This is a genomic window from Streptomyces sp. NPDC020490 (assembly GCF_044335305.1).
Lineage (GTDB): Bacteria > Actinomycetota > Actinomycetes > Streptomycetales > Streptomycetaceae > Streptomyces.
Window position 1 is genome coordinate 277,953 of the sequence record NZ_JBIRUY010000002.1, and the last position, 57,671, is coordinate 335,623.

The following is a 57,671-nucleotide window of genomic DNA, read 5'->3' on the forward strand; positions in this document are numbered from 1 at the left end:
TTCAAGATCCGGGCGACGGTGTCCATCGAGACCGTCACCGCGCGCCGCAAGGGCCTGGTCGTCACCGAACTGCCCTTCACGGTCGGCCCGGAGAAGGTGATCGCCAAGATCAAGGACCTGGTCGGCTCGAAGAAGATCCAGGGCATCGCCGACGTCAAGGACCTCACCGACCGTGAGCACGGGCTACGCCTGGTCATCGAGATCAAGAACGGCTTCGTGCCGGAGGCCGTCCTGGAGCAGCTGTACAAGCTGACGCCGATGGAGGAGTCCTTCGGCATCAACAACGTGGCCCTGGTGGACGGGCAGCCGCTGACGCTGGGCCTCAAGGAGCTGCTGGAGGTCTACCTCGACCACCGCTTCGAGGTCGTGCGGCGCCGCAGCGAGTTCCGGCGCGGCAAGCGACGCGACCGCCTGCACCTGGTGGAGGGCCTGCTGACGGCGCTCGTCGACATCGACGAGGTCATTCGCCTGATCCGCTCCAGCGAGAACAGCGCGCAGGCGAAGGAGCGCCTGATGGAGCGCTTCTCCCTGTCGGACATCCAGACGCAGTACATCCTGGACACCCCGCTGCGCCGTCTGACCAAGTACGACCGCATCGAGCTGGAGGCGGAGAAGGACCGGCTGAACGCGGAGATCGCGGAGCTGACCCGGATCCTGGAGTCGGACGCGGAGCTGCGCAAGCTGGTCTCCACCGAACTGGCGCAGGTGGCCAAGAAGTTCGGCACCGAGCGGCGTACGGTCCTGCTGGAGTCCGCGGGCAGCACGGCGGCCACCGTGCCGCTGCAGGTCGCCGACGACCCGTGCCGGGTCCTGCTCTCCTCGACGGGGTTGCTGGCCCGCACGGCGAACGGCGAGCCCTTCGAGCAGGACGCCGACGCCCGGCGGGCCAAGCACGACGTGATCGTCTCGGCGGTCCCGGCGACGGCGCGCGGCGAGATCGGCGCGGTGACCTCCGCGGGCCGTCTGCTGCGCATCAACGTCGTCGACCTGCCGCAGCTGCCGGAGACGGCGTCGGCGCCGAATCTCTCCGGAGGGGCGCCGCTGGCGGAGTTCGTCTCCCTGGAGGACGACGAGACGGTGGTGTGCCTGACCACGCTCGACGAGTCCTCCCCCGGTCTGGCGCTCGGCACGGAACAGGGCGTCGTCAAGCGCGTGGTGCCGGACTACCCGGGCAACAAGGACGAGCTGGAGGTCATCACGCTCAAGGACGGCGACCGGATCGTCGGCGCGGTCGAACTGCGCACCGGCGAGGAGGACCTGGTCTTCATCACGGACGACGCGCAGCTGCTGCGCTTCCAGGCCTCGCAGGTGCGTCCGCAGGGCCGGCCGGCGGGCGGCGTGGCGGGCATCAAGCTCACGGAGGGCGCGAAGGTGATCTCCTTCACGGCGGTGGACCCGGCGGTGGACGCGGTCGTGTTCACGGTGGCGGGATCGCGCGGCACGCTCGACGACTCCGTCCAGACGACGGCCAAGCTGACCCCGTTCGACCAGTACCCGCGCAAGGGCCGCGCCACGGGCGGTGTGCGCTGCCAGCGGTTCCTGAAGGGCGAGGACTGCCTGTCCCTGGCGTGGGCGGGTCCCGCGCCGGCCAGGGCCGCGCAGAAGAACGGCACCCCGGCCGAGCTGCCGGACATCGACCCGCGCCGCGACGGCTCGGGCGTGTCGCTGCCGAAGACGGTGGCGGTGGCGGCGGGACCGGTCTAGGCAGCGGTCCGGACACGCGGGCGGCGCCGTCACTGTCACCGTCACCGTCGCCGTCGCTTCGGTGAGTCGCCCGCGATCCGGCGGGAAGCCCCTCCCGGGCCCCGGGAGGGGCCCTACGCCGGCTCCGCGAGGTCGTCGTCGGGGTCCTGGACGTCCTCACCGGGGTACCGGACGTCCTCACCGGGGTACCGGACGTCCTCACCGGGGTACTGAACAACCTCGCCGGGATCCAGGACGTCCTCGTCGGGATCCTGGACGTAGCGCAGGACGCCCCACATGCCGTGCTCGTCGGCGGTGTGCGGGGCATCGTTCCCGCACGCCTCGAGTTCCTTGCCGAGGGCGGAGGCGTCGATGCCGGAGCCGATGAGCACGAGCTGGGTCAGCCGCGGCTCGCCGGCGGCCCAGGGCTCCGGGTAGAAGCGCAGGAAACAGCCCACTGCGTGCACGGCGTACCGGTTCCTGACGTCGTACGCGCCGAAGTCGACGTAGCCCTTGATCCGGTACAGCCCGTCGGGCCGGCTGTCGAGGAACGCCATCAGCCGGCGGGGGTCCAGGGGGACGTCGGACGCGAAGGACAGGCTGTCGTAGGCGGTGTGCGGATGGCCGGCGTGCTCGGCGGCGAGGTCGCCGTGGTCGTGCAGGTCGTCGAAGGACAGCTGGCCGACGCGTTCCTCGCCGGGCCGGCAGTCGAAGAGGAACTCCGGGTCGACGCGGCCGTAGGTGGCGGGGACGACGGCGGCACGGTCGACGAGCGAGTGCACCAGGGCGAGGACGCGCTCGCCGTCGGGTGCCCGGTCGAGCTTGTTGACGACGACGAGGTCGGCGAGGGCGAGATGCCGGTCGATCTCCGGGTGTGCCGCGCGGGTGGAGTCGAACTCGGCGGCGTCGACGACCTCGACGAGACCGCCGTACACGATCTGCGGCAGTTCGCTGCCGAGCACCATGCGGACGAGTTCCTGCGGCTCGGCGAGACCGCTGGCCTCGATCACGATGACGTCGATGCCGGCGGAGGGCGCGGCGAGCCGTTCCAGGTACACGTCGAGCTCACCGGGGTCGACCGCGCAGCACAGGCACCCGTTGCCGAGGGAGACGGTGGAGTCGCCGAGCGCGCCGGCGACGGCCATGGCGTCGATCTCGATCGAGCCGAAGTCGTTGACGACGGCCCCGATACGGCTGCCGCCGCTGCGGTGCAGGAGGTGGTTGAGCAGAGTGGTCTTTCCAGAGCCGAGGAATCCGGCGAGCACGACGACCGGGATCTGCCGGGGACTGCGGCTCGGCTGACTCACTCTGCGACCTCTCTGACGCCGACGCGTGCACCGGGGCGCGGCTCCGGCGCACGCAGGGGGATGGAATGCCGCACCAGGATACGAGCAGGCGGAATCTGCACTGAGTGAACGATTCCTAACGGCACTTGCGGGGCAGACGTTGGGCAAGGCGCCGGAGTGTGCGACCCTCGCTTCCCTCCGTGCGCCTCCTCTCCGCCTCCCCGCCGGTCAGAGCCGCTCGGCACTCTGGGAGACGGCAAGCGCCGCCCACCGCTCGCCGGTCCCCGTCAGCCCACCCGCATCCCGACGACCGGCGGACGGCCGCCTGAATCGGGGGTATACGTGGCCAGAGGAAGCGTGGGATCGCGGCTGTGGGCCGCCGCCGCGGCAGGGATCGGCCTGGTCGCGGGAACTGCCGTCACCATGGCCGTCCAGCGCCCCGCGGTGAACGCACTGCGCACCCGGGTGGAACTCCTGGAACAGGCCGCGCAGATCCAGCGCCAGGCCAACCTCGCCCTGCAACAGCGCCAGCACTGGGAGCTGCTGAGCAAGGCCATGGACGACCCGGAGCTGGCCGAGGTGCTGGACGCCTACGGCGGACACGTCCCGCCCGGGAAACAGCGCCAGTTCCTCTTCGCGAACGCGCTCTACACCAATGCGCTCTGCTACTACCGCATGGGCAACATCACCCGCGAGGAGTTCTTCGGCTTTGCCCGCGGAATGCTGCAACACCCCATATTCCGGGAGTACTGGTACGCGACCCGCCCCCACCGGGCCACTCTCATCGGCACTTCCGACGAAGCCGAAATCGGACGCATGGTCGACGACCTTCTCACCCAGCTGGAGGAGACGGACATTGACGAGTGGTGGGTGGTCGGCGAACCGCCCGTGGAACAGGAGTGAGCCCGGCCGGGGCGCCCTCGCCCGGCAATTGCGGGCGCCCTACCCCGCTTCCGGGCGGATCACACAGTTGGGCGGTAACGAAGCAATAAACCGCCGCGTTTCCTCAGATACCAACAAGGTTGACTACTACGCGACCACGAACGGGTCGATCCCCGCCAAGTGCCGCTCCGTGTCGCCCGGTTGTCGAGGCCATCGCCCCACAGGGCCGCATCGCACCGCGCAACGACGGTGCGAATCATCCAGCCTCGACCAAATTAAGGAAGTCCCACCAGTGAGCCAGATCATCCGTCGGCTTGGCACCCCTCCCACCGCGCGGGGAAGCGTCACCGGGGCCAACTGCCCCGACATTTTCGAACTGTCCGACGGAAGGTTCGCCGTCATCGGCACGGACGTGACAGAAGAACTCGAATCCGAACTTCCCGCCGACGCCTCCCGGGCCGAATACGAGCGGATCGTCGTCGTCAGCCGTGAGACCCTCATCCACGCGAAGGCGGACATCCCCCACAGGTAGCCGCAACCGGCTCATACGCTTGCAAGCGCGACACCGTCAGGTTGTGTGGTCCTCAACGGCACCGTATGAAAGGCCGAGACATTGGTCGCAATCGTACGCCGGATCGGCGCCCCTCCCAGCGCGCGAGGCAGTCTGTCGGGACAGTCCTGTCCCGACATCTTCGAACTCAGCGACGGCAACTACGCCGTGATCGGCCGGGAGGCCACCGCGGAACTCGAGGGCCAGCTGCCCGAGGACGCCACTCGCGCGGACGATGAACGCATCGTGGTCATCAGCCGCGAGACACTCGTCCGCGCCCGAGAGGACATCCCCCACGACTGACACCCACAGCCCAGCGCTGTGACCACGGCGAGGGTCCGGCACCGGCAGCGGAGCCGGACCCTTCCGTCCCTCGACGCTTCAATCGACACAGTTGCTCGATGCAGTCGCCCAACGTTCTGGATCAAGGTGCGGATCAAGGTGCGGATCAAGGTGAGGAATCCGCCGCCGCCCTGCGGATACCGTGACTCCCATGCGCGATCGAGAGCCCCCCGCCGGTCACCCCGAGCGGCGCCTGACCACCAAGGAAGCCGCCGAGCTGCTGGGGGTGAAACCCGAGACCGTGTACGCGTACGTCAGCCGCGGGCAGCTCAGCAGCCGGCGTGTGCCCGGCGGGCGGGGCAGCAGCTTCGACGCAGGCGAGGTGGAGGCCCTCGCGCGGCGCAACCGGCGGGAGAGCGCGGTGAGTCCGGGCTCCGGCGGCGAGCTGTCGGTGCGGACCCGGATCACGCTCATCGAGTCGGACCGGTACTACTTCCGGGGCGTCGACGCGACCCGGCTGGCCACCCGCCACACCTACGAAGAGGTCGCGGAGTGGCTGTGGACGGGCCGGCTGCGTCCCGGCGTCACCTTCCGCGCGCCCGGCGCCTCCGTCGCCGTCGCCCGCCGCGCCGTCGACGCGTTGCCGGACCACGCCGGCCCCACCGACCGGTTGCGGGTGGCCGCCATCGCCGCCGCGGTCGCCGACCCCCTGCGGTTCGACCTTTCCGAGGAGACCGTGCTCGGCACGGCGCGCACGCTCATCCCGACGCTCGTCGCCGCTCTGCCGCCGGTGCACGGCGGACACCGCGACGACGACCCGCTCGCCCACCGCCTGTGGACGCGGCTGAGCGGCCGGGACGCCGACGAGCCGTCGCTGCGCGCCCTGGACACCGCGCTCGCCCTCCTCGTCGACCACGACCTCGCCGCCTCGACCCTGGCGGTACGCGTCGCCGCGTCGGCCCGCGCCCACGCCTACGCCGCCGTCTCCGCCGGGCTCGGCGTGCTGGAAGGCCCGCTGCACGGCGCGGCCAGCGGAAACGCCCACCGGCTGCTGCTCGAGGTGCTGGACCAGGGCGACGCGGGCCCCGTGATCGCCGACGAACTGCGGGCCGGCCGGCGCATCCCGGGACTCGGCCACCGGCTGTACCCGGGCGAGGACCCACGCGCGCGTGTCCTGTTCGACCTCCTGGAGGACCTCCCGCACGCCGCGCCCGCGCTCGCCGCCGCCCGCGACGTCGTGGCCACCACCGCCCGCCACACCCCGCTGCACGCCAACGTCGACCTGGCCCTCGCCGTCCTCACCGCGTCCTGCGGCATGCCCGCCACAGCGGGCGAGACGATCTTCGCCGTGGCCCGTACCGCGGGCTGGATCGCGCACGCCCTGGAGGAGTACGGCGAACGCCCCCTGCGCATGCGCCCGAGCGGCCACTACGTCGGTCCACGGCCGCCCCAGCCACTGCCGGAGCAGGACACGGACAGGGACACGGGCAGGGACACAGGCAGGGACACGGACACGGGCAGGGACACGGCCGGAAGCCGCCGGGGATGAAGTCAGGTTAGGCTCACCTGTGTGAGTATCTGTTCCTCCGCCTCCCGCGAGCTCGACGAGCCCGTCGCGGGCACCGCGGCCACCGCGAGGACCTGGCTCCTGCTCGAACAGCCCGGCCCGTGGGGCGCCGAGGCGCTCACTTCCAGCCATCTCGATCCCGCGGTGGGCCACGCCCTGAAAGCGGCCGCGCGGGGCACGGGCGTACGGGTGGCGCTCATCCGCCGCCCCGGACGGCACGCCGACTGCGGCACCCGCGTCGCCCGCCGGGTGTACGCGGCCCACACCGTCCCCGGCAGGACATGGCTGCACTCCGCCACCACCAGCGACCCGCGGGACCTGCTCGGCCTCGACCTGGCCGCGCTCGGCAGGGGTGAGCACCGCACCTTCGACTCGGTGCTCGGCGCCCGGCCCCACACCGGCGCCCCGCTCGCGCTCGTCTGCACCAACGGCAGGCGCGACCGCTGCTGCGCGCTGCTCGGCCGCCCCCTCGCCGCCGAGCTGGCCGCGTCAGGGACGGAGGGCGTCTGGGAGGTCACTCATCTCGGTGGCCACCGCTTCTCGCCCACGCTGCTCGTGCTGCCGTACGGATACGCCTACGGCCGCGCTCGGGCCGACGCCGTCGAGGAGGTCCTGCGCGGCGTTGAGGAGGGGCGGATCGTCGTCGAGGGATGCCGCGGGAGCTCCGCGTGGGAGCGGCCCGGCCAGGCGGCCGAACTGGCCGTGCGGGCGGCCGCGCGCGAATACGCGGCCGGCGCCCTGACGGTCGTGGACACGGAGAGCGTCGTGGGCACGGACCGCTCCGCGCCGCGCTGGGAGGTGACCGTCGCCCACACGGACGGGCGGCACTGGCGCGTCGTGGTGGCCCAGGGCGCGGCCCTGCCGCCCCGCCCGGAGAGCTGCGGGGCATCGGTTCTGGGCTCGCCGGGGCGCATGGACGTGCTGGCGGTGCGCGAGCTGACACCGGCGCTCGCGGGCTGACCTCGCGGATCAACCCGTTGACTGTCACGGTCCACATTGATCGAGAAATTGATCGAGATTGATCGGGCGGCGGATCGCGGAACTGATCGGGAGACGGATCGCGGAACTGATCGGGAGAGCGATCGGGAGAGCGCTCGGGAAATCCCCCCGCACCCCTACGACGGCCGGCGCGGGCCCACGTACCGTCGTCGCCATGAGCCCCAGCCCCACTCCTTCCGCACGCCGGCGTCTCGGCCTTCCCAAGCGGATGTTCTCCCAGGTGCTGCTGATGCAGGTGGCAATCGCCGCGGGGGTGGCGGTGCTCGCGACCGGGCTGTTCCTGGCTCCGCTGAGCCGGCAGCTGGACGACCAGGCGATGCGCCGTGCGCTGTCGATCGCGGAGACCACCGCGCAGGAACCGCGGATCGTCAGGGACCTGCAGACCACGCCGCCGACGCCGGAAGGGCCGGTGCAGCGGGAGGCGGAACGGATCCGGAAGGCCACCAGGGCGCGGTACGTCGTGGTGATGGACTGGCGGGGCGTGCGCTGGTCCCACACCGACCCCGGGCAGATCGGCGGCATCGTCTCGACCGACCCCAGCGAGGCCCTGGCGGGCGAGGAGGTCATGGCGATCGACGTCGGCACCCTCGGCCGCACGGCCCGCGGCAAGGTGCCGCTGTACGACGACGCGGGCCACGTCGTCGGCGCCGTCTCGGTCGGCATCAGGTACGACAGCGTCCGCGCCCGGCTCCTCGGCGCGATACCCGAGCTGCTCGCCTACGCCGGAGCGGCGCTGGCCGTCGGCGCGCTGGCCGCCTGGCTGGTCTCCCGCCGGGTCCATCGGCAGACCCGTGACCTGGCCTTCTCCGACATCTCCGGGCTGCTCGCGGAACGCGAGGCGATGCTGCACGGCATCCGGGAGGGCGTTGTCGCGCTGGACCGCGCGGGCCGGGTGCGCCTCCTCAACGACGAGGCGCACCGCCTGCTGGGCATCGGCGACGAGGCCGTGGGCAGGTCTCCCGACGAGGTTCTCGGCGAGGGGCGGACGGCCGACATCCTGGCGGGCCGGGTGACGGGCACCGACCTGCTCACCGTGCGCGGCCGACGCGTCCTGGTCGCCAACCGCATGCCCACCGACGACGGCGGCGCCGTCGCCACCCTGCGCGACCGGACCGAACTGGAACGGCTCGGCCGGGAGCTCGACTCCACGCGCGGCCTGATCGACGCACTGCGCGCCCAGGACCACGAGCACGCCAACCGCATGCACACCCTCCTGGGGCTGCTCGAACTGGAGATGTACGACGACGCCGTCGAGTTCATCGGAGAGGTGGTCGGCGACCACCGTGCCACCTCCGAGCAGGTCGCCGAGAAGATCCGGGACCCCCTGCTCGCGGCGCTGCTGGTCGGCAAGGCGACCGTCGCCGCCGAGCGGGGCGTGGCCCTGTGGATCTCGGACCGGACGTGGCTGCCGGACCGGCTGATCGACCCCAGGGGACTCGTCACCGTCGTCGGCAACCTGGTCGACAACGCGCTCGACGCCGTCGCGGGCACGCCCCACGCGCGGGTGGAGGTCGAGCTGCGCTGCGAGGGCCGTACGGCCGTGCTCAGGGTGCGCGACACCGGGCCCGGGATCCCCGCGGAACAACGCGAGCTGATCTTCACCGAGGGCTGGTCCACCAAGGAGCCGCCCGCGCACCGGGAGCGCGGCATCGGGCTCTCCCTGGTGCGCAGGCTCGCCGAGCGCCAGGGCGGCAGCGCGACGGTGGCCGAGGCCGAGGGCGGCGGCGCGGAGTTCACCGTGGTGCTGCCCGAGGCGCTGGCCGAACCGGAGCCCGCGCCGACCGCGACCGGGGTCCGCCCCGTCGAGGAACGGTACCCCGTCAGGACGGACCACCCCGTCGAGGAGGAGTCGCGATGATCGAGGTCCTGGTCGTGGACGACGACATCAGGGTCGCGCGGGTCAACGCCGCCTACGTGGAGAAGGTCCCGGGCTTCCACGTGGCCGGTCAGGCGCACAGCGCGGGCGAGGCGCTGCGTCGGCTGGAGGCGCTGCCCGGCCTCGATCTGGTCCTGCTGGACCACTGCCTGCCCGACGAGACGGGTCTGGCGGTCGTGCAGGAGATGCGCCGCCGCGGCCACCGGGCGGACGTGATCATGGTGACGGCGGCCCGGGACGTGTCGACCGTGCAGGCGGCGATGCGGCAGGGCGCGCTGCACTACCTGGTCAAGCCGTTCACCTTCGCGGGCCTGCGCGCCAAGCTGGAGGCGTACGCGCGGCTGCGCCGCACGCTCGACGGCGGCGGCGAGGCGGAGCAGGCCGATGTCGACCGCATCTTCGGCGCGCTGTCGGCGCCCCCGGAGCCCGGGCTGCCCAAGGGGCACTCCCCCGCCACCGCCGACCTGGTGCGCCGCTGCCTGATGAACGCCGAAGTCCCGCTGTCGGCGCAGGAGATCGCCGAGCGGACCGGGGTGAGCCGGCAGACCGCCCAGCGGTACCTGAAGCTGCTGGAGCGCACCGGACGGGCCCGGCTCACCCTCAGGTACGGCGACGCGGGCCGCCCGGAACACCGTTACGTGTGGGCGGCCCGCGTCTGAGAGCACGGCCGGGTGGGGGGCGGGGAAGGGACCGTGCCCCCCGTGCGTACGGATTCAGTCCGCGGCCTTCTCCACGAACTCGGTGGTGTACGTCTTGTCGAGGTCCACCTTGGCGTTCTTGATGTTGGGGTTGAACGCCTTGAGCACCTTCTCGACCGTTGCGGGACCGTCGGCGGGCATCACGCCGTCCCTGGTGAACATCGGCAGCGTGCTCTCGATGGCGGCGGCGTACAGGACCTTGTTGCCCTGGGAGTAGTCGGCGGGCATCTTGTCCGCGATCTCGGACGAGCTGTGGGCGGACATCCACTTGAGCGTCTTGACGAACGCGTTGGCCAGCTTCTGGACCGTGTCCTTGTGGCTGTTCACCCAGTCCGTCTGCATGTACAGGCTCGACGACGGGTATGGGCCGCCGAGCGCCTCCTGGGACCCCTCCGGCGTCCGCATGTCGAGGAGCACCTTGCCCGCCTTCTTGTCCAGGATCGTGGCGACGGTCGGATCGGTCGTCATGCCGCCGTCGATGGCACCCTTCTGGAGGGCCGAGATGAAGGTCGGCCCCGCGCCGACGGCGACCGGCGTGAACTGGTCGACCCGCACGCCGTTCTTGACCGCGAGGTACTTGGTGAGGAAGTCGGTGGAGGAGCCGAGGCCGGTGACGCCGAGCTTCCTGCCCTTGAAGTCCTTGGGCGAGGTGATGTCGCCCGCCGCCTTCTGGGAGACGATCTCCACCTCGCCGGGCGCGTGCGAGAACTGCACGACTGACTCCACGGACTTGCCCTTGGTCTGCAGGTCGAGCGTGTGGTCGTAGAAGCCGACGGCACCCTGGACCTGGCCGGAGACGAGCGCGGTCTCGGCCTGGACGCCGGCCGGCTCGCTCAGCAGTTCCACGTCGAGTCCCTCGGCGTCGAAGTAGCCGAGCCGCTGGGTCAGCATCGCGGGCAGGTAGATGACCTTGTCCAGGCCGCCGACCATGATCTTGACCTTGGTGCCCTTGCCGTCGCCCTTGCCGCCGGAGCCGGCGGAGGCGCTGCTCGCCGCGTCATTGGCGCAGGCGGTGAGGGAGGACAGGGCGAGCAGGCCGGCCGCGGCCAGGGAGGCGTATCTGGCGCTTCTGCGCATGGTGGTTCACGTCCTTGTGACTTGTGAGAGGGCGGTGCGGGGAGAAAGGGGGGTGGTTCGAGGGGCGCGTCCGAGGGCGTTCAGCTGTCGGAGCCCGACGGCTTCCAGCGGAAGATGCGGCGCTCGGCGAAGGTGAGCAGCCCTTCGGCGAGGAGCGCGACGACGGCGAGGATGACCATCGCGGCGTACACCCCGGCCGCGTTGAAGGTGCCCTGGGACTGCGCGACGAGCAGGCCGATGCCCTTGGTGGCGCCGATGTACTCGCCGACGATGGCGCCGATGAGGGCGAAGCCGAAGCTGACGTGCAGGCTGGTGAAGATCCAGGAGGTGGCGGACGGGATGACGACCTGAAGCGTCACCCTGCGGTCGCTCGCGCCGAGGATACGGGCGTTGGCGACCAGGTTGCGGTCGACCTCCCGGGCGCCCTGGAAGGCGTTGAAGAAGACCGGGAAGAACACCAGCACGACGGCGGAGGCGACCTTGGAGGCCGGTCCGAGCCCGAACCAGATCACGAAGATCGGCGCGAGGACGATCCTGGGGATCGAGTTGAGCACCTTGATGTAGGGACCGAGGATGTCGGCGAGGAAGGCGATCCGCCCCAGCGCGATGCCGAACACCACGCCGGCGACGACACCGATGACCCACCCCAGCAGCGCTTCGTGCAGGGTGAACCAGATCTGCTCGCCCAGGGAGCCGAGCGCCGTCCCGTGGGTGAGCCAGGTGTGGATCTGGTCCCAGATCTTCGAGGGCATCGAGAAGTTGAACGGATCGATGACCTTGGCGCGGGAGAGCGCCTCCCACACGCCGAGGAAGGCGATCAGGAGCAGCACGCGGGACGCCGTGACGACGATCTTGCGTTTGCGGGCGGCACGCGCGCGTGAGTGTGCGCGGCCCGGGGCGGCCTTGACCGTGTCGACGACCGGTGTGGCGAGGACCTCAGGCGACATTCGCGGCACCCCTCTCGCGGGTGATGCGGACCTCTTCGCCCAGCGACTCCCAGATCTCGCGGTAGATCTCGATGAACCGCGGCTCCAGGCGCACCGACTCGACCTTGCGGGGCCGCGGCAGGTCGATGTCGAAGACGTGCTTGACGGTCGCGGGCCCGGCCGTCATCACGACGACCTTGTCGGCCAGGGCGATCGACTCCTCCAGGTCGTGGGTGACGAAGACGACGGAGGCGCCGGTGCCCTCCCACAGCTCCAGCAACTCGTCCGACATCAGCGCCCTGGTCTGCACGTCGAGCGCCGAGAACGGCTCGTCCATCAGCAGGATCTCGGGGTCGTTGACGAAGGTCGCGGCGAGCGCGACACGCTTGCGCTGGCCGCCGGAGAGCTGGTGCGGATAACGGTCCTCGAAGGCCGCGAGACCGACCCGGGCCAGCCACTCGCGCGCCTTCCGCTTCGCCTCGGCCTTGGGCACGCCACGGAAACGCGGCCCCGCCATGACGTTGGACAGGACGGTGCGCCAGGGGAAGGTGGCGTCCTGCTGGAAGACGAAACCGACCTTGCCGCCGACGCCCTGGACCGGCTCCCCGGCGACCAGGACCTCGCCCTCGGTGGGCTCTTCCAGCCCGCTGACGAGGGTGAGCGTGGTCGACTTGCCGCAGCCGGTGGGTCCGACGACCGCCACGAACTCCCCCCGCCCGACGGTGAGGTCGAGGTCTCGGACAGCCGTGTGCAGACCCCCCGACGGGGTCTTGAAGATCTTGCTGGCGCCCCGCAGCTGAATGGCGGGGCTGTTGTCTGGGCTCATGGCCGGGGACGGTAGAGGCGGCCCGGGCCGCAGCAGGAGCCTTCTGTGCGCATGCCGTTCTTTTGCCTGCAACAGCCTGTTGTGCTCTTTTTGCTCGCGTTACAACAGCGGAGCCGAAACACGGGCTTGACACGATGCCCGCCAGGCCTTGAACGGAGAGAGGCCCGATGATTGACGTCCTGGTCGTGGACGACGACTTCCGCGTCGCCGAGATCAACGCGAGGTACGTGGGAAAGGTTCCCGGCTTCCGGGTGGCCGCCCGCGCGCACAGCGCCGCCCAGGCCCTGGCGACCGTGCAGCGAGGGGCCATCGACCTGGTCCTGCTCGACCACTACCTGCCCGACCAGACCGGCCTCGAACTCGCCCACCGCATGCGGGAGCAGGGCCACGGCACCGACGTCATCATGATCACCGCGGCCGGCGACGTGGCGACCGTGCAGGCCGCCATGCGCCTGGGCGCCCTGCACTATCTGGTCAAGCCGTTCACCTTCGCCGCCCTGCGCACCCGCCTCGACTCGTACGCCGCCCTGCGCCGGACGGTCGACCGGGTCGGCGGCCGCGGGATCGCCGGACAGGAACAGGTCGACCGGATCTTCGGCGCGCTGCGCACCGCGTCGGTGCCGTCGTCGTCGCCGGGGCTGCCCAGCGGCCACTCGGAGCCGACGGCCGACCTGATCTGCCGCGTCCTGCACGACGCCGGCCATCCGCTCTCGGCCCACGAGGTGGCCGCCGAGACGGGCCTGAGCCGCTCCACGGCCCAGCGCTACCTCCGCCACCTCGAACAGGCCGGCCGCCTCCGGCTGTCCCTCAGGTACGGCGACACGGGCCGCCCGGAGCACCTCTACGCCTGGGTGGCTCCGTAGCCGGTCACGCGCTGCCCCGCGCCGGCCGCGGGCACCACCGCCGGCCGACGGTGGCGAGGAACCGGCGCCCGCCGTGCGACGGACCGAGGCCCCGCGTCAGACGGCTCCCGCCCCGGTGAGCGACCGCACCTCGGTCTCCGCGTGCCTGGCCTCGTCCGGTGCCTCCGCGGAGGTGACCGTGCCCAGCCAGCCCGCGAGGAAGCCCAGCGGGATCGAGATCAGACCGGGGTTCTGCAGCGGGAAGTACTGGAAGTCGACGCCCGGGAAGAGCGACTCGGGGCTGCCCGACACCACCGGCGAGAGGGTGACGAAGACCAGCGCGGGCACCAGCCCGCCGTAGACGGACCACACGGCGCCCCGTGTGGTGAATCCGGCCCAGAACAGCGAGTAGAGCAGCACCGGGAGGTTGGCCGACGCGGCGACGGCGAAGGCGACGCCCACCAGGTAGGCGACGTTCAGATCGCGGGCGAGCAGTCCGAGGGCGATCGCGAGGACGCCGATGCCGACCGCGGCGAGCCGTGCCACGGCGACCTCGCTGCGCGGCTTGCCGCCGCGGCGGCGCAGGGACGCGTACAGGTCGTGGGCCACGGACGCCGAGGAGGCGAGGGTGATCCCGGCGACCACCGCCAGGATCGTGGCGAAGGCGACGGCGGCGACCACGGCGAACAGCACCGTTCCGCCCGTGGAGTCGGCGCCGCCTCCGAGGTCGAGGGCGAGCAGCGGCACCGCGGTGTTGCCCGCCGCGTTCGAGCCGCGTACCGCGTCCGGTCCCACGATCGCCGCCGCGCCGAAGCCGAGGACGATCGTCATCAGGTAGAAGCCGCCGATGAGCCCGATCGCCCAGAGCACGGAACGGCGGGCCGCGCGGGCGGTCGGCACGGTGCAGAAGCGGGAGAGGATGTGCGGCAGCCCGGCGGTGCCCAGGACCAGGGCGAGTCCCAGGCTGATGAAGTCGAGGCGGGCGGTCCAGTCCCCGCCGTACTTCAGCCCCGGCGCGAGGAACGCCTCGCCGTGTCCGCTGCGCGCGGCCGCCGTCAGCAGGAGCCGGTCGAAGTCGCCGTGGAAGCGCGCCAGGACGAGCACGGTCAGCACGAGCGTCCCGCCGAGCAGCAGTACCGCCTTGACGATCTGGATCCAGGTGGTGGCCCGCATCCCTCCCAGCGACACGTAGACGATCATGAGCGTGCCGACACCGATCACGGTCCAGGACCGCGCGGCCCCGCTCGTGCCGCCGAGCAGCAGCGCGACCAGGCTGCCGGCGCCCACCATCTGCGCCACCAGGTACAGGACGGACACGGTGACCGAGGAGGCGCCCGCCGCGATCCGCACCGGCCGCTCGCTCATCCGTGCCGCCACCACGTCGGCGAGCGTGAACCGCCCGCAGTTGCGCACCAGTTCGGCGACGAGGAACAGCACCACCAGCCAGGCCACCAGGAAGCCGACCGCGTACAGCAGCCCGTCGTAGCCGAACAGCGCGATGAGCCCGGAGATGCCCAGGAAGGACGCGGCGGACATGTAGTCGCCCGCGATGGCAAAACCATTCTCCATCGGCGAGAAGAGGCGCCCGCCCGCGTAGAACTCCTCCGCCGAGCCGTGGCGGTGGCGGCTCACCCATGTGGTGATGCCCAGCGTGACCGCGACGAACGCGCTGAACAGCGACAGCGCGAGTGTCTGGTGATGGCCCGTCACCACGCACCCCCTCGGGCGCCGCGCGTCAACTCCTGCGTTTCCCAGCGCAGTTCGAGTGCCGCCCGGTCCCTGCGCAGCCGGGCGTGCCGGGCGTAGGCCCAGGCGAGCAGGAAGGTGCTGAGGAACTGCCCGAGTCCCGCGGCCATCCCCACGTTCACGGATCCCACCACCGGCCTCGCCATCAGCGCCGGAGCGGTCGTCGCGGTCACGACGTAGCCCACGTACCAGGTGAGGAAGACGACGACCCTCGGCACCACGAACCTGCGGTACCGGCGGCGCACTTCCTGGAAGGCCGCGCTGTGCTGGACCTGGAGGTAGACGTCGGCCGGAGCGGCCGCCTCCGCCGCTCCCGTCACGCCCGTGCGGCCCGGCGTCCCGGCAGCCTGCGCGGGAAGGGATACGCCGCCTCCGGCCGACTCGCCCCAGCCGGAGGCGAGTGCGTCGTGCCACGGGTCGTCGTACCGCACCCCTGCGGGCGCCCCTGCCGCGGGCGGGGCGTGGTCGTCGTCATGTGCGGCCGGACTTCCGGCGATGTCCCCGCCTGCGCGGGTGGGACCGTTGCTTGACTGCATGCCCCAGCATGGACAGACCGGGAACCTCCCCGAACCTGCTTTACCAGGCCCTTCACCCCATCAGGTGACCAACCCGACGGCGGCCGGACAATTGCCTCGGCGCGGGCACGACGCACCGCTCCGGCGGCAGGTGACACGGCGCACCGCACCGCTTGCCGTCCCGGTGACGGCGTGCGCTGCCCGGCACCGGGTTCCGTGCGAGAGTCCGGCGCCCGGCTCGGCGGTCAGGCGTCGATGCGCGACCGGTCCAGTGTCGCCGCCGAGCTGGAGATGAACTCCTTGCGCGGGGCGACGTCGTTGCCCATCAGCAGATCGAAGACCTGCTCGGCCGCGTCCAGGTCCGAGAGGTTGATCCGGCGCAGGGTGCGGTGGCGCGGGTCCATGGTCGTCTCGGCCAGCTGGTCGGCGTCCATCTCGCCGAGCCCCTTGTAGCGCTGGATGGAGTCCTTGTACCGGACGCCCTTGCTCTGCAGTTCGAGGAGCTTGTCGCGCAGCTCGCGGTCCGAGTACGTGTACACGTACTTGTCCTGGCCCCTCTTGGGCTGGACGATCTCGATCCGGTGCAGCGGCGGCACCGCGGCGAACACGCGGCCTGCCTCCACCATGGGCCGCATGTAGCGGTGGAACAGCGTCAGCAGCAGGGTGCGGATGTGGGAGCCGTCGACGTCGGCGTCGGTCATCATGATGATCTTGCCGTAGCGGGCGGCGTCGATGTCGAAGGTACGGCCGGAGCCGGCCCCTATGACCTGGATGATCGCGCCGCACTCGGCGTTCTTGAGCATGTCCGTGACGGACGACTTCTGCACGTTGAGGATCTTGCCGCGGATCGGCAGCAGCGCCTGGAACTCGGAGTTCCGGGCGAGCTTGGCGGTGCCGAGCGCGGAGTCTCCCTCGACGATGAACAACTCGCTGCGGTCCACGTCATCGCTGCGGCAGTCGGCGAGCTTGGCGGGGAGCGACGAGGACTCCAGGGCCGTCTTGCGGCGCTGCGCGTCCTTGTGCTGGCGGGCCGCGATGCGCGTGCGGGCGGCGGCGACGACCTTCTCCATGACCACCCGGGCCTGCGCGGCGGCGTCGCGCTTGGCGGAGGTCAGAAAGGCCTTGAGCTCCTTGGTGATCACGGTGTTCACGATCCGGCGGGCCGCCGAGGTGCCGAGGACCTCCTTGGTCTGGCCCTCGAACTGGGGCTCGGCCAGACGGACCGTGACGACCGCGGTGAGCCCTTCCAGGGCGTCGTCCTTGACGATGTCGTCCTCGGCGACGCGCAGCAGCTTCTTGGCGCGCAGCACCTCGTTCATCGTCTTGGCGACGGCCTGCTCGAAGCCGGCGACGTGGGTGCCGCCCTTGGGGGTGGCGATGATGTTGACGAACGACCTGACGGTCGTGTCGTAGCCCGTCCCCCAGCGCAGGGCGACGTCGACGCCGAGCTCACGGGTGACCTCGGTGGGCGTCATCTGGCCGTGGTCGTCCAGAACCGGGACGGTCTCCTTGAAGGTGCCCTGGCCGGAGAAGCGGAGGACGTCGCAGATCGGCCTGTCGCTCGCCAGGTACTCGCAGAACTCGCTGATGCCGCCGTCGAAGCGGAAGGACTCCTCGCCCTTGCTGCCGCCCTCGCCGAGGCCGAACTCGTCACGGACGACGATGGTCAGGCCGGGCACCAGGAACGCGGTCTGCCGGGCCCGCTGGTGCAGGTTCTCCAGGGAGAGCTTGGCGTCCTTGAGGAAGATCTGGCGGTCGGCCCAGTAGCGCACGCGCGTGCCGCTGCGGGTCTTGGGGATCCGCTTGGCCTTGCGCAGGCCGCTCTCGGCCGTGAACTTGGCGTCCGCGCCGTTCGCCGCGAAGGCGCCGGGCACGCCGCGCCGGAAGCTGATGGCGTGGGTGTGGCCGCCGCGGTCCACCTCGACGTCGAGGCGGGCGGACAGGGCGTTCACGACGGAGGCGCCGACGCCGTGCAGGCCGCCGGAGGCGGCGTACGAGCCGCCGCCGAACTTTCCGCCCGCGTGCAGCTTGGTCATCACGACCTCGACGCCGGACAGGCCGGTCTTCGGCTCCACGTCGACCGGGATGCCGCGGCCGTTGTCGCGGACCTCCACCGAACCGTCGTCGTGGAGGATCACCTCGATGTGGTCGCAATAGCCCCCGAGGGCCTCGTCGACGGAGTTGTCGATGATCTCCCACAGGCAGTGCATGAGCCCGCGGCTGTCGGTGGATCCGATGTACATACCCGGGCGCTTGCGTACGGCCTCGAGCCCCTCGAGGACGAGCAGGTGCCGCGCAGTGTAATTGGAACCGTCCCGGTCAGCTCCTGCCAGCAGCGCTGTGGACGACGGCACGGACGTCTCGGCGGTCACGCGGTTCGCTCCTCGCTGAATTTCAGATGGGGCCCCAGTGGGTAAGGGCGCGGCTCGGTCTGCCGCCATGAGGGTACCGAGGCCTGGTAGAGCCGTTGTCACGCCACCCTCACCCGGAAGACAGACTAGTCCAGGGTCGCATGGGTGTTCGATCCCTCGATCGGGTGAAGTACACATCACGTTCCCTTCGAGGCATGAACCATTTAGGCTCCGGGCACGTCCTCATGAACAACCGGCAAGCCGGCCGGGAGGGCGAGAACGACGAGAACGACGAGAACACCGACCCGCAGCGCCAAACCGCAAACCCTACAGACACGCAAAACGGCACATTCGCCGCCAACCGGCAGCAGACAGCCGGACTCGGAAGAGATTTTTCGAGGGCAAGCCCCGAGCGGGAACATTTTCGGGCTGGTTGGATGTTGACCCTGGTACGACAGCTCGTCGAGCTAGAGAAGAGGCGACGTGACTACTGTTCTGACCCCCGCGAGCCCGCTGACGGCCGCTGACCGCTGCGACCGTTGCGGCGCCCAGGCGTACGTGCGCGTCGTCCTGCTCAGCGGCGGAGAACTGCTCTTCTGCGCCCACCACGGCCGCAAGTTCGAGCCGGAACTCAAGAAGATCGCCGCTGAGATACAGGACGAGACGGAGCGGCTCACGGCCGTTCCCGCATCCGCCTCCGAAGAAGAGCGCTGACGCCTCGCACCCACGACGAGCCAGCTCCGGCGCAGGCCGGCAGACGGGCGGCGCCGCCCCTGTCCTCAGGGACGGCGCCGCCCGTCGTCGTGGTGCGAAGGCCCCCAGCCTCTGCGGGCCCAGTCTCCCGTGCCCACCTCAGCGGGCCCCAGTGCCCCTGTGCGCCGTCCGTGGTGCCTGCGGCGCCCCCGACGACCCCAGCGCCCTCAGGACGTAGGAAACGCGCGTGTAGACCCCCGGGCTGCCCGCACGGCCGCAGCCGCTTCCCCAGGACACCAGCCCGATCAGCCTGCCCTGGGACACCAGCGGGCCCCCGCTGTCCCCCTGGCAGGCGTCCCGGCCGCCCCGCGTCTCACCGGCGCACAGCATGCTGTCGGCCCGGTAGGCGCCGTCACCGCTTCCAGGATACGCCTCCTGGCACTGGGCGTCCGGCAGCACGTGCACGTGCGCCGCACGCAGCCTGTGTGTGTAGTCTCCGGCGCCGGTGACATCGCCCCACCCGTAGACGACGGCGTCCGTTCCCGGGGCGTACGCGGGATCACCGGCGGCCGCCGGTCCGATGACGGATCCCTCGGGCAGCGGGTGCGCGAGCGTGAGCACGGCGAAGTCGCCGGCGTTGGTCGCGCCGTCGTACCCCGGATTGACCCAGACGCCGCGCACCGCGATCTCCTGGCCGGTGCCGGCCGTCAGGTCGGTGCGGCCGGTGATGACCTTCAGGTCGCGTACCCGCTCGGGAGACGCTCCCAGAGCCTCCTTCCCCAGACAGTGGGCCGCGGTGAGCACGGTGGTCCGGCCGATCGCCGCGCCACCGCAGAACTGCCCCGCGCGCGTACCCCCGAACCGGTCACGGCTGGAGAGCGCCACCGTCCACGGACTCTCGGACACGTCGACGGGAAACCCTCCGACGACGACGCTGTCGGCGGCGGCGGGAGCGGTGGACACCAGCGGTATCGCGGCCGCCGCGGCCGCCAGGACCAGCGGCCGGGACAGGGCTCGGACAATGCGAGATCGCATGGACACTCCTGACTCAAGGTGATGAACGGACACCCAGAGTCACGCAGGGCGCTGCCGCCCGCAGCACGAAGACCCGGTCCCCAAGGGGAACCGGGCCTTCGGCGTCGTGGTGCGGGTGACCTAGTCGAGGTAGTCGCGCAGCACCTGCGAACGCGACGGGTGGCGCAGCTTCGACATGGTCTTGGACTCGATCTGGCGGATGCGCTCGCGCGTGACGCCGTACACCTTGCCGATCTCGTCCAGGGTCTTCGGCTGACCGTCGGTGAGACCGAAGCGCATGGAGACGACGCCCGCCTCACGCTCGGACAGGGTGTCGAGGACGGAGTGCAGCTGCTCCTGCAGGAGCGTGAAGCTGACCGCGTCCGCGGGGACGACCGCCTCGGAGTCCTCGATGAGGTCACCGAACTCGCTGTCGCCGTCCTCGCCCAGCGGGGTGTGCAGCGAGATGGGCTCGCGGCCGTACTTCTGGACCTCGATGACCTTCTCCGGGGTCATGTCGAGTTCCTTGGCCAGCTCCTCCGGGGTGGGCTCGCGGCCCAGGTCCTGGAGCATCTGGCGCTGCACGCGCGCGAGCTTGTTGATGACCTCGACCATGTGCACCGGGATGCGGATGGTGCGGGCCTGGTCGGCCATCGCGCGGGTGATCGCCTGACGGATCCACCAGGTGGCGTACGTGGAGAACTTGTAGCCCTTGGTGTAGTCGAACTTCTCGACCGCGCGGATCAGACCGAGGTTGCCCTCCTGGATGAGGTCCAGGAAGAGCATGCCGCGGCCGGTGTAGCGCTTGGCCAGCGAGACCACCAGGCGGAGGTTGGCCTCCAGGAGGTGGTTCTTGGCGCGGCGGCCGTCCTCGGCGATGATCTCCAGCTCGCGCTTGAGTTTCGGCGCCAGCTTGTCGGCGTTGGCCAGCTTGTCCTCGGCGAACAGACCGGCCTCGATGCGCTTGGCGAGCTCGACCTCCTGCTCGGCGTTGAGCAGGGGGACCTTGCCGATCTGCTTGAGGTAGTCCTTGACCGGGTCGGCGGTGGCGCCGGCGGCGGCCACCTGCTGGGCGGGCGCGTCGTCCTCGTCCTCGTCGGAGAGCACGAAGCCCGCGCTCTCGGCACCCTCGGGCTCGTCACCGGCCTTGGGCGCGTCCTCGAGCACCTCCTCCTCGAGGATCTCGACGTCGTCCTTCTTGGCGCTGGTCTTCTTCGCGGGCGTCGCCTTCTTGGCGGCCGCCTTCTTCGTGGTCGTCGCCTTCTTCGCGGGCGCCGCCTTCTTCGCGGTGGCCCTCCTGGCGGCTGCGTCGTCCTCGACGGGCGCGTCGGCCGTGGGCGACGCCGGGGCTGCGGGCGCGGTGGCCTTCTTGGTGGTCACCGTCTTGGCCGCGACCGCCTTGGTGGCGGTGCGCTTGGCCGGACTCTTCGCTGCGACGCTCTTTCGGGTGCGCTTGGGCTCTGCGGCACTGACCATCAGCGTCACACCCTCTTCCTCGAGGATCTGGTTGAGGCTGCGCAGTACGTTCTTCCACTGAGTGGCCGGAATCTGGTCAGCTTCGAAGGCCCGACGCACATCGTCGCCGGCGATCTGCCCCTCAGCCTTTCCCCGCTCGATGAGAGCCATGACAGAGACGGACTCGGCGATCTCCGGCGGGAGCGTACGGGATGTGCTGGCCGACACGAACAACCTCTCGGAACGTTGGAAAACGGCTTCCGGCCCCGTCCATGGCGGACAGGAGCCGACCGACGGCTTGGGGAACCGGACCGACGGCACGGGCTGGGGCCGGGAAGAGGCACAGCGCCGTTAACGGCGTCCGTATTCCTTCCTCGGCTGTCACCTCTTAGGTCATCGCGACTGTTTCCACGAGCGTTACGCCCAATCTGCGTGGCCCGAGTCACACCTCGTAAGCGCGCAAAAATTGTCAAACAAGGACAAACAAGGTCGCCCGCGATGCGGACCGGGGTCGCTGCGCCGGTCGCGCGGCCCCTCGCGCCGTCGGACCCCACAGGATCCCGGGAATCCTGGGAATCCTGCGGGGTCCGACGGCGGACGGCTCGTCGGCCGGGTGACGCCACAGGAGGGGGAGGCATCCACCGGCCGCGCCGTCCGCGGTGGGCGGTCAGTGCTCGCGTGGCGCGGGTACCACACGCTCGACCTCGGGGTGCACGGTGAGCAATTGGCGCATGGCCACCTCGGCTCCGGCACCGTCGCCCGCCGCGAGCGCGTCGACGATCCTGCCGTGGTGTCCCAGCGACGTCTCGTTCGGCCGGTCACAGCCCGTGACCGGGCCGCCGGAGACCTGGAGGGCCGCCGACACGATCCCGGAGAGGTGCTCGAGCATCCGGTTGCCGGAGACCTGGATGAGCAGGGAGTGGAACTCGGCGTCGGCGCGGGAGAAGGTGAGCGCGTCGCCCTGCCCCATGGCCTGCCCCATGATCTCGACCATGTCGGCGAGCCGCTGCTGGACGTCCTCGCGGCCGTGCCCGGCGGCGAGCCGCGCGGCGAGCGGTTCGATGGTCCAGCGCAGCTCGCTCAGCTCCCGGCGCTGGTCGTCGCGCTGCGGGCCGAAGGCCCGCCACTCGATGATGTCCGGGTCGAGGAGGTTCCAGTCGCTGACGGGACGCACGCGCGTGCCGACGTTAGGGCGGGCACTGACCAGGCCCTTGGCCTCCAGGACGCGCAGCGACTCGCGGACGACGGTGCGCGAGACCTCGAAACGCTGGCCGATCTCCTCGGGCACCAGCGGGCGGTCGGCTCCCAGATCTCCGGAGACGATCATCTGGCCGAGCTGCTGGACGAGTTGGCCGTGCAACCCGCGCCCGCGGCTGCCCGCGGTGCGCCGGCTCACGCGGCCCAGCTCCGGATCCGCGCTCTCCCAGGCGGGGGCTCCGACGCGGTCGACGACGGCTGGTGCCTCGGCGTACGGGTAGCGGTCGAGTTCGCCCGGACCTGCGAGACCGGAGTCTGTGGCGCGGGCGGCGGTCATCATGGTGTGCGCAAGGGTACTCACGCATCCTTTGTCGGCGTTGTCCTCAACTCCCTTGAGGGCTTTGGTGAAAAGCACACGAAAGGGTGATCGCTCACCCCGTCGCAATTGACGCCTTATCAGAAAGAAGTGAGCGATCCCCCGGGGAGTTGCGCGCAGCGCGGAACCAGGAGGGTCCGCACGGTGATCACCGGGCCCTTCCGCGCAGGGTCGTGAGCAGATACGCGCAGAGCAGAGCGGTCAGCGACAAGGTCAGCGCGCCGCCCACGGGTTGGGCGATCACGCGGGCCGCCGCCCCCAGATAGCGCTCTCCCCCGAAGGGCCACTGCGACAGGAACACCTCACGCACGCGTGCCGGAAAGCCCGCGGCCGTTCGCACTGCCGGTCCCTGGAAGGCCCTTTGTACGAGTGGTACGACGACGACGGGTACGGCGACCACCGCCGCGAGCCCGGCCGCGGTGGACCGGAAGACACCGGCGCCCAGCACCCCGGCCCAGGCACACCCGACGACGAGCCCGGCCCAACTCGCGACCGGCGAGAGCCAGTCGGCGGGGACCTGCGCGACTTCCCGCCCGTAGAGCAGATACAGCGCCGCGGTGTCACAGCCCGCGGTGAGGAGGGCGAGCGTCAGCGCGCTGGCGGCTGCCACCAGGAGCTTCGCGGTGAGCAGCCCCAGCCGACGGGGCACCGTGCCGCGGTCCGCCGCGAGGGCGGGGTGGCGGAACTCGTCGCCGAAGGAGAGCGCACCGAGCAGCCCCGCACCGAGCGCGGCGGGCGGCAGCGGCAACTCCTGCGGCCAGGCGGCCAGCAGGCGCGGCTGCGAGGTGTGACCGGCCCGGGCGAGGAGTACGGCGACGAGGACGGACCCGAGGAGCACGGCGGCCCCGGTGAGGAGACCCGTGCCGATGCCGGTGGCGCGGCGGATCTCGTAGCGCAGGGGACGCAGCGGGCTCCTGGCGGAACGGACCGAAATGGGAGGCGGGAGAGGGGGCAGCGCACCGGAACCGGGCCCCTCGGGAGCGCGCGGACCCGACGCCGGCGCCAGGGTGGCGGCGAGGTCCGGCCACGGGGCGGAGGGAGCGGGGCACAGCGGCCGCATCGCCTCGGACTCTCCGGGCTCTTCGGGCACTTCCCGTTCCCTGGACTCTTCCACCTCTTGCGGTTCTCGCGGCTCTCGCGGTTCTTGCGGCGCTTCCGCCTTTCGTGGATCTTCCGGCTCTCCCGGCTCTCCCGGCTCTCCCGGCTCTCCCGGCCCTTGCGGCCCTTGCGGCTCTTGCGGGTCCTCGGGCGTGCGGGTGGGAGCCGGGGGTCCGGCAGCGGCGTCCGGCAGCGGTACCGCACCGGTCGTGTGCGGGTTGCCGGGTGTCTGCGACTCGCCGGTGCCGGACGGTTGGCCGGAGGCACCATGTTCATCGGCACTGGATTCCTTGCCCGGTGCAGGCACCTTGAGCGGGGTCGGGTCCGCCCCGGGCCCCATGTCGCCCACTTCGTCGGCGAGTCGGTGGACGAGGATGCCGTGCCGGAAGGCGGTCTCGCCGATGTCGGCACAGCTACTGCCGTAGACGGCAAGGCGGTTGCCGCCCTCGCGGACGATCTCGACGGAGCGCTGTGCGGCGCGGGACTCCCTGGCGAGCACGGCGGCGAGGCGGGCGGCGTGCGGACTCCGGACGGCGACGCGGGGGCGCAGCCTGGTGCGGGCGAAGTCATCGGCCTCCTGATCGGCGACGAGCCGGCCCTTCTCCAACGTCACGACGCGATCGGCGTTGCGCGCCGCCTCCTTGGTGTCGGCCGTGGTGAACAGGACCGTGCCACCCTGGGCCGCGTGGGCTCGCAGTACGCCGTGCAGCCAGCGGGCTTCACGGGCGGAGAGCCCGTCGGCGGGATCGTCCAGCACGAGTGTGTGCGGGTCCGCCAGCAGGGCGCAGGCGAGGCCGAGGCGGCGGTCCATGCCCCGGGACAGGGCGCCCAGGTGCTCGTGGCGCAGGCTGACGAGGTCGACCGCTTCGAGGACTTCGTCGGCCCGCCGGGCCGGGACGCCCGCGGCGGCGCACAGCATGCGCAGGTGACCGCGGACCGTGCGGGCCGGATGCCCGGGTACGTCGCCCAGCAGGACGCCGACTTCACGCGACGGGTGAGCGATACGGTGCAGGGGGCGGCCCCTGAAGTGGGTGACGCCGCGGCCAGGTTGGAGTTCGAGCATGAGTCTGAGCGCCGTCGTCTTGCCCGCGCCCGGTGTCCCGAGCAGTGCGGTGACGCGGCCCGCGTCCGCCTCGAACGAGACGTCGTCCACAGCGGGCGGAAGCTCCTTGCGTGGGTTGCTGGTCAGTCCGAAGGCCTGGATCACCGGAGCAACATAGCGCGCCATATCCGGTTTTTCGGACATCACGGAGCCAACTGTGCAGGCTGCGACCGGGCCGGTCGGATCCCTGTTCGCCGTTCACTGCCGAGCCCGGCCGGGCGGCGGGTCTTCCCGGCCCCGGGTCGGGGCCGTACTCGTCAGACCTCGGGACGCAGCATCGGCGGGTTGAGCAGCGTGGCCCCGCCGGCCCGGAACAACTGGGCCGGCCGGCCGCCCTGACGCGTCGTGGTCCCGCCGGTGGGGACGAGGAAGCCCGGTGTCCCCGTGACCTTGCGGTGGAAGTTGCGCGGATCGAGCGCGACGCCCCACACCGCCTCGTAGACCCGGCGCAGCTCGCCGACGGTGAACTCGGCCGGGCAGAACGCCGTGGCGAGCGACGAGTATTCGATCTTGGAGCGGGCGCGTTCGACGCCGTCGGCCAGGATCTGCGCGTGGTCGAAGGCGAGCGGCGCGACCGGCTCGCCGTCACGGCCGTACCCGCCCTGCTGCAGCAGCTCGTCCACGGGCGCCCAGCGTGCGTTGCTGGCGTCGCCGCCGGCCCGGGGCGGGGGCAGGTCGGGGGCGAGCGCGAGGTGGGCGACGCTGACCACCCGCATCCGGGGGTCCCGCTTGGGGTCGCCGTAGGTGGCGAGCTGCTCGAGGTGAGCGCCGTTGCCCTGGACGGGGACGGTCGGGTCGTGGGCGCGCAGCCCCGTCTCCTCCGCCAGCTCACGCGCTGCCGCCTGCGCCAGATCCTCGTCGGCCCGGACGAAACCGCCCGGAAGCGCCCAGCGCCCCTGGAACGGCGGCTCGCCCCTGCGTACCGCCAACGCGCACAGGGCATGGCGGCGCACGGTCAGCACGACCAGATCCACGGTGACGGCGAAGGGCGGAAAGGCTGACGGGTCGTAGGGCATGCGGCGATCATAGTCGTCTGCCTGACGATAAACACTCCTTTCATCAGCCGCTTCGGTGGCTGATCCACTTCGGTCCGGGTGTGAACTTCACCGTGCGTACCGGACCGCCGTGCGGCACCACGCGGGCCCGTGGCGAGGTCGGGGAGGCACGCGGCATGCCCCGAACTGCTCTGCCGAGTGCGGTCGTCGGGACCCGGAGCGCCGGCGCTTCGTGCCCGGCCGCGGACACGCGCATCGGGCGCTGTGGGCGGCGTCGACGGGCGTCGGCGGGCGTCGACGGGTGTCGACGGCTCAGGCATCGTCGCTCCGGGCCTTGTCGGCTCCGGCTCCGGGGCAGGCGCCGCGGTGTCGTGTCGCGTCCCTCCTCGTGACACGCGGGCGCATGCCATCGGTCCGGGTGACGTCGGAGCGCCTGGTGTCCGAGGCAGGCGTGCGGGGACGCGGAACCCCCGGCCTCCGGCTGTCCCTCTTCGTCGGCCCGGCGGTGCCGCCGGCCGAGCGCATACGGCGTCGCAGGCGGGAAGGCGCACGCGGCAGGGCCACCGCCGCGGTGATGTCACCGTCCTCCGGACTCTCGGCTCCCTGCTCGGCGCGGGCCTGCCGCGCCCGCGCCGCACCACCCCGGCGCTCCGCCCGCAGGCAGCGGCGGATCGACTCGGGGTCCAGTCCCTCGTTGCAGGCCTGGTGCAGCAGGCGGGCGAAGAGGTAATCGGGGTCCGCTCCGAGTGCCATGGCCAGGGCCTCGCGGGCCTCCAGGTCGTCGCCGCCGGACCAGGCGACCCAGCCCGCGAGGGTGAGCGGCGCCGCCGCGTGTTCGCGGTACGGACCGACGCACCGGCGGGCCAGGGCCCGCCACAGGCGGAGCGCCGGGCCGGCCTCGTCGCCCTCCATCCAGGCGGCCGCACGATCGCGTGTCGTCCGGTCCTGCAGGCCGAGAATCAGCGCCGCGGCCTGCTCGTGCCCCAGCAGTTCGTCGTCCCGGAGGTCGGCTTCCAGCGTGCCGGACACCTGCGGCGCCTCGGCCAGCCTGCGCATCATCCGGTCGGCGAGCTCCAGCGTCTCCTGGGCGACCGCGGCGCGTCCCTTGTCGTCGAGGATCCTCGGGACGAGCGCCATATTGGCGTTGTCGAGGGCGGTCTCCTGTTCGAGGGCCGCGGCCGTCTCCCAGGGGAGCAGCCTGGCCCGCAACTCGCTCAGGCTGCCCCGCACCCGCAGGCCGGCGTACGCGGCCGCGGCGGCCAGCACGGAGGTGCCGGGCAGTCCCATCGGCAGGCCTTCGGGCGGGCAGCACCGCTCGTTGTCGCAGCAGTACGACCAGAAGCGGCCGTCCGAGGTGCACAGCGCCTCGACCACCGGCACGTCGAGACGACCGCACTCGGTGCGCAGCCTCTGGGCCAGCGGGCGCAGTCGCCGCATGACCTCGCGTCCCGATTCGCCCTTACCGGGCTCCTGGCACAGGTAGGCGACCATCTGCTCGGGGCGCGCTCCCCTGCGTTCGCTGCCCGTGACCAGCCCGTGGGTCAGCTGTCGGGCGGCGGAGTCCCAGTCTTCCGCGTTCGGGGGGATGCCGAGCCGGGCCCGGCCGCCGAACCTGCCCCGGCCGTCCCTGTCGTGCAGCGCGACCAGGACGATGCTGTCCTCGGGACGGTAGCCGAGCAGGTACGGCAGGGCGTCCGCCAGTTCGGCGGGGGTGCGCAGCGTGACCTGCTGCTCGGCGCCATGGCTCTCGTAGGGGGTGCAGTCGAGGCGGTTCCGGCCGGCGTGGGGTGCGTCGTACACATCGTGCGCGGCGCGCTCGTCGAATACGGCGCGCTCGGCGGGTACGGCATCCTCGGCGGGTACGGCGATGTCGCCGTTCTCGGATGAGCCCGTGGTTTCGTCGCGGTTCGTCATGGGCCGACGATCTCGCGGATCGCGCATCTCGGTCCGGCCCTGTGGACAAGTCCGATCAGGAACACGACAGCGCACGGCTGCGCAGGGTCATCACCTCGACAAAAGTCCAGTTCAGAGCGGTTTTCCCGCAGGCCGGGGATTCGTACGACCATCACATACCCCGCCGCGCCACGCACCGATCGGCGCCCCCTCGCCCCACCCGCATCGCACCTCCACCACTCCCCTCCCGGCATCCGCGGTCCGGCCGGTCCGGATTGTCAGTGCCGTCCTGTTGGATGGGACGCATGGAGCACACGAGCAACGCGGATCTCCGGGCCGCCGCCGACGCGGTTCTCGCCCGCCTCGTCGGGGACACGACGGGGGCGGCGCGCCTGCGCGAGGACCAGTGGCGGGCGATCGAGGCGCTGGTCGCCGACAGACGCCGGGCGCTCGTCGTGCAGCGCACGGGGTGGGGCAAGTCCGCGGTCTACTTCGTCGCGACCTCGCTCCTGCGGGCCCAGGGCAGTGGCCCCACCGTGATCGTCTCCCCGCTGCTCGCCCTGATGCGGAACCAGGTCGACGCCGCGGCCCGGGCCGGCATCCACGCCCGCACCATCAACTCCGCCAACACCGAGGAGTGGGACACCGTCCAGGCCGAGATCGCGGCGGGCGAGGTCGATGTGCTGCTGGTGAGTCCGGAGCGGCTCAACAACCCGGACTTCCGGGACCAGGTGCTGCCCAAGCTCGCCGCCGCCACCGGACTTCTGGTGGTGGACGAGGCCCACTGCATCTCCGACTGGGGGCACGACTTCCGTCCGGACTACCGGCGGTTGCGCACCATGCTCGGCGATCTCCCGCCGGGCGTTCCGGTGCTCGCGACCACCGCCACCGCCAACGCGCGGGTGACCGCCGACGTCGCCGAGCAGCTCGGTACCGGAGGCTCCACGGACGCGCTCGTGCTCCGTGGGCCGCTCGACCGGGAGAGCCTGAGTCTGGCTGTCCTGCGGCTGCCGGACGCGGCCCACCGGATGGCCTGGCTCGCCGACCATCTGGACGAGCTGCCGGGTTCCGGGATCGTCTACACCCTCACCGTTGCCGCGGCCGAGGAGGTCACCGCGTTCCTCCGGCACCGGGGGCACACCGTCGCCTCGTACACGGGCAGGACGGAGAACGCCGACCGGCAGCAGGCCGAGGACGACCTTCTCGCCAACCGGGTGAAGGCGCTGGTCGCCACCTCCGCGCTGGGCATGGGCTTCGACAAGCCGGACCTCGGATTCGTGGTGCACCTCGGTTCTCCGTCCTCCCCCATCGCCTACTACCAGCAGGTGGGCCGTGCCGGACGCGGAGTCGAGCACGCCGAGGTGCTGCTGCTCCCCGGGAAGGAGGACGAGGCGATCTGGGAGTACTTCGCCTCGCTCGCCTTCCCGCCGGAAGAGCTGGTGCGCCGCACCCTCGACGTCCTCGCGCGCTCGGACAGGCCCCTGTCGCTGCCCGCCCTGGAGCCTTTGGTGGAACTGCGCCGCTCCCGGCTGGAGACCATGCTGAAGGTCCTCGACGTGGACGGGGCGGTCAAGCGGGTCAAGGGCGGCTGGATCGCGACCGGGCAGCCGTGGACCTACGACCGGGAGCGGTACGACTGGGTCGCGCGGCAGCGCAAGGCCGAGCAGCAGGCGATGCGCGAGTACGCGGCCGCGACCGGCTGCCGCATGGAGTTCCTGCAGCGCCAGTTGGACGACGAGGCGGCCAAGCCCTGCGGCCGCTGCGACAACTGCGCGGGCGCGCGGTTCACCGCGGACATGTCCACGACGGCGCTGGCCGCGGCACGGGAGGATCTCGGCCGGGCCGGTGTCGAGGTGGAGCCGCGCCGGATGTGGCCGACCGGGCTCGCTGCCGTGGGCATGGACCTCAAAGGGCGTATCCCCGCGGGCGAACAGGCCGGCACGGGGAGGGCGTTGGGGCGTCTGTCGGACATCGGCTGGGGCAACCGGCTGCGGCCGATGCTCGCGCCTCAGGCCTCCGACGGACCTGTGCCGGAGGACGTGGCGAAGGCAGTGGTGGGTGTGCTGGCCGACTGGGCCAGGGGTCCGGGCGGCTGGGCCTCGGGGGCACCGGACGCGCCGCCACGTCCGGTCGGCGTGGTCACCGTGCCCTCGCGCACCCGGCCGCGACTGGTCGGCTCCCTGGGCGCACACATCGCGAACGTGGGCCGTCTGCCGCTGCTGGGCTCCCTGGAACACACCGGCGACGCGCCACCGCTCTCCCGCAGCAACAGTGCCCAGCGTCTGAAGCTTCTCGACGGCGCGCTGACCGTACCGCCCGCTCTCGCCGCAGCCGTTGCCGAGGCAGCGGGGCCGGTCCTGCTCGTGGACGACTTCACCGAGACCGGTTGGACGCTCGCGGTCGCGGCCCGGATGCTGCGCCGCGCCGGCGCGCAGGGAGTGCTGCCGCTGGTTCTGGCGGTGCAGGGCTGAGCTCATGTGACGCCGGCCCCAGCGCCGACGCCGGGGCCGGCGCCGCCCTCATCGCCCCGTCCGCCCATGGCGGTCCGGACGGCCCATCGCTGCGTTCGCCACCCAACCGGTCACCAAGAGTGAGTGAATACGAGGTGAACGACCACCTCACGCGTCACATCACCGACCAGCGGGTAGGGATATAAACCACACACCACCGAATTTCGGACGGTGACGCCAATTGCTCGTTGCCGCAATCAAGTTCGGCAGGAAGAATTGAAGTCCGCTCCCCGCACGGCCCGCCCGTGGACCGGTAGGGCTCTGCTGCGGTGCGCGCTCCCCCGAATCCGACCCTGCCCGCAGTGTGGGCGCGTAGCCGAAGGGAGGACCGTGACCTTCGGAATTGCTCCGTCCCCCGCGGCAGCCACGACGACGTCTGCCGACCTGTCCACCGCTTCCGCCAGCCCCCTGGCCCGCATGCTCGAACCGGCGGAGTGGGCCGCCGCCGGCATCCCTCTGCTGCGCAATCCACGCGAGGTTGTCAGCGGGCTGCACTCCCGTCATCACCCCCGGCCGGGGACCGCCGTCGTGGCGGTGCTCGACCCGGACGAACGGCTGCGGGCAAGCGCCTCGTTCACCCGTCGCACGGCTCCGGCCGACGGCTGGCTGTTCCGCAACGTACTGCTGGCCCAACTGCGCCGGATCATCCCCCACGACCTGCGCCGCCGGACACCGGTACGCACCGCCGTGCTGCTCTACTGCCGTGAGGGGGACGCGCGTTGGACCGAGGAGGACGGCGCGTGGATGTGGGGCCTGCGTGACGCCTGCACGCTGCACGGCCTGCGCTGCGGGGCCTACATCACGCTGACCCGCGACGGCTGGCAGGTCCTCGGTGAGGGCCGCGGCGGACGCCACCCCAACGCGGATTCCACGCCGGGGCCGTTCAGCCTGTCCGAGGCGCCTCTCCCCCTGCCGCGCACCGGAGGCGCCGCCTCGGAGATCCTGCGCCGCGTGGCCGCGCGCTGAGCGCGGCGGTCACCCGCTGTCGCACCGGCGGCGCGACGGAGCTCTCCCGCACCGCTCCGCCGCACGATCCGTCGCACACGAAAACCGTGACCTGCGCCGCGCGCGGGACCGCCGCGCCGCACAGGGGACCCCGTACACCGGACAAGCCGCCGCCGTATCCAGCCCGGGACCGCTCCCTGCGCCAGGGACGCCTCCGTCACGCCGCGCCGCTGCCGCGCGCGAACACACAAGTGCCCCTCCGGCCCACGCCCGACGCGTGCCCGTGCACCCCGCCTGACCACTTCAGGGCGAGAGGCGCCCGAAGGGACGTCGACGTCGCCCCGCAGGCACGGCGACGTCACCGTCGCCGATCCCCGTCACCCCGGCGTGCACCCCGGCACCGGAACCGAACGGAGATTTCCGCACCCGGAAACCACAGCCGCAGTCCAAGCACTCCAGGCACCGTCCGGGCACGCCGAACCGCCCGCCGTGCCGACGCCGCTCACAACGGCGTACTCGTCGCTCCGTCGGCACGCGAACGTGCCGGGACGGAGTCAGACGCCTGCGCCCAGAACCGAGTTGATCTTCTGCGGGTCGCCGCAGACGATCAGCAGGGCACCGGCCCGGGCATGGGCCAGCGGCAGCGCGGTGGCCGCCACCGCGTCGGAACCGCCGTTGACGGCGACCACGACCACGGGACGTGAGGCGGCGCGCTCGGCGACGGCGGCTTCGGCGTAGAAGACGTCGTCGCCGGCGTCGTGCTGCGCCCAGTAGGAGGCTTCGCCGAAGGACAGCTCGTGGGCGGCCCACGGATGCTGTTCGCCGGTGGTGATCACCAGCACGTCACCGGGGGCACGGCCCGACTCCAGAAGCATGTCCACGGCTTCCTCGGCGGCGTCGAGCGCGCCGTCGACCGAGGCCGGGATCAGCTGGATCTGCGGGGGCGCCGAAGCCGTGGCGGGAGCGGCGGGTGCAGCGGGGCCCGACGGGGCGGGCTTGGCCGGAGCCACGTCACGCGGCGAACGCTGCGCCGGCGGCGCGGGCCGGAAAGGGCCCGGACGACCGGGGCGCGGCGGAGCCGCTGGACGGGGGCCGGGTACGGGGCGGGGGGTCGGCGCGGTACGGCCGCTGGCCGGGGTGGCGCGGGGACCCTGGGCACTCTCGTGAATCTGAGGCTCCTCGGGAATGAGAGGCATGAGCTGATATTTATCAAACGTTGGTACGGCCCGCGTCGGCGGGTGGCACACGAGTGCGAGCGGAACCGTCAGAAGTCGAAGCCGAGCTGACCCTCGACCTCCGGAACGCTTCCGTCCGCCCAACCGCGGGCCTTCTTGAGGTGCCGCCACTGGGGCAGCGCATCAAGATACGCCCACGACAAGCGGTGGTACGGGGTGGGGCCCCGCTCCTCCAGTGCGGCCTTGTGCACGGGTGACGGATACCCGGCGTTGTCCGCAAAACCGAAGTCTGCATGGTCGATACCCAGTTCGGCCATCATTTTGTCGCGCTGAACCTTGGCTATCACCGAGGCCGCCGCAACCGCCACGCACGACCGGTCACCCTTGATCACCGTGCGGACCCGCCAGGGAGCACCGAGATAGTCGTGCTTCCCGTCGAGGATCACGGCGTCGGGGCGGACCGGCAGCGCCTCCAGGGCACGCACCGCCGCCAGGCGCAGCGCGGCGGTCATCCCCATGTCGTCGATCTCCTCGGGCGAGGCGTGTCCCAGGGCGTACGACGTCACCCACTCCCGCAGGTGCGCAGCGAGTTCGGTGCGTCGCCTGACGGTGAGCAGCTTGGAGTCGGTGAGGCCTTCAGGGGGCCGGCGCAGTCCGGTGATCGCCGCGCAGACGGTGACGGGGCCGGCCCACGCGCCGCGCCCCACCTCGTCGACACCGGCAATGACCTTCGCTCCGGTCGTGGCGCGCAGGGAGCGCTCGACGGTGTGAGTGGGTGGCTCGTACGGCATGGCGCCCTTAGCGTACGCCGCCGGGATCACCCGGCGACACCCCGGTTCCCGCGGCGGCGCCGGGGGCGCCGCGTGCCGCCGTCAGGCGCTGTGCGGCCTCAGCAGCGGAACCATCAACTGGTCGATCATCTCCTCGAGATCGCGGTCGCTCCATTCACTTCCGCACATCTTGGAGCGGTACATCATCATGGCCGGGATGGCGTCGAAGACATAGCTGTTGGCCGCGTCGGATCGCACCTCTCCGCGCTCTATTCCGCGGGTGATGACCTCTCTGAGCAGCTTCAGGGTGGGCTCCACGATCTGGTCGTAGATGACGCCACGGAAACGCTCGGCCTGCACGGGGTCGCATTCGTGAATCACCGCGCGAACGGCGGAGCCGGGGAGTGAGAACATGGCCTCGCGCGCCAGCCGGCACAGCTCGAGCAGGTCCGCGCGGACGCTGCCGAGATCGGGCGCCGTCTCGGCGCTCGGCAGTCCGGCCTTCAGCGCGTCCGCGACGAGGTCCTCCTTGGACGGCCAGCGGCGATAGACCGCGGCCTTGCCGGTCTGGGCACCGGCGGCGACACCCTCCATGGTGAGGCCTTTCCAGCCGACCGTACTGAGCTGTTCCAACGCGGCGTCGAGGATCGCGCGTTCGAGCACGGCTCCGCGCCGACGGAGGGACGTCGCCCGAGCGGGGGCGGCCGTCCAGCGCGAGGTAACCATCTGAGTGTCTCCAGCGAGCGGGATGGGGGACGTAGGGGGTCGATGAGCCGCGCGGCGGCGACGGGGGATCCGCCGAGCGACGACAAACCGAGTGAACGCTTGCGTTCACTACTGGGGACTCACTACCGTGAACGCGAAAGTGAACGCATGCGTTCACTAACGGACTCGTGGGGGACCCATAGTGACAACCTCTCCGTTGATAGAGGAACAGAAGCCAGGGGCGGCCCGCCGGGGCGGGCATCCCGGCATCGCGCTCACCGTCATCGCGGCCTGCCAGCTCATGGTGGTACTCGACGCGACGATTGTGAACATCGCCCTTCCGCACATTCAAGAAGCCCTCGCCTTCAGCACCACCGACCTCACCTGGGTCGTCAGCGCCTACACGCTCACCTTCGGCGGCCTGCTGCTCCTCGGCGGCCGGGCCGGTGACATCCTCGGCCGACGCCGGGTCTTCATGACCGGCATCCTGCTGTTCACCCTGGCCTCGCTGCTCGGCGGACTCGCCCAGGAACCCTGGCAGCTGCTGGCCGCCCGCGTCCTGCAGGGCATGGGCGGCGCGATCGCGTCGCCCACCGCGCTGGCCCTCATCACCACCACGTTCCCCGAAGGGCCCGAACGCAACCGGGCCTTCGGGGTCTTCGCCGCGGTCTCGGCGGGCGGCGGGGCCATCGGCCTGCTCGCCGGCGGCATGCTCACCGAGTGGCTCAACTGGCGCTGGGTGCTCTTCGTCAACGTGCCGATCGGCGTGGCGATCGCCCTGCTCGCGCCGCTGTACATCCACGAGTCCGAAAGGCACACCGGACGCTTCGACATCGCCGGCGCGCTGACCTCCACCTCCGGCATGGCGTCCCTGGTCTACGGCTTCATCCGGGCGGCCGACGAGGGCTGGCGGGACAGCCTCACCATCGGATCCTTCAGTGCCGCGGTGGTCCTGCTGGCCGCCTTCGCGTTCATCGAATCCCGGGCCAGGGAACCCATCACGCCGCTGCGGATGTTCGCCGACCGCAACCGCTCGGGCACGTATCTGATCATGCTGAGCCTGGCCGCGGCGATGTTCGGCATGTTCTTCTACATCGTGCTCTTCGTGCAGAACGTGCTGGGCTACAGCCCGATCCAGGCCGGCTTCGCCTTCCTGCCGGTGACGGTCGTGATCGCGCTCGGAGCGGGGCTGTCGCAGCGCTTCCTGCCGGTGCTCGGGCCCAAGCCGTTCATGCTGACCGGCTCGGCGCTGGCGGTGATCGGGCTGGCCTGGCAGAGCCTGATCAGCTCCGACAGCTCGTACGCGGGCGGAGTGCTCGGGCCGATGCTGGTCTTCGGCTTCGGGATGGGGCTGAACTTCGTGACCCTGACGGTCACCGCGGTCTCCGGCGTCGCCCAGCACGAGGCGGGCGCGGCCTCCGGTCTGCTCAACACCACTCAGCAGGTCGGCGGCTCGCTCGGCCTGTCGATCCTGACGACGGTGTTCGGCTCGGCCGGCAAGGACGAGGCGGACAAGCAGGTGGCGAAGTTCCTCGCCGAGGGCTCGCCGCAGCAGAAGGCGGAGTTCGCCAAGACGCACCAGCTGCCCGCGCCATGGGGCCACGAAGTGCTCGCCCACGGCATCTCGACGGCCTTCATCGCGGCCACGGCCATGGCCCTGCTCGCCCTCGCCAGCGCCTGGCTGGTGATCCGAGTCCGCAAGAGCGACCTGGACGCCCTCTCCGGCACGACCCCTCCGCCGGCCGGCTGACCGGTCCGGCCCCGCGGCGGGCCGCGGATGGCCGGTCCCGGTCCGGGGGACCGACAGCGAGGACCCCGGACCGGCCATCCGCACCACCCCTCCGGCCACCATCTCTCCGGCCACCCCCGCGCCTCTTCGCACAGCAACTGCCACGACAACGCCCGCCGGTCACAGAGGGTTCCCATCGCATACGGACAGTTCCGACGCCTGCCGCCCCGCTACCCGAAGATCCCGTAGGGTTCCGGGTCCCGCCACCGATCGAAGGGCCGGTCGAGCACGTACTTGCCGTCGTCCCCGAGGCGGAGCATCCGCATCTCGGCGTTCCCCGGGTTCGACAGGGACTCGAACTCCGCGACCGTCCAGTGGAACCAGCGCATGCAGAACAGCCGCATGGCCAGGCCGTGGGTCACCAGCAGCACGTTCGGCGGATGGTCGGGCGCCTCGAAGCTGCGGTACAGGCTCTCCAGGAAGCCGCCCACCCGGTCGTACACGTCGGCCCCGGACTCGCCCTGGGCGAACCGGTAGAAGAAGTGGCCGTAGGCGTCCCGGTAGGCCTTCTGGAGACGTACGTCGTCGCGGTCCTGCCAGTTTCCCCAGTCCTGTTCGCGCAGCCGGGGCTCCTCGCGCACGCGTATGAGGTCCGGGTCGAGGTGGAAGGCCCGCAGGGTCTCGTGCGTACGACGGTACGGTGACACGTACACGCTGACGCGTTCGCGCCCGAACATCTCGCGCAGCCGTTTCCCGGTCTCCTCGGCCTGGCGCCGGCCGCGCTCGGTCAGGGCCAGGGCGTGGTCGGGCTCACGCTCGTAGACGGTGTCATCAACATTGCCCGTTGACTCCCCGTGCCGGACAAGAACGATGCGCCGTGGTCGTGCCATGCCGAAACCCTAGATCGGGTCGCGGCACATCGAGCACTCGTACGGTCTCCATACGGCGTAGGTCACACCGCCGTCCCGCGCCGTGGGACGCCGCCGCGGGGGCTGCCGGAGGGCACAGCCGGAGCTCCGGCGCTCGGGCGGGCGCTCATACCGTCCAGGTCGGTTCGAGATCCACGATGTCGCCCGTGAGGGCCGCGATGTCCGCCTCCGTCTGGGCCCGCAGGGCGAGCCGCTCCACCCGCTCCGTGCGGTACTTGCCGTGCTCGGCGGCCGAGTGCCACATCGACAGGATCAGGAACTCGTGTCCCGGCCCCTCCCCGAACAGCCCCCGGAGCATGCCGGGCGAGCCGGCCATGGCGGGGTTCCAGACCTTCTCCTGCATGAGCGTGAAGTGCTCGGCGCGCTCCTCGTGGACCCGGCAGAGAGCCACCCGGACGAGGTCGGCGTCGGTGAAACGCGGTTCGAAGCCGGTCTTCACGTCGAGGCGGTACTCGAACAGTTTCGCCCGGGCGTCCTTGAAGGTCCCCGACTGGGCCGCCGCCAGCCGGTCGTGGGAGCGGGCCATGAAGGAGTCGTAGAAGGAACGGCTCTCCCAGAAGGAGAAGACGTGCGCCACGCCCGGCCGCCGCCGGCTCCAGCCACCGCCCTGCCCCCGAAACCCCGGCTCCCCCAGAAGCCCCGCCCACTTCCGCTGCCCCCGCTCGAAACCGCGGCGGTCCACCACGGTGCAGCGAATCCACTTGACCAGCACCGCGCCATGGTAAGGCCCAGGAACGTGGCGGCGGTCACGCTCCGGCCGACAACGCCCCCGGACACCTCCACGCGCGCGTGGCAGGATGGACAACCGCCCTTGTCTGCACGGCAGTTAAGGGCCAAAACGGCATAGGGAGAAGGGGAGTCGGGTGAGCGCCATCAACAAGGGCATCCGCAAGGTCGAAGTCGCGATCAAGTGGGATCCCAGTCCGGCGGGCGAGCCGCCCACCGATCTCGACATAGTGGCGGCGACCTATACGACGGACGATCCGTACGGTGATCCGGCCTATGTGGTGCACTTCGACAGCCGCTCCCCCGACGGCACCATCTACCTCAACCGGGACAGCCACGACGGCAAGGGTTTCGGCTGGGACGAGGTGATGACGCTGGAGCTCGAGCGGCTCAGCGAGCGGTACGCGCGCGTGGTGGTCGGTGTGGTGATCCAGCAGCGGCCCGCGCGCCGGACGTTCGTCGGCGTGCGCAGCGCGGGCCTGCGCATACGGGAGGGGTACACCGTGCTGGCCGAGGACGACTTCGGCGGCGTTCTCGGGGCGACGGCGGCGACCGTCGCGGAGTTCGTGCGGGAGGGCGACACCGTCTGGGACTACCACCCCGGCATCCACGGCTTCGACGACGACCCGGCGACGTTCACCCGCACCATGGGCCGGGCGCGCCGGCCCTGACCCGCGTCGCCGCCGCGCACGCGGAGAGGGGCGCCGACACGTGGTCGGCGCCCCTCTCGCGTGAAGCGTCCGTCAGGCGGGGACGCGCCCCGCCCCGGTCAGCTGCAGCCGCTGGTGGAGCCGCAGCCCTCGCAGATGTAGCAGGAGCCGGCGCGCTGCATCTTGGTGCCGCAGGAGAAGCACAGCGGGGCGTCGGCCTGGATGCCGAGCTGCATCTCCACCAGTTCGGCGCTGGTGTGCGCCTGCTTCGGGGCGGGCTGGGCCGCCTCGACCTCGGCCCTCGGCGTGGCGACGGCCTTCAGCTCCTGGGCGCGCGGCGCCGACTGGGCCAGCCCCTCGACGTCGACCTCGTCCTCCGACGGCTCGTAGGAACCCGTCTCGAGGTGGCGCTGACGCTCCTCGGCGGAGTGGATGCCGAGCGCGGAGCGGGTCTCGAAGGGCAGGAAGTCGAGCGCCAGGCGACGGAAGATGTAGTCGACGATCGACTGCGCCATCCGCACGTCCGGGTCGTCCGTCATGCCGGCCGGCTCGAAGCGCATGTTGGTGAACTTCGAGACGTACGTCTCCAGCGGCACGCCGTACTGCAGACCCACGGAGACGGCGATGGAGAAGGCGTCCATCATGCCGGCGAGGGTCGAGCCCTGCTTGGACATCTTCAGGAAGACCTCGCCCAGTCCGTCGTCGGGGTAGGAGTTCGCCGTCATGTAGCCCTCGGCGCCGCCGACCGTGAAGGACGTCGTGATGCCGGGGCGGCCCTTGGGCAGGCGCTTGCGGACCGGACGGTACTCGACGACCTTCTCGACCTTGGACTCCGCGGCCGGCTGCTCGGCCTTGGCCTGCGTCGTCTCCTTCTTCTTGGCGGAGAGCGGCTGGCCGACCTTGCAGTTGTCGCGGTAGATCGCGAGGGCCTTGATGCCCATCTTCCAGGCCTCGAAGTAGATCTCCTCGACCTCCTCGACGGTCGCCGTCTCCGGCATGTTGACCGTCTTGGACAGCGCGCCGGAGATCCACGGCTGGATCGCGGCCATCATGCGGACGTGGCCCATCGGGGAGATGGCGCGCTCGCCCATGGCGCAGTCGAACACCTCGTAGTGCTCGTGCTTGAGGCCGGGGGCGTCGATCACGTTGCCGTGCTCGGCGATGTGGGCGACGACCGCCTCGATCTGCTCCTCCTGGTAGCCCAGGCGGCGCAGGGCCTGCGGGACGGTGCCGTTGACGATCTGCATCGAGCCGCCGCCGACCAGCTTCTTGAACTTGACCAGGGCGAGGTCGGGCTCCAGGCCGGTGGTGTCGCAGGACATCGCCAGACCGATGGTGCCGGTCGGGGCGATGACGGACGCCTGGGAGTTGCGGAAGCCGTTCTTCTCGCCCAGGTGCAGCACGTCCTGCCAGGCCTCGGTGGCGGCGGCCCAGATCGGCGTGTCGAGGTCGTCCATGCGGACGGCCACGGCGTTGGCGTCGGCGTGCTGCTTCATGACGCGGTTGTGCGCGTCGGCGTTGCGGGCGTAGCCGTCGTACGGGCCGACGACCGCGGCGAGCTCGGCGGAGCGCTTGTACGCCGTGCCGGTCATGAGCGAGGTGACGGCGCCGGCGAGGGCGCGGCCGCCGTCGGAGTCGTAGGCGTGGCCGGTCGCCATCAGCAGGGCGCCGAGGTTGGCGTAGCCGATGCCGAGCTGGCGGAACGCGCGCGTGTTCTCGCCGATCTTCTGGGTCGGGAAGTCGGCGAAGCAGATGGAGATGTCCATCGCGGTGATGACGAGCTCGACGACCTTGGTGAAGCGGTCGACGTCGAAGGACTGGTGGCCCTTGCCGTCGTCCTTCAGGAACTTCATCAGGTTCAGGGAGGCGAGGTTGCAGGACGTGTTGTCCAGGTGCATGTACTCGCTGCACGGGTTGGAGCCGTTGATGCGGCCGGACTCCGGGCAGGTGTGCCAGTGGTTGATGGTGTCGTCGTACTGGATGCCCGGGTCGGCGCAGGCCCAGGCCGCCTCCGCCATCTTGCGGAAGAGGGACTTGGCGTCGACCTCCTCGATCACCTCGCCGGTCATCCGCGCGCGCAGGCCGAACTTGCCGCCGGACTCGACCGCCTTCATGAACTCGTCGTTGACCCGGACCGAGTTGTTGGCGTTCTGGTACTGGACGGAGGTGATGTCCTCGCCGCCGAGGTCCATGTCGAAGCCCGCGTCGCGCAGGGCGCGGATCTTCTCCTCCTCCTTCACCTTGGTCTCGATGAAGTCCTCGATGTCGGGGTGGTCGACGTCGAGGATGACCATCTTGGCGGCCCGGCGGGTGGCGCCGCCGGACTTGATGGTGCCGGCGGAGGCGTCGGCGCCGCGCATGAAGGAGACGGGACCCGAGGCGTTGCCGCCGGAGGACAGCAGTTCCTTCGAGGAGCGGATGCGGGAGAGGTTCAGGCCGGCGCCGGAGCCGCCCTTGAAGATCATGCCTTCTTCCTTGTACCAGTCGAGGATCGACTCCATGGAGTCGTCGACGGACAGGATGAAGCAGGCGGAGACCTGCTGGGGCTGCGGCGTGCCGACGTTGAACCAGACGGGACTGTTGAAGCTGAAGACCTGGTGCAGGAGGGCGTACGCCAGCTCGTGCTCGAAGATCTCGGCGTCGGCGGGCGAGGCGAAGTACTTGTGGTCCTCGCCGGCCTTCCGGTACGTCTTCACGATGCGGTCGATCAGCTGCTTGAGGCTGGTCTCGCGCTGCGGGGTGCCGACGGCACCGCGGAAGTACTTGCTGGTGACGATGTTGACCGCGTTCACCGACCAGAAGTCGGGGAACTCGACGCCGCGCTGCTCGAAGTTGACCGAGCCGTCGCGCCAGTTGGTCATGACGACGTCACGGCGCTCCCAGGTCACCTCGTCGTACGGGTGCAGGCCCGGGGTGGTGTGGATGCGCTCGATACGCAGCCCCTTGCCGGCCTTGGCGCCCTTGGCTCGGGAACCTCGTGCCGGACCGCTCGCCGTCTCTGTCATGCCGCCTCCCTGGTACGGGCGAAACGCCCTGAAGTGCCCCGAATGTTCCCGTGGCACGGTGTGGTGTCTGATGTCGCGGGCGCCCTCTCGCTGCCGCCCGCAACGGGTCTTCGATCGCCGCCGTCCGGCCGGCCCCGGGACCTCCGGCCCGGTTCCGGCCCTCCGGTCAGTCGGCGGCGTGGGCGGGCTCGGGGACCTGGACGGTCTCCCCGGGCCCGGATTCGTCTTCCCGGCTCTCCGCGACAGCGCCCTCGCGGTCGTCGTCCGCGGCGGCGCGTCGCGTCTCCTCCCTGAGTTCCGCGATCGCGGCCTCGAAGTCCTCGAGCGAGTCGAACGCCCGGTAGACGGAGGCGAACCGCAGATACGCGACGAGGTCGAGTTCCTGCAACGGGCCGAGGATGGCCAGTCCCACGTCGTGGGTGGTCAGCTCGGCGCTCCCGGTGGCCCGCACCGCCTCCTCGACCCGCTGGCCGAGCTGGGCGAGCGCGTCCTCGGTGACGGGCCGCCCCTGGCACGCCTTGCGCACGCCGTTGATGACCTTGGTGCGACTGAAGGGCTCGGTGACTCCGGACCGCTTGATCACCATCAGTGAGCACGTCTCCACCGTCGTGAAACGACGGGAGCAGTCAGGGCACTGACGGCGCCTGCGGATCGACGTGCCGTCGTCGGTCGTACGACTGTCGACGACACGGCTGTCGGGGTGCCTGCAGAAGGGGCAGTGCATGGTTCCCAACCCTCCTCACAGCAGACTCAACGACCTCGCCGGGCCTCACGAGCCCCTCGAAGCAGCCCCCAGCATAGGCGATCTCCGGAGGTCCGAAGACCCGGGGCACCACAACTTCTGGGCTGCTGTCGCAATCCAACCACTAGATGTGGGGATTGGCTCATACACACAGGTCGCCCGCGCGTGTCGCGCTATGTCGGGCCGGGGCACGGCGCGACGGGGCGGGCGCCGCGGGGCCGGCGCGCACGGCGACGGTACTCGTCGGCGCTCGCCGGGACACGTCGGGACGACGTCGGCGCACGGCCGTACCGTCACCGCGCGCACGGCCGTACCGTCACCGCGCGTACGGGGATACCGTGGGCGCCACACGGAGGGGGCGCGATGCTCCCGCACGGACACGGAGCCGGTGCCGGTCGCCGGCGTCCCGGATGGCAGACTGGGCGGCGACCCACAAGGTCGCCGGCCCGGCGGTGAAGCGTACAACAATGAGCCCTTTTGCCTGGCCTGCCAGGTGCCGCGTCAGCCATACACCCAAACACGCGATCGCGTCAGGTAACTCGCAGTTTTTCACTCGAACGTGTGTTTGGCGCAACCTTTCGAAAGCAACTACCGTTGTCCAGCAGGGAGACCATCGAGAGGGGCCGACGTGACCACCACCGCAGACAGCGCCACCATCACTGCCCAGGACCGCTCCCAGGGCCGACTCGAGCCGGTGCATGCGATGAACGAAGTTGTGAACGCCGAGGGGCCCAAGCGCTCCCTGCCGGGCCGACCTCCAGGCATCCGGGCGGACAGCTCCGGACTCACCGACCGGCAGCGCCGGGTGATCGAGGTCATCAGGGACTCCGTGCAGCGACGCGGCTACCCGCCGTCGATGCGGGAGATCGGCCAGGCGGTCGGCCTGTCCAGCACCTCCTCGGTCGCCCACCAGCTGATGGCACTGGAGCGCAAGGGCTTCCTGCGCCGCGACCCGCACCGCCCGCGCGCCTACGAGGTGCGCGGCTCCGACCAGGCCGCCTCCGTGCAGCCCACCGACACCGCCGGCAAGCCCGCCGCGTCGTACGTCCCGCTGGTCGGCCGCATCGCCGCCGGTGGTCCGATCCTCGCCGAGGAGTCGGTGGAGGACGTCTTCCCCCTGCCCCGCCAGCTCGTGGGCGACGGTGAGCTGTTCGTGCTGAAGGTCGTCGGCGACTCGATGATCGAGGCCGCGATCTGCGACGGCGACTGGGTCACGGTGCGCCGCCAGCCCGTCGCCGAGAACGGCGACATCGTGGCCGCCATGCTCGACGGCGAGGCCACCGTCAAGCGCTTCAAGCGCGAGGACGGCCACGTCTGGCTCCTCCCGCACAACTCCGCGTACGAGCCCATCCCCGGCGACGACGCGACCATCCTGGGCAAGGTGGTGGCGGTGCTGCGGCGCGTGTGACGGCCGCAGCGAGCGGTCCTGCGTCGGAACCGCTCCCTGACCGGGCCCCGGAACCACTGCGCCGGTTCCGGGGCCCTGCCCTGTCCTGTTCTGCCCTGTCCCGGCCGCCCTCGGAGCCGTCCTGCGGGGCCCAGGGGCCCCGCTCCCACTCCGCCTCGGCCTACTCCGCCGCCTGCGCCTCGGCCTGCTTCGCCGCCGCGTCGATCGCCGCCAGCGACCTGCGCACCTGGTTGCGGTCCGTGGTGTACCAGAAGTCGGGCAGGGACGCCTTCAGGTAACTCCCGTACCGAGCGGTGGCCAGCCGCTGGTCCAGCACCGCGACCACACCGCGATCCCCCGACGCCCGTACGAGACGGCCCGCGCCCTGGGCCATCAGGAGCGCGGCGTGGGTGGCGGCGACCGCCATGAAACCGTTACCGCCGGCGTCCTCCACCGCCTTCTGGCGGGCGCTCATCAGCGGGTCGTCCGGCCGTGGGAACGGGATCTTGTCCATCACCACCAGCTGGCAGCTGGGGCCGGGCACGTCGACGCCCTGCCAGAGCGACAGGGTGCCGAAGAGGCAGGTCCGCGGGTCGGCCGCGAAGTTCTTGATCAGCTCCCCGAGGGTCTCCTCGCCCTGGAGCAGGATCGGGAACTCGGGGATACGGGAGCGCAGCTCCTCGGCGGCGAGCTGCGCCCCCCGCATCGAGGAGAACAGGCCCAGCGTGCGGCCGCCCGCCGCCTGGATCAGCTCCGTCAGCTCGTCGAGCATGTCGGCGCGGTCGCCGTCGCGGGCGGGTCGGGCCAGGTGCTTGGCGACGTAGAGGATGCCCTGCTTGCGGTAGTCGAAGGGGGAACCGACGTCGATGCCCTTCCACTGCGGCACGTCGTCGCCCTCGGTGCCCTCCGGGGCGAGGCCCAGGGACGCGCCGACGCCGTTGAAGTCCCCGCCCAGCTTCAGCGTCGCGGAGGCCAGGATCACGGAGCGGTCCGCGAAGAGCTTCTCCCGCAGCAGGCCCGACACGGACATGGGGGCCACCCGCAGGGAGGCGCCGAAACGGTCATGACGCTCGTACCAGACGACGTCCCACTCGGAGCCGTTCACCACTCTCTCCGCCACGTCGTGCACCGACTCCACGGAGGCCAGGGCCTGCTTGCGGACCGCGTCCTCGTCCTGGACGGACTTGTCGCGGGTCGCGCCGATCGCGGAGATCACCGTGCGGCAGGCGTCGCGTAGCGCCATGAGGGCGTAGCCGAGGTCCTCCGGGATCTCCTCCAGGCGCCCCGGCAGGGCCAGCTCCATCAGCCGCTCGAAGCCCTCGGCGGCGGTCTGGAGCTGGTCGGCGGCCTTCTCATTGACCAGCTTCGCCGCGCGGCGCACCGCGCGGTTGACCTGGCCCGGGGTGAGCTCGCCGGTGGCGACGCCGGTGACCCGCGAGACCAGCTCGTGCGCCTCGTCGACGATCAGCACCTCGTGCTGCGGCAGGACCGGTGCCCCTTCGATGGCGTCGATGGCGAGCAACGCGTGGTTGGTGACGACGACCTCGGCTAGCTTGGCGCGCTCGCGGGCCATCTCGGCGAAGCATTCGGCGCCGTACGCGCACTTGGACGCGCCCAGGCACTCGCGGGACGAGACCGACACCTGGGACCAGGCACGGTCGGAGACCCCGGGCGTGAGGTCGTCGCGGTCACCCGACTCGGTCTCGTCCGCCCAGTCACGCAGCCGCAGCAGGTCCTGGCCCAGCTTGCTGGTCGGCGCGGCCGCCTCGAACTGGTCGAACAGGCCCTCCTCCTCGTCCTGCGGGACGCCCTCGTGGAGGCGGTGCAGGCACAGGTAGTTCGACCGGCCCTTGAGCATCGCGAACTCCGGGCGGCGGCGCAGCAAGGGGTGCAGCGCGTCGACCGTGCGCGGCAGATCCCGCTCGACGAGCTGGCGCTGCAGGGCGAGGGTGGCCGTCGCCACGACGACGCGGTCTCCGTGCGCGAGCGCGGGCACCAGGTAGCCCAGCGACTTGCCGGTGCCGGTGCCGGCCTGGACCAGCAGGTGGGAGCCGTCGTCGATCGCCTCCGCGACGGATTCGGCCATGGTCACCTGGCCGGGGCGCTCCGTGCCGCCGACGGCGGCGACGGCGGCATGCAGGAGTTCGGGGAGTGAGGGCTTCGTCATAGCGCGACCACCCTACGGCCCGGCACTGACAATCGGGCGATCAAGGCGGATCCGGGGGCGGTGGGCGGCACGGCGGCGCTCCTCTCAGGAGGCGGGACGAGACAAGAACCCCGGCGGGTACGGCGGCCCGTGACGGCCGGTGCGGTCGCGGGCCGCCGCCGCCACCGCGTCGGCCAGCCGGTCGAGGACCGCGGCGGCCTGCTCGTCGCTGATGGTCAGCGGCGGCAGCAGCCGCACCTCACCGGCGTGGCGGCCGCCGATCTCCACGACGAGGCCCCGGCGCAGACACTCACGCCGGACGGCGAGGGCCAGTCCGGGAGCGGGTCGGCGGACACCGGCGAGGGCGAGTCCAGGAGCGGGCGGGCGGGACGCGGCGACGACGGGTTCCGCACGGCCCGCGGAACCCGCCCGGTCCCCCTCCTCCTCCCGCTCCCCCTCCCGCTCCCCCTCCGCGTCGACAAGCTCCACGCCGATCATGAGCCCCCTCCCCCGCACGTCGCCCACGCACGGGAACTCCGCCGCCAGGTCCCGCAGCCGGTCGAGCATCCGGGCGCCGAGGACGGCCGCCCTCCGGGCGAGGCCGTTCGCGCGGACGTAGGAGAGGGTCGCCGCGCCCGCCGCCATGGCGAGCTGGTTGCCGCGGAACGCGCCCGACGGGGTGCCGGAGCCGGCTGCGCCGAGGTCGTCGCGGTGGACCACGGCCGCCAGGGGGAGGCTGCCGCCGACGGCCCCGGAGAGGACCATCACGTCCGGGGTGACGCCGCTGTGTTCCACCGCCCAGAAGGCGCCGGTCCGTCCCACGCCCGTGTGGGACTCGTCGGCGATCAGCGGTACGGACCGGGCCACCGTGAGCTGCCGGACGCGCCGCGTCCACGCGTCGGGCGCGGGCGGCACCCCGCCCTCGTACCGCACCGGTTCGAGGAGCACCCCGGCGGGCCGCGGCGTCCCGGAGCGGAGGGCGTCGAGCCCGGACTCCGCCCATGCCGTCGCGCCGTGGCAGGCCCGGGCCCCGGTGAGCGCCAGGATCTCCGTGCGCCCGGTCGCGGCCCGCACCAGCCGGAGGGCGGTCCGCACCGCGTCCCCTTCCCCCGGCCCGCAGAAGCGCACGCGCGCGTGGCCGGCCAGACCGGGCGGCAGGGTGCCGAGCAGTTCGGTGACGAACGCGTCCTCGACCGGCGTCGCGTGGTCCGGTACGTGCAGCGACGCGCCCGAATCGAGGAACCTGCGGATCGCCTCCAGGACGACGGGGTGGTTGTGGCCCAGGACGAGCGTCCCGGCGCCGGAGTGGCAGTCGAGGTAACGGCGTCCGTCGGCGCCCTCGATGGTCAGCCCGCGGGCCCGCACGGGGACGATCGGCAGGGCGCGCGCGTAGGCGCGGGCCGCGGACTCCCGTGCGGGCCGACGCCGCGGGATCGTCTCGTACGCAGACTCGGACACGTTCTCCCTGTCCTCCCGTTTCTCCCGCTCCGCCCGATCCGCCCCGTCCGCCCCGTCCGCCCGGCGGTGCGGGGCGAGTCGGCGTCGCACGACGCAGGCGGACGTGCCGCGCCGCCACGGGCACGGAGGACCGCACACGCACGGCAGCCCCCAAACCGCTACAACCCCGCCCCGCCCGACGGGTTACGGTCGGTTCCGAGATCCTTCTGTGCTCCTCGGCCCGCCCCGGCGCCCGCAACAAGGGCAGCGCCCGTCGCCGTTGGCATCGGCGCGAGCCGACTCCCTCTCACGGAGCGGCAGGTCAGGCGCCTTGTAGCCGAACCGTTGCCGTTCCGTCGGAACTCGCCCACAGCGACCGCATAGTGTGTGGTGCCGTTCCGACGAACCGGGGCAGGCGTGCGGTCACGGCCGCAACACCGGTACTTTCATCAGCTCAGGGGGAGTTCAGACCATGCGATCCACCAGGCCGCCGTTCACCGCTCGCAGTGAGAGGAGCGTGCGCCGCAGGACCTCCCCCGTTCTCGCCGCCGTCGCCCTCGCCTCGGCTCTGGCGCTCACCGCCACCGGTTGCTCCTCCGGTGACGCCGAGGCCGGCAGTCAGGTCTCCGCCACCCCGGCCGGCGGCAGCGACGGCAAGATCCAGATACCCGACGACATCAAGCAGAAGCTCAAGGAGCACGGGTTCGACCTCGACAAGTGGAAGAACGGCGCCTGGAAGAACTGGGACAAGGACGACTGGCTGCGTGAGGCCGACGAGTTCATCAACCCGATCATCAAGGGTCTGTGGGACCCGGACCGGATGCGTGACGCCGAGGACCCGGACAAGAGCGTCGACGAGAACGACATCTCCGGCGACCAGGGGGTGACCGACCCGGAGCCCGCGCCGGTGCAGGCCAAGGCCGTGGCGCCCACGTACCACGCGAACGCCGCGACGGCGGGCAAGGTGTTCTTCGACGCGCCCGAGGGCACGATGGTCTGCTCGGCGACCGTGGTGGAGGACCCCGCGCACCCGGGCAAGTCCAACCTGGTGTGGACGGCGGGCCACTGCGTGCACGCGGGCAAGAAGGGCGGCTGGTACCGCAACATCGCGTTCGTGCCGTCGTACAACGACGCGGGCCGGACGGCCGACCAGTTGCAGAACGCCACCCGGGAGGAGGTCGCTCCGTACGGTGTGTGGTGGGGCGACTGGGCGCAGACCTCGGACCAGTGGATCAAGCAGGGCGGGGAGACGGGCGGCGACGGCGCCTCGTACGACTTCGCGGTCATCCATGTGACCCCGGAGAAGGGCGGCAACGGCAAGTCCCTGGAGGAGACGGTCGGTGCGGCGCTTCCGGTGAACTTCGACGCCCCGGCCGTGCCGGAGGTCTCCGCCATCACCGCGACCGGCTACCCGGCCGCGGCCCCCTACGACGGGCAGAAGCTGTACCAGTGCACGGACAAGCCGGGCCGGCTGTCGATGAACACCTCCGACCCGACGATGTACCGCATCGGCTGCACGATGACCGGCGGTTCGTCCGGCGGCGGCTGGGTCGAGACGGGGTCGGACGGCAAGCCGGCGCTGGTCTCCAACACCTCGATCGGCCCGGTGACGTCGGGCTGGCTGGCCGGTCCGCGGCTGGGTGACGTGGCCAAGGGCGTGTACGACGAGGTGAGCGGCAAGTTCGCCAAGCAGTGAACCACGCCGAAGGCCCGCTCCTCGTCGAGGAGCGGGCCTTCGGGCTGTCCCGGGTGACTGCGCAGGCGGCTGAACGGGTGACTACGCGGCCGGTGCCGGGACGTACGGCGCGAGGTCGGCGGCCAGTTCCTCGTGCACCCGCACCTTGAGCAGGGTGCCCTCCGGGGTGTGCTCCTCGGAGATCACCTCGCCCTCGGAGTGGGCGCGGGCGACCAGCTTGCCGTGGGTGTACGGCACGAGCGCCTCGATCTCGACGGACGGCCTGGGCAGCTCGCTGTCGATCAGGGCGAGCAGCTCGGGGATTCCCTGGCCGGTGCGGGCGGAGACGGCGATGGACCGCGTCTCGATCCGCAGCAGCCGCTGGAGGGTCAGCGGGTCGGCCGCGTCGGCCTTGTTGATGACGACGATCTCGGGTACGCCGGTGGCGCCGACGTCCCTGATCACCTCACGCACGGCGGCGAGCTGCTCCTCCGGGTTCGGGTGCGAACCGTCCACCACGTGCAGGATCAGGTCGGACTCGCCGACCTCCTCCATGGTGGAGCGGAACGCCTCGACCAGGTGGTGCGGCAGGTGCCGGACGAAGCCGACGGTGTCCGCGAGCGTGTAGAGCCGGCCGCTCGGGGTCTGGGCCCGGCGGACGGTCGGGTCCAGGGTCGCGAACAGGGCGTTCTCGACCAGGACACCCGCACCGGTGAGGCGGTTGAGCAGCGAGGACTTGCCCGCGTTGGTGTAGCCCGCGATGGCGACGGACGGCACCTTGTTGCGCTTGCGTTCCCTGCGCTTGATCTCGCGGCCGGTCTTCATCTCCGCGATCTCCCGGCGCATCTTCGCCATCTTCTCGCGGATCCGCCGCCGGTCCGTCTCGATCTTGGTCTCACCGGGACCACGGGTGGCGAGGCCGCCGCCCTTGCCGCCGCCCATCTGCCGGGACAGCGACTGGCCCCAGCCTCGCAGCCTCGGCAGCATGTACTGCATCTGCGCGAGCGCGACCTGCGCCTTGCCCTCCCGGGACTTGGCGTGCTGGGCGAAGATGTCCAGGATCAGGGCCGTACGGTCGATGACCTTGACCTTGACGACGTCCTCGAGGTGGATGAGCTGGCCCGGGCTGAGCTCACCGTCGCAGATGACGGTGTCCGCGCCGGTCTCCAGGACGATGTCCCGCAGCTCGGTGGCCTTGCCGGAGCCGATGTAGGTGGCCGCGTCGGGCTTGTCGCGGCGCTGGATCACGCCGTCGAGCACCAGCGCGCCCGCGGTCTCCGCGAGGGCGGCGAGCTCGGCCAGCGAGTTCTCCGCGTCCTGCACGGTCCCCGAGGTCCAGACGCCGACGAGGACGACCCGCTCCAGGCGGAGCTGGCGGTACTCGACCTCGGTGACGTCCTCGAGCTCGGTGGACAGTCCCGCGACGCGGCGCAGGGCCGCGCGCTCGGAGCGGTCGAACTGGTCGCCGTCCCACTCGCCGTCGATCTCGTGGCTCCAGGCGACGTCCTCTTCCATCAGGGCATCGGCCCGAAGACCCTCGGGGTAGTTGTGCGCGAGGCGCTGCGTGTCCTGGGAAGGGGATGAAGAGGAGGTCATTGGATCCTTACGTCGTCGGTGGGTGCCGTGTCGGCAGTGGTTGCCGGCGGTCATTCTGCACAACGCGCGAGTGCCCCGGGAGATTCCCGTGTCCCCCGCGACGCCGGCCTGACGATGGTGGCACGGTGCGGTCCGTTCCGTCACCGTCTTATTCGGCGGGCGCGGCGGTGGATGCGGCGGTGGACGCGGGGGTGGGCGAGGTGGCGGGCGCGGCCGGCTTCCAGTCCGGGTGGCCGGGCATCGGCGGGGTCTTCTCGCCGTACAGCCAGGCCTTGAAGAAGCCGCTCAGGTCGCGTCCGGAGATCTCCGCGGCCAGCCGTTCGAAGTCCTCGGTCGTCGCCGTGGAGTCCCGGTGGTACCGCACCCAGGCCCGTTCCAGGCGTTCGAAGTCCGGGCGGCCGATCTCCTGGCGCAGGGCGTAGAGGACGAGCGCGGCTCCGTCGTAGACGTTGGGCCGGAAGATGCTGATCTTCCGGCCGGGGCTGGGTGGCTTGGGCAGGGCCGGCGGTCCGCCGGCGGCGCGCCATCGGTCGGAGGCGGCGTAGGCGGCCTTCATGCGCGTCTCCATGGGCTTGTCAGCCTTCTCCTGCGCGTACAGGGCCTCGTACCAGGTGGCGTGTCCCTCGTTGAGCCACACGTCGGACCAGGTGCGCGGGGTGACGCTGTCGCCGAACCACTGGTGGGACAGCTCGTGCACCATGACCGACTGGACGTACCACTGCGAGTAGGCGGCCCCGGTGAACAGGCCCTTCTCGAAGAGGGAGAGCGTCTGCGTCTCGAGTTCGAAGCCGGTTCCGGCGTCGGCGACGAGCAGGCCGTACGTCTCGAAGGGGTAGGGGCCGACCTTGCTCTCCATCCAGGCGATCTGCTCGGGCGTCCGCCTCAGCCACGGCTCGAGCCGCTCACGGTCCCGGGTGGGCACGACATCGCGCACGGGCAGGCCGTGCGGGCCCTCGCGGTGCCGCACGCTGGACCGGCCGACGGACACCTGGGCCAGCTCGGTGGCCATGGGGTGCCGGCTGCGGTACGTCCAGGTGGTCGTCCCGCCGGCCCGGTCGACACCGGCCGGCAGACCGTTCGCGACGGCCGTGTAGCCGTCGGGCGCGGTGATCTTGATGGTGAACCGCGCCTTGTCGGAGGGGTGGTCGTTGCACGGGAACACCAGGTGGGCGGCGTCGGCCTGGTTGGCCATGGCGAGTCCGTCCGCGGTGCGCACCCAGCCGCCGTCCTGGCCCCGGGCGGGGACGGGGTCGCTGGTGCGCCGCACGGTGATGCGGGCCAGGCTGCCCTCGGGCAGCGGGTCCTCGGGCGTGACCACCAGGTCCTCGCCGGCCTGCGTGAACGTGGCCGGCTCGCCGTCCACCCGCACCGACTCGACCGTGCCGTGCGCGAAGTCGAGGTTGACCCGGTCCAGGTCCGCGGTCGTCCAGGCGTCGATCGTGGTGACCGCCCGCAGCGGCTCCCTGTTGCTGCCGGAGTAGGTGAAGGAGAGGTCGTACGACGCCACGTCGTACCCGGGGTTGCCCAGGTACGGGAAGAGGCGGTCGCCGACGCCCAGGGGGGTGGCGGGAGCGCTCGCCGCGAGGAGGCAGACGCAGAGGGCCGGGGCGAGCAGCGCGGCGGCCCGCGCCCGGGGCCTGGGGCGGTGGGTGAGCGGCATGCACCACCGCTACCAGTGCACGCGCGCGTGGCGCCGACGACGCGCGACCGGACCACCCGAACGGGTCGTTCAGGCGCCCGGCGCCTGTGTCCGGTTGACGTCGTACACGCCCGGCACGTTGCGCATGGCCCGCATCAGGCCCGGCAGGAGGGCCGCGTCGGGGAGCTGGACGGTGTAGGTGTGGCGGACCCGCTGCTGGGCCGGGGGCTCCACGGTCGCGGAGACGATCTCGGCGCCTTCCAGGGCCATGGCCTCGGTCAGGTCGGCCAGCAGGTGGGGCCGGACGAACGATTCGGCGAGCAGCGTGACCCGGCACTCCGCGGTGTCGCCCCAGCGGACGCCGACCTCCGCGCGCCCCCCGTCCTTCATGCGTGCCACCGCGGCGCACTCGACGCGGTGGACGGTGACCACACCGCCGCGCACGGAGAAGCCGGTGACCTCGTCGGGGGGTACGGGGGTGCAGCAGCCGGCCAGGCGTACCGTCGCGCCGGGCTGGTCGACGATGACGTCGGGGTGGGCCGGGCGGGCGGCCGGCTGCTCGGCGGCGGGGCGGGGGGCGGCGGCCGGCCGCTCGTCCACCGCCTCCTCGGGGCGCGTCGGGTGGGTCGGGTGGGTCGCCAGCCACCGCTGGATGGCGATGCGCGCGGCGGGGGTGTGCGCGTGCTCCAGCCACTCCCGGGAGGGCTCGGAGGCCGGGTCCTGGCCCATGAGGAGCTGAACGGTGTCGCCGTCCCGCAGGACTGTGCTCAGGGTGGCGAGACGGCCGTTGACGCGGGCGCCGATGCACGCGTGCGCGTCCTCGCCGTACTGCGCGTACGCGGCGTCCACGCAGGTCGCGCCCTCGGGCAGGCCGAGGGTGCCGCCGTCGGGGCGGAAGACGGTGATCTCGCGGTCCTGGGCGAGGTCCTCGCGGAGGGTGGACCAGAAGATGTCGGTGTCGGGCGCGGCCTCCTGCCAGTCCAGGAGGCGGGAGAGCCAGCCGGGGCGGGTGGGGTCGACGCGCTCGCCGTAGCTCGTGGCGGAATCCGCGGAGGCGGAGGACTCGGTGGAGGACTGCTCCTCGGCGGGGGGAGCGTAGGGGTTGCCGAGCGCGACGACGCCGGCCTCGGCGACCTTGTGCATCAGGTTGGTGCGGATGAGGACTTCGGCGACCTGGCCGTCGGCTCGCGCGACGGCGGTGTGCAGCGACTGGTACAGGTTGAACTTGGGGACGGCGATGAAGTCCTTGAACTCCGAGACGACGGGCGTCATGCAGGTGTGCAGTTCGCCGAGGACGCCGTAGCAGTCCGCGTCCTCGTTCACCAGCACCAGCAGGCGGCCGAAGTCGGTGCCGCGCAGTTCGCCGCGCTTGCGGGCGACCCGGTGCACGGAGACGAAGTGCCGTGGCCGGATGAGGACTTCGGCCGGGATGTCGGCGTCGCGCAGGACGCCGCGCACCTCGTCGGCGATCTCGGCGAGCGGGTCGTCGGGCCGCGAGGCGTTGTCGACGATCAACTCCCGGGTGTGTTCGTACTCCTCGGGGTGGAGGATCGCGAAGACCAGGTCCTCCAGCTCGGTCTTGAGGGCCTGGACGCCGAGCCGTTCGGCGAGCGGGATGAGGACGTCGCGGGTCACCTTGGCGATGCGGGCCTGTTTCTCGGGGCGCATCACGCCGAGGGTGCGCATGTTGTGCAGGCGGTCGGCGAGTTTGATCGACATCACGCGGACGTCGTTGCCGGTGGCGACGAGCATCTTGCGGAAGGTCTCGGGTTCCGCGGCGGCACCGTAGTCGACCTTCTCCAGCTTGGTGACGCCGTCGACGAGGTAACGGACCTCCTCGCCGAACTGCTCGCCGACCTGATCCAGCGTCACCTCCGTGTCCTCGACGGTGTCGTGCAGCAGAGAGGCCGTCAGCGTCGTTGTCTCCGCGCCGAGTTCGGCGAGGATCAAGGTCACCGCGAGGGGGTGCGTGATGTACGGCTCGCCGCTCTTGCGCATCTGGCCGCGGTGCGAGGACTCGGCCAACACATAGGCGCGGCGCAGCGGTTCGAGGTCGGCGTCGGGGTGGTGGGCGCGGTGGGCGTCGACGAGGTGGCTGATGGCGTCGGGCAGCCGGTCGCGGGCGGCGGGGCCGAGCAGCGCGGCCCGGCCGAGGCGGCGCAGGTCGATCCGCGCCCGCCAGCGCGCCCCCGGGCCTGTCACCGGACTCGGGGTCGCGGGGTTCGTGGCCTCCGCACTCATGGGCACCTCCGGCTGCGTGGACCGGCGGACGGGGTGCCCCAGGGCGGACACGGCTCAGGGGGCGGCATCGGTCCCCCGTCCGGGCCGGTGCTTGATGCTACCGAGCCCACCACGTGCGCCTGACCAGCTCTCGTCGAGCGTGAAACGGATCACCCCTTCGAGCGACCGTTTTGAGGTTTACGGGTTCGAGGCCGCAAAAGTACGACCGGTTTCAACGAGCGGCGGTTTCCAGCCACTCCGCGTCGATCTCGCCTTCGGCCACGATCACCGCGGGGCCGGTCATCTCGATCTCGCCGTCGGGCCGCTCGGTGATCACCAGGGTGCCTCCGGGCACGTCGACGGTGTACGTCACGGGGCTGCCGGTGACCGCCGGGTCGGCGCCGTCACGGCGGGCGGCGGCCACGGCGACCGCGCACGCGCCCGTGCCGCAGGAGCGGGTCTCGCCCGCGCCGCGCTCGTGCACGCGCAGCGCGACGTGCCGGGGGCCGCGGTCGACGACGAACTCGACGTTCACGCCCTCCGGGTAGGCCGCGGCCGGGCTGAACGGCGGCGGGGTGAGCAGGTCGCCGGCGTGCGCGAGGTCGTCGACGAAGGCCACCGCGTGCGGGTTGCCCATGTTCACGTTCCGCGCGGGCCAACTGCGCTCGCCCACGCTGACCGTGACGGCCCCTTCGGGCAGCAGCGCCCGGCCCATGCCGACGGTGACGTCGCCGTCCTTGGCGATGTGCACGGTCTTCACCCCGCCGCGCGTGGCGACCGCGAGGTCGCCCTCGCCGACGTGTCCGGCGCGCTGCAGGTAGCGCGCGAACACGCGTACGCCGTTGCCGCACATCTCCGCGATCGAGCCGTCGCCGTTGCGGTAGTCCATGAACCACTCCGCCTCGGCCGCCATGTGCCGCGCCTCGGGGTGCGCCGCGGACCGCACCACGTGCAGCAGCCCGTCGCCGCCGATGCCCGCGCGGCGGTCGCACAGGGCGGCGACGGTGGCCCGGGGCAGGGCGACGGCGTTCTCGGGGTCCGGGACGATGACGAAGTCGTTCTGCGTGCCGTGACCCTTGAGGAAGGCGATCCGCGTGCTCATTCCTCGATCGTACGGGAGCGCTCCGCCGGAAGGACGGACGGGCTTGCGGGGCCGGTGGGGGCCGGTACGGGCCGGTGGGGGCCGGTACGGGCGGTGGGGGCCGGTACGGGCCGGTGGGGGCCGGTGGGGGCCGGTACGGGCAGGTGGCGGGCAGTGAGGGCAGGTACGCCGAGACCGGTCGCGGGGTTTCCCGGGGACCCGTGACCCCTGGCCCCGTGGCGCGCGTCAGCGCAGCCGTGCCACGCGCCACACGGCGAGCACGACCACCGCGGCGACGACCACGACGTAGGCGAGCACGACCCGCCAGTCCGGGCGGCGGCCGGACCCGCGCTGCGGCAGCCCGGGCCAGGTGTGCCCCACCCGCCGGGCCGCCGTCATGCCCCAGCCGGCCGCGCAGGAGCAGATCAGCAGCCCCAGCATCGCGATGACGGCCCCGCTGTCGCCGAAGTCGAAGGCGAGCGGGAAGGCGAACATCAGGGAGCCGACGGCGGCCAGCGCGACGATGGGCGCGAGCTGCCAGATGCGCAGCCGCCGCTGCGGCCGCAGCTCGACCTCGACCTCGGGTCCGCCCGTGAACATCTCCTCGGGCTCGGGGCCGTCGTCGGTCACGCCGTCCTGGATCTCGTCGAGCCCGTCGGGGCCCAGCCCCTCCGCGTCGCGCTCCGCTTCACCGCTGTCGGCGGTGAGGGGCCCGGTGTCCTGTGCAGTGTCGCGAGGGCCGGCCTCCATCGCCACGCGCCCTCCCAACTTGGACTCCACTTGGTCGATCGAAGCTCGATGATGGCACGGCACCGGAGGCCGGGATGACGGCCGGAGCGTCCCGATGCCATGACGTGATCAGGCTGTAACCGGTCGTTCGACCAACGCCAGTGCAAGGTCGGGAAGTTCCATGAGGTCCGCCGCGGCCCCACTCAACCAGTGCACCCGCGGGTCGCGCCTGAACCACGAATCCTGACGGCGCGCGAAGCGTTTGGTGGCACGTACGGTTTCGGCCCGCGCCTCCTCCAGCGTGCACTCCCCCGCGAGCGCCGCGAGCACCTGCTGGTAGCCGAGGGCGCGGGAGGCCGTGCGCCCCTCGCGCAGGCCCTGCGCCTCCAGCGTGCGCACCTCCTCCACGAGCCCCGCTTCCCACATCCGGTCGACCCGGCGCGCGATGCGCTCGTCGAGTTCGGGGCGCGTCACGTCGACGCCGATCTGGACGGTGTCGTAGACCGAGTCGTGACCGGGGAGGTTGGCGGTGAAGGGCCGTCCGGTGATCTCGATCACTTCGAGGGCGCGCACGATGCGACGGCCGTTGCTGGGCAGGATCGCCTGGGCCGCCTCGGGGTCGGCGGCGGCCAGGCGGGCGTGCAGCGCGCCCGAGCCTCGCAGGGTGAGCTCCTCCTCCAGCCGGGCCCTGACCTCGGGGTCGGTGCCGGGGAACTCGAGGTTGTCCACGGCCCCGCGGACGTACAGCCCGGAGCCGCCCACCAGGATCGGCCAGCGGCCCTCGGCGAGCAGCTCGTCGATCCTCGCGCGGGCCAGCCGCTGGTACTCCGCCACGGACGCGGTGACCGTCACCTCCCAGACGTCCAGGAGGTGGTGCGGGACGCCGCCGCGTTCCTCGGGCGTCAGTTTGGCGGTGCCGATGTCCATGCCCCGGTAGAGCTGCATGGAGTCGGCGTTGACGACCTCGCCGCCGAGTTGCCGGGCGAGGAAGACGCCCAGATCCGACTTGCCTGCCGCGGTCGGTCCGACGACGGCGATGACTCGGGGGGCGGAGGGTGCGGTGCTCACCGCACCAGTCTCGCAAACACACGGGGCACTCCTCGAACGAGTTGCGTGACGGTACGGGCGCGGGGTCGTTGCCCGTTGCGAGATTCCCCGCCGCCGGGCTTCCCGGGCGGGCGGCCCGGGCGCCGCGAACGGACGCACCGGACGACGCGGGATGTCGCCCGCACGAGTAACGTATGGAGCTGATATGGGCGTTTTCGCACGACTTTTCCGGAGGTCGACCACCACGGAGCAGGCGCCGGCCGCCGAGGCACCGGCCGGCGCGCCGACGGCAGAGCCCCCGGCGACAGAGGCAGCGCCGACGGCAGAGGCGGCAGAGGCGAAGGGACCGACCGAAGCCGAGGCCGGGGCCAGGGCCGGGGCCGGACCGCAGGCTCGGACCGAGACCGAGACCGAGACCGGAACCGGGACTGAGACCGGGACCGAGACCGAGGCCGCGGCTGATTCCGAGACCGCGACGGAGTCCGGCGACGGGGCGGGGGGCGCGGGCATCGGGATCCCCAAGCAGCAGTCCGTCGCGCCGGCGGCCGACAGTGAGGCCGGCGAGGGCGCCCGCAGGTAACCGCCCGCAAGAGCGCCACGGAAGGTGGACCATGGGTCTCCTGAACAATCTGAAGTCCCGTCTCGCCCCGGCCAAGGACAAGGTCTCCGGCCTCGCCCAGCAGCACGGGGGCAAGATCTCGCACGGTATCGACAAGGCGGCGCGGGCCGTCGACGAGAAGACCAAGGGCAAGTACAGCGACCGGATCCACACGGGGACCGACAAGGCCAAGGGCGCCGTGGACCGGCTCGCGCACAAGGGCGGCACGAAGACAGGCGGCACGGAGACACCGCCGCCCTCCTCTCCGCCGCCGGCCTGACGGCACGGCACACCGGCGGAC

General features: G+C 71.6%; 45 protein-coding genes (1 of these 45 only partly in view). 17 read left to right on the forward strand and 28 right to left on the reverse strand.

Going from position 1 to position 57,671, the window contains the following annotated elements; all coding sequences use genetic code 11:
• Window positions 1–1,704, forward strand: the 3' portion of a protein-coding gene (locus ACH4ZX_RS04690) for a DNA topoisomerase (ATP-hydrolyzing) subunit A (protein ID WP_398267441.1). Its footprint begins 753 nt before the window's first position; the window shows 1,704 of its 2,457 coding nt (coding positions 754–2,457); its start codon lies off the left edge, out of view; its stop codon occupies window positions 1,702–1,704.
• Between the two features lie 113 nt (window positions 1,705–1,817).
• Here ACH4ZX_RS04690 and ACH4ZX_RS04695 read toward each other — a convergent pair whose 3' ends face one another.
• Window positions 1,818–2,990, reverse strand: a complete 1,173-nt coding sequence (locus ACH4ZX_RS04695; RefSeq protein ID WP_398267444.1) for a CobW family GTP-binding protein — start codon at window positions 2,988–2,990, stop codon at window positions 1,818–1,820.
• Between the two features lie 336 nt (window positions 2,991–3,326).
• Here ACH4ZX_RS04695 and ACH4ZX_RS04700 point away from each other — a divergent pair, with 336 nt between their 5' ends.
• The 7 genes from ACH4ZX_RS04700 to ACH4ZX_RS04730 all read left to right on the forward strand — a co-directional run bounded on the left by ACH4ZX_RS04700 (window position 3,327) and on the right by ACH4ZX_RS04730 (window position 9,784).
• A complete protein-coding gene (locus tag ACH4ZX_RS04700) occupies window positions 3,327–3,872 on the forward strand; it encodes a DUF6082 family protein (RefSeq protein WP_324785141.1) in 546 nt (181 codons plus the stop codon).
• 271 nt (window positions 3,873–4,143) lie between these two features.
• Window positions 4,144–4,383, forward strand: coding sequence for a hypothetical protein (locus ACH4ZX_RS04705; protein ID WP_398267447.1), 240 nt, complete (start codon window positions 4,144–4,146; stop codon window positions 4,381–4,383).
• A gap of 81 nt (window positions 4,384–4,464) precedes the next feature.
• Entirely contained in the window at window positions 4,465–4,704 is a 240-nt protein-coding gene (locus tag ACH4ZX_RS04710) for a hypothetical protein (protein ID WP_398267450.1), read from the forward strand.
• Between the two features lie 190 nt (window positions 4,705–4,894).
• Window positions 4,895–6,232, forward strand: a complete 1,338-nt coding sequence (locus tag ACH4ZX_RS04715) for a citrate/2-methylcitrate synthase (protein WP_398267453.1) — start codon at window positions 4,895–4,897, stop codon at window positions 6,230–6,232.
• Between the two features lie 21 nt (window positions 6,233–6,253).
• Window positions 6,254–7,210: a sucrase ferredoxin gene (locus ACH4ZX_RS04720; RefSeq protein ID WP_398267456.1), complete on the forward strand. Its 957-nt coding sequence runs from the start codon at window positions 6,254–6,256 to the stop codon at window positions 7,208–7,210.
• A gap of 193 nt (window positions 7,211–7,403) precedes the next feature.
• Entirely contained in the window at window positions 7,404–9,107 is a 1,704-nt protein-coding gene (locus ACH4ZX_RS04725) for an ATP-binding protein (RefSeq protein ID WP_398267459.1), read from the forward strand.
• Window positions 9,104–9,784, forward strand: coding sequence for a response regulator (locus ACH4ZX_RS04730; protein ID WP_398267462.1), 681 nt, complete (start codon window positions 9,104–9,106; stop codon window positions 9,782–9,784). Before ACH4ZX_RS04725 ends, ACH4ZX_RS04730 begins: the two co-directional genes overlap by 4 nt.
• A 54-nt stretch (window positions 9,785–9,838) precedes the next feature.
• Here ACH4ZX_RS04730 and ACH4ZX_RS04735 read toward each other — a convergent pair whose 3' ends face one another.
• From ACH4ZX_RS04735 to ACH4ZX_RS04745, 3 genes are all read right to left on the reverse strand, one after another.
• Window positions 9,839–10,900: an ABC transporter substrate-binding protein gene (locus tag ACH4ZX_RS04735; RefSeq protein WP_398267465.1), complete on the reverse strand. Its 1,062-nt coding sequence runs from the start codon at window positions 10,898–10,900 to the stop codon at window positions 9,839–9,841.
• An 80-nt stretch (window positions 10,901–10,980) separates the two neighbouring features.
• Window positions 10,981–11,847 carry an ABC transporter permease gene (locus ACH4ZX_RS04740; protein WP_398267468.1) on the reverse strand — a complete coding sequence of 289 codons (867 nt, stop codon included), beginning with the start codon at window positions 11,845–11,847 and terminating at the stop codon, window positions 10,981–10,983.
• On the reverse strand, window positions 11,837–12,652 hold the full coding sequence (locus ACH4ZX_RS04745) for an ABC transporter ATP-binding protein (RefSeq protein WP_398267471.1): 816 nt from the start codon (window positions 12,650–12,652) through the stop codon (window positions 11,837–11,839). The genes ACH4ZX_RS04740 and ACH4ZX_RS04745 overlap by 11 nt, the downstream gene beginning before the upstream one ends.
• A gap of 167 nt (window positions 12,653–12,819) precedes the next feature.
• On the opposite strand from ACH4ZX_RS04745, the gene ACH4ZX_RS04750 reads away from it, so the two are divergent.
• Window positions 12,820–13,515 carry a response regulator gene (locus tag ACH4ZX_RS04750; protein WP_398267474.1) on the forward strand — a complete coding sequence of 232 codons (696 nt, stop codon included), beginning with the start codon at window positions 12,820–12,822 and terminating at the stop codon, window positions 13,513–13,515.
• Window positions 13,516–13,611: 96 nt separating this feature from the next.
• On the opposite strand, the gene ACH4ZX_RS04755 is transcribed toward ACH4ZX_RS04750, so the two are convergent.
• The 3 genes from ACH4ZX_RS04755 to ACH4ZX_RS04765 all read right to left on the reverse strand — a co-directional run bounded on the left by ACH4ZX_RS04755 (window position 13,612) and on the right by ACH4ZX_RS04765 (window position 18,127).
• Window positions 13,612–15,204 (reverse strand): cation acetate symporter, encoded by a 1,593-nt coding sequence (locus ACH4ZX_RS04755; protein ID WP_398267477.1) that lies wholly within the window; start codon window positions 15,202–15,204, stop codon window positions 13,612–13,614.
• Window positions 15,201–15,776, reverse strand: a complete 576-nt coding sequence (locus ACH4ZX_RS04760) for a DUF485 domain-containing protein (RefSeq protein ID WP_398267480.1) — start codon at window positions 15,774–15,776, stop codon at window positions 15,201–15,203. The genes ACH4ZX_RS04755 and ACH4ZX_RS04760 overlap by 4 nt, the downstream gene beginning before the upstream one ends.
• A 224-nt stretch (window positions 15,777–16,000) precedes the next feature.
• Window positions 16,001–18,127, reverse strand: a complete 2,127-nt coding sequence (locus ACH4ZX_RS04765) for a type IIA DNA topoisomerase subunit B (protein WP_398267482.1) — start codon at window positions 18,125–18,127, stop codon at window positions 16,001–16,003.
• Window positions 18,128–18,589: 462 nt separating this feature from the next.
• On the opposite strand from ACH4ZX_RS04765, the gene ACH4ZX_RS04770 reads away from it, so the two are divergent.
• Window positions 18,590–18,820, forward strand: a complete 231-nt coding sequence (locus ACH4ZX_RS04770; protein ID WP_053848812.1) for a hypothetical protein — start codon at window positions 18,590–18,592, stop codon at window positions 18,818–18,820.
• 138 nt (window positions 18,821–18,958) lie between these two features.
• Here the strand turns inward: ACH4ZX_RS04770 and ACH4ZX_RS04775 are convergent, their stop codons facing one another.
• The 6 genes from ACH4ZX_RS04775 to ACH4ZX_RS04800 all read right to left on the reverse strand — a co-directional run bounded on the left by ACH4ZX_RS04775 (window position 18,959) and on the right by ACH4ZX_RS04800 (window position 27,950).
• Window positions 18,959–19,834, reverse strand: coding sequence for a serine protease (locus ACH4ZX_RS04775; protein ID WP_398267486.1), 876 nt, complete (start codon window positions 19,832–19,834; stop codon window positions 18,959–18,961).
• A 120-nt stretch (window positions 19,835–19,954) separates the two neighbouring features.
• Window positions 19,955–21,496: an RNA polymerase sigma factor gene (locus ACH4ZX_RS04780; RefSeq protein WP_398267489.1), complete on the reverse strand. Its 1,542-nt coding sequence runs from the start codon at window positions 21,494–21,496 to the stop codon at window positions 19,955–19,957.
• A gap of 439 nt (window positions 21,497–21,935) precedes the next feature.
• A complete protein-coding gene (locus ACH4ZX_RS04785; RefSeq protein ID WP_398267492.1) occupies window positions 21,936–22,826 on the reverse strand; it encodes a FadR/GntR family transcriptional regulator in 891 nt (296 codons plus the stop codon).
• A gap of 163 nt (window positions 22,827–22,989) precedes the next feature.
• Window positions 22,990–25,146, reverse strand: a complete 2,157-nt coding sequence (locus ACH4ZX_RS04790; protein WP_398267656.1) for an ATP-binding cassette domain-containing protein — start codon at window positions 25,144–25,146, stop codon at window positions 22,990–22,992.
• A 152-nt stretch (window positions 25,147–25,298) separates the two neighbouring features.
• Window positions 25,299–26,057: an NUDIX domain-containing protein gene (locus ACH4ZX_RS04795; protein WP_398267495.1), complete on the reverse strand. Its 759-nt coding sequence runs from the start codon at window positions 26,055–26,057 to the stop codon at window positions 25,299–25,301.
• Between the two features lie 291 nt (window positions 26,058–26,348).
• Window positions 26,349–27,950, reverse strand: coding sequence for a DUF4192 domain-containing protein (locus ACH4ZX_RS04800; RefSeq protein ID WP_398267498.1), 1,602 nt, complete (start codon window positions 27,948–27,950; stop codon window positions 26,349–26,351).
• A gap of 284 nt (window positions 27,951–28,234) precedes the next feature.
• On the opposite strand from ACH4ZX_RS04800, the gene ACH4ZX_RS04805 reads away from it, so the two are divergent.
• Together ACH4ZX_RS04805 and ACH4ZX_RS04810 are read left to right on the forward strand one after the other, a co-directional pair.
• Window positions 28,235–30,400, forward strand: coding sequence for a RecQ family ATP-dependent DNA helicase (locus ACH4ZX_RS04805; protein ID WP_398267500.1), 2,166 nt, complete (start codon window positions 28,235–28,237; stop codon window positions 30,398–30,400).
• A gap of 369 nt (window positions 30,401–30,769) precedes the next feature.
• A complete protein-coding gene (locus tag ACH4ZX_RS04810) occupies window positions 30,770–31,405 on the forward strand; it encodes a hypothetical protein (protein ID WP_398267503.1) in 636 nt (211 codons plus the stop codon).
• Window positions 31,406–31,938: 533 nt separating this feature from the next.
• On the opposite strand, the gene ACH4ZX_RS04815 is transcribed toward ACH4ZX_RS04810, so the two are convergent.
• The 3 genes from ACH4ZX_RS04815 to ACH4ZX_RS04825 form a co-directional block, all read right to left on the reverse strand.
• Window positions 31,939–32,580: a hypothetical protein gene (locus tag ACH4ZX_RS04815; protein ID WP_398267506.1), complete on the reverse strand. Its 642-nt coding sequence runs from the start codon at window positions 32,578–32,580 to the stop codon at window positions 31,939–31,941.
• A gap of 68 nt (window positions 32,581–32,648) precedes the next feature.
• The gene (locus ACH4ZX_RS04820) at window positions 32,649–33,350 is read right to left on the reverse strand and encodes a ribonuclease HII (protein WP_398267509.1); all 702 of its coding nucleotides are present in this window, start codon (window positions 33,348–33,350) and stop codon (window positions 32,649–32,651) included.
• Window positions 33,351–33,431: 81 nt separating this feature from the next.
• Entirely contained in the window at window positions 33,432–34,055 is a 624-nt protein-coding gene (locus tag ACH4ZX_RS04825; protein WP_398267512.1) for a TetR/AcrR family transcriptional regulator, read from the reverse strand.
• 181 nt (window positions 34,056–34,236) lie between these two features.
• On the opposite strand from ACH4ZX_RS04825, the gene ACH4ZX_RS04830 reads away from it, so the two are divergent.
• Entirely contained in the window at window positions 34,237–35,784 is a 1,548-nt protein-coding gene (locus tag ACH4ZX_RS04830; RefSeq protein ID WP_398267515.1) for an MFS transporter, read from the forward strand.
• A gap of 209 nt (window positions 35,785–35,993) precedes the next feature.
• Here the strand turns inward: ACH4ZX_RS04830 and ACH4ZX_RS04835 are convergent, their stop codons facing one another.
• Both ACH4ZX_RS04835 and ACH4ZX_RS04840 read right to left on the reverse strand, forming a co-directional pair.
• A complete protein-coding gene (locus ACH4ZX_RS04835; protein ID WP_398267518.1) occupies window positions 35,994–36,653 on the reverse strand; it encodes a histidine phosphatase family protein in 660 nt (219 codons plus the stop codon).
• Window positions 36,654–36,798: 145 nt separating this feature from the next.
• Window positions 36,799–37,404: a YdbC family protein gene (locus ACH4ZX_RS04840; RefSeq protein WP_398267521.1), complete on the reverse strand. Its 606-nt coding sequence runs from the start codon at window positions 37,402–37,404 to the stop codon at window positions 36,799–36,801.
• Window positions 37,405–37,555: 151 nt separating this feature from the next.
• Between ACH4ZX_RS04840 and ACH4ZX_RS04845 the strand changes: the two genes are divergently transcribed.
• Window positions 37,556–38,089, forward strand: coding sequence for a TerD family protein (locus tag ACH4ZX_RS04845; RefSeq protein WP_398267523.1), 534 nt, complete (start codon window positions 37,556–37,558; stop codon window positions 38,087–38,089).
• Between the two features lie 98 nt (window positions 38,090–38,187).
• Here ACH4ZX_RS04845 and ACH4ZX_RS04850 read toward each other — a convergent pair whose 3' ends face one another.
• The gene (locus ACH4ZX_RS04850; RefSeq protein ID WP_398267526.1) at window positions 38,188–41,073 is read right to left on the reverse strand and encodes a vitamin B12-dependent ribonucleotide reductase; all 2,886 of its coding nucleotides are present in this window, start codon (window positions 41,071–41,073) and stop codon (window positions 38,188–38,190) included.
• Window positions 41,074–41,239: 166 nt separating this feature from the next.
• Window positions 41,240–41,797 (reverse strand): transcriptional regulator NrdR, encoded by a 558-nt coding sequence (nrdR, locus tag ACH4ZX_RS04855; protein WP_398267530.1) that lies wholly within the window; start codon window positions 41,795–41,797, stop codon window positions 41,240–41,242.
• A 646-nt stretch (window positions 41,798–42,443) separates the two neighbouring features.
• Here nrdR and lexA point away from each other — a divergent pair.
• Window positions 42,444–43,223 (forward strand): transcriptional repressor LexA, encoded by a 780-nt coding sequence (gene lexA, locus ACH4ZX_RS04860; protein WP_360755582.1) that lies wholly within the window; start codon window positions 42,444–42,446, stop codon window positions 43,221–43,223.
• Between the two features lie 160 nt (window positions 43,224–43,383).
• Here the strand turns inward: lexA and ACH4ZX_RS04865 are convergent, their stop codons facing one another.
• Both ACH4ZX_RS04865 and ACH4ZX_RS04870 read right to left on the reverse strand, forming a co-directional pair.
• On the reverse strand, window positions 43,384–45,369 hold the full coding sequence (locus ACH4ZX_RS04865) for an ATP-dependent DNA helicase (RefSeq protein ID WP_398267534.1): 1,986 nt from the start codon (window positions 45,367–45,369) through the stop codon (window positions 43,384–43,386).
• Window positions 45,370–45,453: 84 nt separating this feature from the next.
• Window positions 45,454–46,806 (reverse strand): aminotransferase class III-fold pyridoxal phosphate-dependent enzyme, encoded by a 1,353-nt coding sequence (locus ACH4ZX_RS04870; RefSeq protein WP_398267537.1) that lies wholly within the window; start codon window positions 46,804–46,806, stop codon window positions 45,454–45,456.
• Between the two features lie 451 nt (window positions 46,807–47,257).
• Between ACH4ZX_RS04870 and ACH4ZX_RS04875 the strand changes: the two genes are divergently transcribed.
• Entirely contained in the window at window positions 47,258–48,481 is a 1,224-nt protein-coding gene (locus ACH4ZX_RS04875; protein WP_398267540.1) for a trypsin-like serine peptidase, read from the forward strand.
• A gap of 81 nt (window positions 48,482–48,562) precedes the next feature.
• Here the strand turns inward: ACH4ZX_RS04875 and hflX are convergent, their stop codons facing one another.
• From hflX to miaA, 6 genes are all read right to left on the reverse strand, one after another.
• The gene (hflX, locus tag ACH4ZX_RS04880; RefSeq protein WP_398267543.1) at window positions 48,563–50,056 is read right to left on the reverse strand and encodes a GTPase HflX; all 1,494 of its coding nucleotides are present in this window, start codon (window positions 50,054–50,056) and stop codon (window positions 48,563–48,565) included.
• A gap of 148 nt (window positions 50,057–50,204) precedes the next feature.
• Window positions 50,205–51,716, reverse strand: a complete 1,512-nt coding sequence (locus ACH4ZX_RS04885) for a M1 family metallopeptidase (RefSeq protein ID WP_398267546.1) — start codon at window positions 51,714–51,716, stop codon at window positions 50,205–50,207.
• Window positions 51,717–51,785: 69 nt separating this feature from the next.
• On the reverse strand, window positions 51,786–53,936 hold the full coding sequence (locus ACH4ZX_RS04890) for a RelA/SpoT family protein (protein WP_398267549.1): 2,151 nt from the start codon (window positions 53,934–53,936) through the stop codon (window positions 51,786–51,788).
• A 211-nt stretch (window positions 53,937–54,147) separates the two neighbouring features.
• Complete coding sequence (gene dapF / locus ACH4ZX_RS04895; protein WP_398267552.1) at window positions 54,148–55,017, reverse strand: diaminopimelate epimerase; 870 nt, start codon at window positions 55,015–55,017, stop codon at window positions 54,148–54,150.
• A 225-nt stretch (window positions 55,018–55,242) separates the two neighbouring features.
• Complete coding sequence (locus ACH4ZX_RS04900) at window positions 55,243–55,746, reverse strand: hypothetical protein (protein WP_398267659.1); 504 nt, start codon at window positions 55,744–55,746, stop codon at window positions 55,243–55,245.
• Window positions 55,747–55,854: 108 nt separating this feature from the next.
• Window positions 55,855–56,793 carry a tRNA (adenosine(37)-N6)-dimethylallyltransferase MiaA gene (gene miaA / locus ACH4ZX_RS04905; RefSeq protein WP_398267555.1) on the reverse strand — a complete coding sequence of 313 codons (939 nt, stop codon included), beginning with the start codon at window positions 56,791–56,793 and terminating at the stop codon, window positions 55,855–55,857.
• A gap of 590 nt (window positions 56,794–57,383) precedes the next feature.
• Here miaA and ACH4ZX_RS04910 point away from each other — a divergent pair.
• Window positions 57,384–57,650 (forward strand): antitoxin, encoded by a 267-nt coding sequence (locus tag ACH4ZX_RS04910; RefSeq protein WP_398267558.1) that lies wholly within the window; start codon window positions 57,384–57,386, stop codon window positions 57,648–57,650.
• Window positions 57,651–57,671: the final 21 nt, after the last annotated feature.

Coding starts and splice junctions, on each gene's coding strand:
- ACH4ZX_RS04875 (WP_398267540.1), top strand. CDS start 47,258: ATGCGATCCACCAGGCCGCCGTTCACCGCTCGCAGTGAGAGGAGCGTG.
- ACH4ZX_RS04775 (WP_398267486.1), bottom strand. CDS start 19,834: ATGCGATCTCGCATTGTCCGAGCCCTGTCCCGGCCGCTGGTCCTGGCG.
- ACH4ZX_RS04900 (WP_398267659.1), bottom strand. CDS start 55,746: ATGGAGGCCGGCCCTCGCGACACTGCACAGGACACCGGGCCCCTCACC.
- ACH4ZX_RS04745 (WP_398267471.1), bottom strand. CDS start 12,652: ATGAGCCCAGACAACAGCCCCGCCATTCAGCTGCGGGGCGCCAGCAAG.
- nrdR (WP_398267530.1), bottom strand. CDS start 41,797: ATGCACTGCCCCTTCTGCAGGCACCCCGACAGCCGTGTCGTCGACAGT.
- ACH4ZX_RS04730 (WP_398267462.1), top strand. CDS start 9,104: ATGATCGAGGTCCTGGTCGTGGACGACGACATCAGGGTCGCGCGGGTC.
- ACH4ZX_RS04835 (WP_398267518.1), bottom strand. CDS start 36,653: ATGGCACGACCACGGCGCATCGTTCTTGTCCGGCACGGGGAGTCAACG.
- ACH4ZX_RS04800 (WP_398267498.1), bottom strand. CDS start 27,950: ATGACGAACCGCGACGAAACCACGGGCTCATCCGAGAACGGCGACATC.
- ACH4ZX_RS04805 (WP_398267500.1), top strand. CDS start 28,235: ATGGAGCACACGAGCAACGCGGATCTCCGGGCCGCCGCCGACGCGGTT.
- ACH4ZX_RS04740 (WP_398267468.1), bottom strand. CDS start 11,847: ATGTCGCCTGAGGTCCTCGCCACACCGGTCGTCGACACGGTCAAGGCC.
- ACH4ZX_RS04850 (WP_398267526.1), bottom strand. CDS start 41,073: ATGACAGAGACGGCGAGCGGTCCGGCACGAGGTTCCCGAGCCAAGGGC.
- ACH4ZX_RS04885 (WP_398267546.1), bottom strand. CDS start 51,716: ATGCCGCTCACCCACCGCCCCAGGCCCCGGGCGCGGGCCGCCGCGCTG.
- ACH4ZX_RS04865 (WP_398267534.1), bottom strand. CDS start 45,369: ATGACGAAGCCCTCACTCCCCGAACTCCTGCATGCCGCCGTCGCCGCC.
- dapF (WP_398267552.1), bottom strand. CDS start 55,017: ATGAGCACGCGGATCGCCTTCCTCAAGGGTCACGGCACGCAGAACGAC.
- ACH4ZX_RS04750 (WP_398267474.1), top strand. CDS start 12,820: ATGATTGACGTCCTGGTCGTGGACGACGACTTCCGCGTCGCCGAGATC.
- ACH4ZX_RS04820 (WP_398267509.1), bottom strand. CDS start 33,350: ATGCCGTACGAGCCACCCACTCACACCGTCGAGCGCTCCCTGCGCGCC.
- ACH4ZX_RS04815 (WP_398267506.1), bottom strand. CDS start 32,580: ATGCCTCTCATTCCCGAGGAGCCTCAGATTCACGAGAGTGCCCAGGGT.
- ACH4ZX_RS04715 (WP_398267453.1), top strand. CDS start 4,895: ATGCGCGATCGAGAGCCCCCCGCCGGTCACCCCGAGCGGCGCCTGACC.
- hflX (WP_398267543.1), bottom strand. CDS start 50,056: ATGACCTCCTCTTCATCCCCTTCCCAGGACACGCAGCGCCTCGCGCAC.
- ACH4ZX_RS04725 (WP_398267459.1), top strand. CDS start 7,404: ATGAGCCCCAGCCCCACTCCTTCCGCACGCCGGCGTCTCGGCCTTCCC.
- ACH4ZX_RS04890 (WP_398267549.1), bottom strand. CDS start 53,936: ATGAGTGCGGAGGCCACGAACCCCGCGACCCCGAGTCCGGTGACAGGC.
- ACH4ZX_RS04735 (WP_398267465.1), bottom strand. CDS start 10,900: ATGCGCAGAAGCGCCAGATACGCCTCCCTGGCCGCGGCCGGCCTGCTC.
- ACH4ZX_RS04910 (WP_398267558.1), top strand. CDS start 57,384: ATGGGTCTCCTGAACAATCTGAAGTCCCGTCTCGCCCCGGCCAAGGAC.
- ACH4ZX_RS04795 (WP_398267495.1), bottom strand. CDS start 26,057: ATGCCCTACGACCCGTCAGCCTTTCCGCCCTTCGCCGTCACCGTGGAT.
- ACH4ZX_RS04760 (WP_398267480.1), bottom strand. CDS start 15,776: ATGCAGTCAAGCAACGGTCCCACCCGCGCAGGCGGGGACATCGCCGGA.
- ACH4ZX_RS04825 (WP_398267512.1), bottom strand. CDS start 34,055: ATGGTTACCTCGCGCTGGACGGCCGCCCCCGCTCGGGCGACGTCCCTC.